Genomic DNA, 55,469 nt, shown 5'->3' on the forward strand with positions numbered 1-55,469 from the left:
TCGTCGTCACGACGAGCAGTGGCATTATGAGCCACTACGAGGCACGCGAGAAGGGGATTGGAGGGCAGGTGATCGCATACGTCTACTAACAATGCGAGTTGAACTGGAAATTCCCGACGAAGTAACCGCCGAGGTTGATCATCTCGACGTGACAGTCGACGGCCCAGAAGGCACCATTACGCGGCGCCTCTGGTATCCTGATGTTACGGTCGAGGTCGAAGACGACACCGTGGTCATCGAAAGTGACAACGAGGACGCGAAAACGAACGCGACCGTTGGCACGTTCGAGAGCCACGTTGAGAACGCCTTCCACGGTGTGACCGCGGGCTGGGAGTACAAGATGGAAGTCTTCTACTCTCACTTCCCGATGCAGGTCCGCAACGAGGGCGGCGAGGTCGTCATCGAGAACTTCCTTGGCGAAAAGGCAGAGCGACGAACGACTATCCACGGTGATACCGACGTTTCCGTCGACGGTGAGGAACTTACCCTCGCCGGTCCCAACAAAGAGGACGTTGGACAGACCGCAGCTGATATCGAGCAGCTGACGAAGGTCAAAGGAAAGGACACCCGCGTCTTCCAGGACGGGGTTTACATCACCGAAAAACCAGCAGCCGGAGGTGCCTGATAAATGGCAGAAGACGAACACGAATCCGATGCTGACGAACAGGCTCCCTCGGAGACTGACGGTGACGTGGAACCCGAGGACGTAGAGAGTGAATCCGAGCCGGACGTCGCCGAAGACAGCGACGAACCGGAGGATCTCGAGAGTATCAGCGGTGTCGGCGCGAGCAAAGCCGATGCACTCCGCGAAGCCGGATTCGAGTCCATCGAGGACGTCAAGGAGGCGTCCCAGGACGATCTGGCAGACACGGACGGTATCGGTAACGCGCTCGCCGCCCGTATCAAGGCGGATGTCGGCGATCTCGAGGTCTCAGAGGAGACCGAAGCCGAGATCGAAGACGAAGACGCCGAAGAGGAGGTCGACGAAGACGTCGAGACGGAACTGCAACCGCGCGGTCTCGTCGAAAAGACGCCCAACCTCTCGGATAACGAACAGCGGTTGCTGAGCCAGCGAAGCGGCGAAGGCAAACCGCAGTTCAACCGGCAGGATTACCACATGAAAAAGCGGACTCCCGAATCCTGGCGACGCCCACGCGGCCAGCTTTCGAAGCAGCGCAAGGGCATCAAAGGAAAGGGTCCGAAGGTTCAGGCCGGCTACCGAACGCCGAAAGCAGTCCGTGGGAAACACCCAAGCGGCTTCGAAGAGGTCTACGTCGAGAACACTGACGACCTCGAGGGTGTCGACGGCGACACGCAGGCGGTTCGAATCGCCTCCTCGGTCGGCGCTCGCAAACGCGAGCGGATCGAGGAAGTCGCCGAAGACGATGGCGTTCGCGTGCTGAACCCAACCTACGTCGAAGTCGAAGTGGAGGACGAACAATGACCGATCTTTCCGCACAGAAACGACTTGCATCCGACGTCTTGGACGTCGGCAAGAACCGCATCTGGCTCGACCCCGACGCCCAATCGGATATCGCCGAGGCGATTACGCGAGACGAAATTCGCGAACTCGTCGACGAGGGCACAATTCAGGCGGAAGATGCCAGCGGAAACTCCCGCGGTCGTGCCCGCGAGCGCAACGAGAAACGTGCCTACGGCCACCGAAACGGTCCGGGCAAGCGCAAAGGAAAGAAGGGCGCACGCCAGAACGAGAAAGAACAGTGGACGAAACAGATTCGCGCACAGCGCCGAAAGCTCCGTGAACTCCGCGACAAAGGCGAGCTGACGCCGACGCAGTACCGCCAGCTCTACAAGAAAGCGGGCGGTGGCGAGTTCCGAAGCGTTCGGTACCTGTTGAACTATATCGACGAAAACTACGGTGACCAATAATGGCAACAGGACCACGATACAAAGTGCCAATGCGTCGTCGCCGCGAGGTCCGGACGGACTACCACCAGAGGTTGCGCCTGCTGAAATCGGGCAAGCCCCGCCTCGTTGCTCGCAAGAGCAACAAGCACACTACGGCGCAGCTGATCTCCCCCGGACCACAAGGCGACGAAACGCTCGCAAGCGCACATTCGAGCGACTTAGCGGAGTACGGTTGGGAAGCACCCACAGGAAACATTCCGGCAGCGTACCTTACCGGCCTACTGGCTGGCCAACGCGCTATCGAATCCGGTCTCGAGGATGCAGTCCTCGACATCGGCCTCAACAGGGCGACGCCCGGAAACAAGGCCTTCGCCGTTCAGGAGGGTGCAATCGACGCCGGTCTCGAGATACCACACAACGATAGTGTACTCGCAGACTGGGAACGAACTCGCGGCGAGCATATCGCCGAGTACGCTGAGAGTCTGGACGACCCACTCTACAGCGGCGAGTTCGACGCGACCGAACTACCCGAACACTTCGATGACGTACGAGAGGCGATCCTAGAATGAGTGGAAACAACTACAACGACGGCTGGCAGCCAGTCACCCGTCTCGGCCGAAAGGTCCAGGAGGGCGAAATCGACACGATGGAAGACGCCCTCAACACGGGACTCCCGCTGAAGGAGCCCGAAATCGTCGATCAGCTCCTTCCCGGGCTGGACGACGAGGTTCTGGACATCAACATGGTCCAGCGGATGACCGACTCCGGACGGCGGGTGAAGTTCCGCTGTGTCTGTGTCGTCGGTAACCGCGACGGATTTATCGGCTACGCCGAAGGACGAGACGATCAGGTCGGCTCTGCCATCCAGAAAGCGATCGGTATTGCAAAGCTCAACATGATCAAGGTCCCGCGCGGCTCGGGATCGTGGGAGGACCGTTCGGACCGACCACACTCGCTGACCCACCAGACGACCGGCAAAGCCGGCTCCGTTGAGGTCGAACTCATCCCCGCTCCGGAAGGGCTGGGACTGGCAGCAAGTGACACCGTCCACGCTGTCCTCGAACTCGCCGGAATCGAAAACGCTTGGACCAAGAGCCACGGTAACACCCGGACAACGGTGAACCTGGCAAAGGCTACCTACAACGCGCTCGAGAACGCCTCGCAAGCGCGTCAACCCGAGGTGGTTGAGGGATGAAAGCGATCGTGCAGATTCGCGGCGAGGTAAACCGCAACACGGACGTCGACGACACGCTCTCGATGCTCAACATCCACAGCGTCAATCACGCGACGCTGATTCCGGACACCGACGCCTACCGCGGGATGGTCACGAAGGTCAACGACTTCGTCGCCCACGGTGAGCCGAGTCAGGAAGTCGTCGAAACGCTGCTCGCGAATCGGGCGGAGCCCCTCGAAGGGCGCCAATCCGATGTCGACGAGGAGTGGATCGACGAGAACACGGAGTACAGTGATTTCAGCGAACTGGCCGAAGCGCTGGAGGCGGAGGAGACGACCCTTCGCGATCAGGGCCTCTCGCCAACGCTTCGATTGCACCCACCGCGCGGTGGTCACGATGGCGTCAAACATTCCGCCATCGAAGGTGGCCAACTCGGAAAACATACAACCCAGGAGATTAACGACCTCCTAGAATCGATGCGATAACTATGACGAGTAAAAAACGACGCCAACGCGGGTCGCGAACGCACAGTGGTGGCTCCCACAAGAATCGTCGTGGAGCCGGCCACCGTGGCGGACGTGGTCGCGCCGGGCGCTCAAAACACGAGTTCCACAACTACGAACCGAAGCACAAACACGGCTTCAAACGACCGCAGGGTATTCGCAAAGACGTCGTCGAGGTTGACGTGCAGAAGCTCGACGAAGATGTTGCGCTCTACGTCGCAGACGATCTCGCCGAAGAATCCGGCGACGGCTACGAGATCGACGCCCGTGACGTCGTCGAAGACGGTCACGAGGCAGATGTGGTAAAAGTCCTCGGCAGTGGGCAAGTCCGAAACACGCTCACAATCACGGCCGATGCCTTTACCGAGACCGCCCGTGAAAAACTCGAGGACGCAGGCGGGGAACCAGTCCTCACCCAGCGTGCCGAAGAAGCCGCGGAAGCCGAAGCCGACGACGAATCCGACGAGGAATAACATATGGGATGGAAGGAAGCCGCCGAACCGGTTTTGACGAGGATGCCGACAGTACGCCGTCCGGAGGGGCACGTCCCCTTCAAGCGGAAGCTAGCGTGGACGGCGGGTATCCTCGTGTTGTATTTCTTCTTGACAAACATCGACTTGCTCGGCGCAGCCGGCGGAGAGGACATTTACGGTCAGTTCCGCTCGGTCATCGCCGGGGAACACGGCTCACTGTTGCAGGTCGGGATCGGCCCGATCGTCACGGCCAGCATCGTCATGCAGTTGCTCGGCGGTGCCAACCTGCTGGGTCTCGACACTGACGATCCGCGGGATCAGGTCCTCTATCAGGGGCTCCAGAAGCTACTGGTCATCGTAATGACCGCGCTAACGGCGTTCCCAATGGTGTTTGCCGGCGACTTCCTGCCAGCCCAGCCGTCGCTCCAACTCGGCGGCTTTGCGTTCTCCTCGACGGAGATTCAACTGCTGATGTTCGCACAGATCTTCATCGGCGGCGTCCTCATCCTCTACATGGACGAGGTCGTCAGCAAATGGGGGATCGGGAGCGGTATCGGTCTCTTCATTATCGCTGGCGTCAGCCAGCGGCTGGTCACCGGATTTATCCAACCCGAAGAGGGTGGATTCTTCTACAACTGGTATCAAATCCTCTTCGGTGATATTGTCGTCGGCTCGGTCTTCAGTAGCGACGGGCTGTCCACCCTGCTGATGAGTGACGGCGGACAGATCATCGCGCTCTTGACGACGATCCTGATCTTCGGAATCGTCGTCTACGCCGAGTCGGTGCGCGTCGAGATTCCGCTCAGCCACGCTCGAGTCAAGGGTGCTCGCGGTCGCTTCCCGGTGAAGCTCATCTACGCGAGCGTCCTGCCAATGATCCTCGTTCGTGCGCTGCAGGCGAACATTCAGTTCCTCGGTCAGATTCTCGAGAGTCAGGTCGGCATGCCGGCCGCACTCGGGGTCTACGACGGTGCGAGCGAACCCGTCTCCGGGTTCTTCTACTACACCGCGCCGATCTACTCGCCGGAAGATTGGATGTGGTGGACCGCGGCGGTCGATCAGGCCTGGTGGATGGTCATGATTCGGGTCAGCGTCGACCTCTCCTTTATGGTCATCGGTGGCGCGATCTTCGCCATCTTCTGGGTCGAAACCACGAACATGGGTCCGGACGCAACCGCGCGCCAGATCCAGAACTCCGGGATGCAGATTCCCGGCTTCCGACAGAACGTCGGTGTCATCGAAAAGGTCATGGAGCGGTACATCCCGCAAGTGACCGTCATCGGCGGTGCGCTCGTCGGGCTGCTCGCCGTCTGGGCGAACATGCTCGGCACCATCGGGATGGTCGACGGAACCGGCCTCCTGCTCGCCGTCTCCATTACGTACAAACTGTACGAGGAGATCGCAGAAGAGCAGATGATGGAGATGCATCCGATGATGCGCGAGATGTTCGGTCGGGAGTAGGCAGCTCTCGATTCGTTTCGTGCGTTACGGTTTCATTTTTAGACCGCTGCTAACGGCTAACGGATAGTTTAGCGGTGTAACTATCAGTCGTACGTATTTGATGACGTGGGACACTTCCGATCGGTACTGCCCAAAGTTCGTCTTCTTCGGAAGATTCGAAGGTAAAATGTAATTACTGCTCGTCGAGCGCGTGCCAGGACAGCCGCGGGTTCCGTGCCGCGCTCGTCTGATCGATTCGACGCGCGGTCGTTCGCTCGGGAGCGGTCTCGAGCGTCTCGTCATCCTCTTTGGCTACCGCGTTGAACGCGGCTGCCAGTTGATCGAGCGTCTCCTTGCTCTCGATTTCGGTGGGTTCGGTCATGAGCGCCTCCGGAACGATTTCGGGCCACTTGGTCGTCGGCGGATGGACGCCGTAGTCGAGCATCCGTTTGGCGACGTCGGCGGCGTCCTGGTCGCCCGCGCTGGCGACGAACTCGTGGTGGAAGGGGTCGTAGGGAACGTCGTACTCGATCTGACTCGCGAGGTAGTTCGCGTTGAGGACTGCCTTCGCACTCGAGTCGGTGAGTCCTTCGTCGCCAAGTCGGGCGATGTAGGCGAAGGCCTTGACGAGAACGAGCCAGTTGCCCTGATAGCCGTGGACGTGTCCGATCGAGTGTTCGGGAGAGAACAGTTCGTAGCCGCCGTCGGATTCGCGAACTCGGGGCTCGGGAAGGAAGGGTGCGAGGTCCTCGACGACGCCTACGGGTCCGGCACCCGGTCCGCCGCCGCCGTGGGGCGTCGCGAACGTCTTGTGGACGTTGTAGTGCATCACGTCGAAACCCATATCGCCGGGGCGGGCGCGGCCGAGGAGGGCGTTCAGATTCGCCCCGTCGTAGTAGAGCAGGCCGCCGGCGTCGTGGACCATCTCGGATATCGTCTCGATGTCGCGTTCGAACAGCCCGAGCGTGTTCGGATTGGTCAGCATCAATGCCGCCGTGTTCTCGGAGAGCGCAGCCTCGAGCGCCTCGAGGTCGACCCGGCCGTCATCGTCGCTGGGGAGGGAAACAACATCGTAGCCGCCGAGTGCGGCGGTTGCGAAGTTCGTCCCGTGGGCGCTCTCGGGAACGATCACTTCGTCGCGGTGGCCCTCGCCGTTGTGTTCGTGGTAGGCCGTCGCGACGCGGATGCCGACGAACTCTCCCGCCGCCCCCGCGGGCGGTTGCAGGGTAACGGCGTCCATGCCCCCGATTCGTCCGAGGTACTCCTGCAATCGGGCGAGCAACTCGAGGGTTCCCTGAATCGAATCCGCGGAGCGATCCGGGTGGACCAGCCCGCTGGGCAGGGCCGCGACGTCCTCCGTAAACTTCGGGTTGTATTTCATCGTACACGAGCCCAGCGGGTAGGGGCCGCTGTCGATCCCGTAGATCATCTGAGAGAGTCGCGTGTAGTGACGAACCAATTCGGGTTCGGACGGCGCAGGTAACTCGAGGTCGTCTCGAGTCAACTCGGCGGGAAGCGGCGAGTCGTCACCGATCTCGACACGAGTGCGATCCTTTTCGACGAGCAACGGCTCGTATCGGCCGTTTCGAACGTACCGTGCTTGGTCGTATCGCGACTGCTCAGTCCGACCGCCCGCATCGGTTCGATCGCCCGCACCGGTTTCCGTTTCGCGGGTGTCGTCGCTCATCGAAGCACCTCCTCGAAGGCCTCGACGAACGCGTCGAGTTCGTCGTCGGTGACGCCGGCGACGCAAATCTGTAGCTCGTGCTCGCCGACGACGTGAACCGCGAATCCGCGGTCCTCGAGGTCGTCGGCGATCGGCTGTGCCGGCTGGTCGACGTGGGCGACGAACTCGCGGAAGTGCCTGCGATCGTGGACGGGAGCTTTGACGCCGACGAGCGCGTCGACGTCCTCAGCGAGGGACTCGGCTCGAGTGACGCCACGTTTTGCGAGCGCAACCATCCCGCCGGGGCCGAGTTCGGCGGCGTGCATGGCCGTTCGAAGGGCAACCCACGCCTGATTGGTACAGATGTTACTCGTCGCACGCTCGCGCCGGATGTGTTGTTCTCGAGTCTGTAAGGTCAACGTGAACGCACGTCTGTCGGTCGCGTCTTCGCTCACCCCGACGAGACGGCCCGGAACCTGCCGAAGGTAGGTTTCGTGGGTCGCAAACAGCCCGAGACCCATGCCGTAGCTCGTCGGCAGGCCGAGAACGCTCGCGTCGCCAATGACGACGTCTGCGCCGATATCGGCCGGTTTCTGGAGCAAGGAGAGCGCGATCGGGTCCGTTCCGAGGACGAACAGCGCGTCGACACCGTCGGCGACCGACCCGATTTCGGCGAGTCGTTCTTCGATCGTTCCCCGAACCGTGGGGTTTTCGGCGTAGATCATAACGGTCTCTTCGTCGACCGCGCGCTCGAGCACCTCGAGATCGACGTTTCCGTCGTCGGTCGCGTAGGTTTCGACGACGAGGTCGGTTCCCGCAACGTAGTTCTCGAGGGTGCTCCGTCGTCCCTCGCGCAAGATATCGGGGACGAAGACGCGGTGACCCGAGCTGTCTCGAACCCGTTCCGCGAGGGTCGCCGCTTCGCCGAGCGCGGTCGCGGCATCGTACATCGAACAGTTCGCTATCTCGAGGCCGGTCAGTTCGACGAGCAGCGATTGGTACTCGAACAACGCTTGCAGAAACCCCTGGGAAACTTCGGGTTGGTACTGGGTGTAGGAGGTCAAAAACTCCGAGCGGTCCGCCAAGTGATCGACGGCCGAGGGAATGTAGTAGCCGTAGTGGCCCCGTCCGAGGAGTTCCGTCAGATCGTCGTTACGCTGGAGTATCGAACGAACCAGTTTCCGAGTTTCGCGTTCAGTTCGAGCGTCGATTCCGAACTCGCCCTCGTACTGTACCGCTTCCGGAATGTCGAACAGTTCCTCGACGGTCTCGACGCCGACCGCCTCTAGCATCGACTCGAGAGTGGCATCCGTATGGGGAGCGTATGGACTCCCCGTGGCATGTAATCCGTTCATGGGTAGCAAAGGTCTCGGACGGACAAAAACTGCGTTCCCAGATCGCGCTTCCATGCGGGGATAGTCCGAGACACGTTAGTAACTATTACCAAACACGGGGTTATGAACGCACCTCTTTGTGCCGAGTATAGACAGCACAATCGATCGACGGTCGCTTCGAGAACACTCCTTGCCCCGGTCAGATTCAACCGGTTATTCGACGTACTCGTACTCTCGTTCGCCCATCCGTCCCCAGCCGCCGAAGACGAATTCGCCGTTCGGGGTGGTTAGTGACTCGACGTCGACGTCCATGTTGTGGTTGTGAACGTCGTGTATCTCTTCATAGTCGTCCCAGGTCAGTTCGTACCGGTCCTCGAGTTGTTGGTCGACGTTGAGCGAACCGATTTCGTCTTTCCAACTGTCCTGAACGACTTCGGTGTGGATCTCAGCCTGTGCGCCGCTTCCGTAGGAACCGACGGCGAGCTTCTGGCCGGAGAGGTCCTCGCCCTGCTCGAATGCGTGCTTGAGCGCGCTGATTCGGGCGACGTGAACCGACCCCGTGTACCAGTTTCCAACCTCTCGAGCGATCGTCAGCGTCGGATCGATCGTCTCGGCGTACCACTCCTGATAGCGGTCAGTCTCTTTGAGCCCGTCCATATACTCCCGGCGGGCTTCTCGGAACGCCTCGTCGGTTTCGAAGGCCTCCGGACGAGGTTGCCGACCGATTTCGTCGGCGAGTTCGTCTTCGACGGCCGTATCTCGAATGATGTGCCGATATGCCAACATCGCTGCCTTCCGAACCATGCCGGGGAACGGCGTGTGGAACGGAACGAATCGAACGTCGTCAAGGTGAATCTCTCCGGCGACGCTCTGATAATCGACTAGCGCCTCTCGCATCCGGGCGAGGTACACCTGGACGGAGCGTTTGCCGTCGACGCTCGGGAACTGCTGGTTCGGTTTGAGAAAGTCCGTTTCGTCGGCCGAGCCGTATCCCTGTTCAGTCGAAAGTGTGACGAGATCCGGATCTTCGGTGATGTACAGTGCGACGGCCCCTGCTCCCTGCGTCGCTTCACCGGGGTCGTCCCGAGCGTACAGCGCCGTGTCGGTCGCGATCACGAGCGCCCCGCGGCCGCGATTTCGGCCAGCGCGGATCCAGTTGTACGCGTCGTCCAAACTCTGGGTGCCGGCGATACAGGCGAACTTCCGTTCGCCTTTGTTCGCGTGGTGGAAGTCGTCCTCGAAGACCGACTCGAGACAGCCGGCGATATACGTCGAAACCGGTTTGGAGTTATCGAACGCGCTCTCGGTTGCAACGTCGATCCGACCGACATCGTCGGGTTCGAGCCCTTTGCGCTCCATCAGTCGGTGAGCCGCGTTAGCCCCCATCGTGACGATATCTTCGTAGCTATCGGGGAACGAACTGGCGTTCAGTCCGAGGCCCTTGGTGTACTTTTCGGGGTCTTCGCCCTTTTCGGGTGCGAACACGCCCGGCAAATCGAGTTTGAGGTTCCCGGTCCAGATCTCGACGGCGTCGATACCGACTGCGGTCATACTTCCGTAATGAGGGTCGTGATACATGGTATTGTCGTTTGGTGTTTCGACGACTGTCGATTCCGCGATGGGACACGCCGGGTTTCAGAGCGAAACCGATTTTCGAATACGCTCGAGAAACCATACTCGAGAGCGGGACCAGTTGAAGGGACGGATACTATCTGGCGTCTGGCGATCGCGATCGAATCGTTCGGTAGGCCGGCCCCGCGAGCAAAAGGACGACAGCGACGAGACAGCCGGCGGTAAGGAACACTCCGAGTTCGCCGAGTCCGTCCGTACGAACGATCGCGGCGGAGGAACCGACGGCGACCGCGGCGATCGTCCACGGAAGTTCACCGAGAACCGTTCCGATGATGAATCGCGGGTATGAAACACCGCTCACAGCCGCAGTACACGTCGAGATATCCGAGGGAATCGGAGCGAGTCGCGATACCGCAACTCCGCGGATCTGCCCAGCGGTGCGATAGTACTGGTAGATGGCGGTTGTCGTCCGATCGATGGGTCCGCCAAACGGGAGGTCCTCCAACGACGACGCTGTGGAATCCGAGACGAACCACTGCGCCGCGACGAAGACCGGAGTCACGGTGAGAATCACCCCCGTCAATGCGATGGGAACGCCGAGTGCCGTGCCGAATCCGTATCCGACCACGAGCGCCAGCGGCGTCGTCGGCCAGGCGAACAGCGGGCGAACCAGATACAACCCGACAACGACCAACCCGAACAGAACCGGGTCGCCGGCGACCGATTCGAGAACCGTTGCCGCCGAACCGGGCGAAAGCACTATCCCGGCAGTGAGGATCCCACTCACGAGGAGGACGCCCCCGATCGCACGCCGCGGGATCCGTGACATCGGCCGACGTTCGAACTCGACCGTTGAAGGTTTTGTGACTCTCGAGTTCGGACGCAACGTTTATTCGACTCCGCAGATCAGCACTCATCGATGGACGACCGCGTCGAACGTGGGTTGGCGTTGCTCGAGCGCCTCGAGCACGAGTCGTTATCGCTCGCCGACGCCGTCGATCGAATCGAGACGGTGACCAACGACCCGACCGTCACTCGAACGATCCTCGACGAAGCCGAACTTCGAGGCATTATCGAGCGCGAAGACGGGATTATCCGACCGAAGAGCAGACAGTACGTCAGCTTCGATAAAGACGTGATTACGAAAGAGGGCGACTTTCACTGTCAACGCTGTGGCTCGAGCGTCTCGACGGGCTACTTTCTGAACCTCGAGGCCGGAGAAATCGGTCCGTTCGGCTCCTCGTGTATTCGTAAAGTTACCGGGCGAGAGTGAGACGAGAACATGGCAGGTGCCAGGTAACGACCGCGTTATCGTCCCTGCCGAAGTTCCTGAATCAGCTGTTCGATCGTCTCCTGTTGACTCTCGAGCAGTTCCGTCTGTCGGGAAACCTGCGCCTCGAGATCGTCGATTCGCTCGAGCAGTTCGGGATCCGTCCCCGCCGTCGCGGCTTTGAACCCGCTCTCGCCAAACGACCCGGAGGATGTCTCGTCAGCCCCGCTCTCGGCGGATCCCTCAGCAGGGTGGTCCGTTTGCACTGCGGGCCCGGACGATTGGGTTACCGATCCCTGCTCAGTAGTGTCCGTTTCCGATTGCAGATTCGAGTGCTCGTCCCGTGACGAGGTTTTCCCGAGCGGGTCGGCAGGTTGCGCGTCGACTGCTTGATCTACCCCCCTGTCGTCGATCGGCTCTCGAACCGACTCCGCGTTCGAACTCGCACTCGAGTTCGACTCTGCGCTCGAGGCCGTATTTACGTTCGCTTCCTCGCGCGCAGGCTCCGGTGACTCTCGATCCGTCTCGTCCGGCATCGGCGGGTTCGCATCGAGCGGATCGACACCCTCTCCGAAGGGCGTTGCCGGGTCCTCGTTCGGCTCTGGTTCTTTTGTTTCGCCAACGGCGGCATTGAGTTGCGAGAGCGAATCGACGCCATGATAGGCGAACAATGCGCGCTCGAGTCGCTCTCGGAGATCAGCCGCTTCGTCGTTCGGAGCCTTGATTCGTTTCGGACGGCCGTCAACTTCGAGAACGATTTGGGTCGCGACGCTCCCGTCCTCGAACGAGAGGTTAGTAACGTCATCGAAGTGATACTGCTCGAAGTCCTCGTCCCACACCGCTTCTCCGATGTGTTTGACGAGTCGGTTGCTGGTAACGATTAGCGTGAGCTCACTGAATCGATAGGTTCGGATAACCTCCTCGTCAACTTCCGAGATTCCGTTTCCACTTAGCACGCCCGCCACGAGCGGCGTGAGCACGGCGTTTGTCGACCCTGAAGGAATGGTGAACTCACGAGTGCCATCGAGGGCGTATTCGAGTGAAAATCGCGTTTTTCGACGGCCTTCTGAGAGGGTTAGTCGGTCAGCGTCGTGGGGGAACTCTTCGACCGATTCGTCGCTCAACAGTCCATCTCCTCGATAGATTATCGACTGCGTTGGAGTGACGAAGAGTTCGTCGTCGCCACCGAGAGAAACGCGTGTGACGATGTCCTCGCCCTCGAGAGTTGACTGTACGATGCCGGGAACGCTCATGGTTCCGGTGTTCGCAATGACCTGTGATAAATCCGTGGGTACTCACGGATACCCCATGTGGGGGCTGTGCACGCACGAGTTGAATGAGAAGGTTAAAGAAAGAGACCGCACTACGAGAGAACGAGCCCGGGTGGCTTAGCTGGACATAGCGCCGCACTCATAGGGTTCAGAGATTCGGTGCGGTTTCGCCTTGGAAGCCTCCGTGTCCCTCGAGGACTCTGCCGAGCCTCGGACCTGGGACATGCGGAGATCGAGGGTTCGGAGCCCTCCCCGGGCATGCTTCTCAAAACGCCACGAACCGAAGGTGAGTGGCAAGACTGAGAAGCATGGTCGGTCCGCTCCGAACCCGTAGGTCCTCGAGAGTGAACGCAGTGAACGATCGAGGGCACGGAAGAGCGAAGCTCTTCCGGAGGTTCGGAGCCCGGACAACCGATCAATACCCTATTATATCGCTCTACGTTCACATGACGACCGAATCACACAATATCAGTCCTCGCAGTACGCTTCGATACCCTCCCGATCGACGGACTCGTCCTCGAGTCCGATACAGCTCTCACGCGAGTTCAACCATCGGACGAGCCGCTCACCGTCTCGATAGATGCGGACGCCTCGAACGACCGCCGACGTGTCGTTGATAGCACCAATCTCCTCGAGGACCGACGGACAGTTCACGTCGAACTCGTGGGGATAGTCCGGGTCGTCGTCAAAATCCTCGGTCGCCGGCGCTGATGTCGGGCCATCATAGTAAGAAATCTCCACGACGATTTCTTCGGGTTCTGGGTAGTCGTCATCGACGGCGACTGTCATTCGCGAGCAGTCGTGGAACGTGACGGATACGCCTTCGGCCTCCCGTGTATACGGGTGATGACGGTCGTCGTGGTCGTACGCCTGTACGCTTGGGAGGCTAGCCGTGGCTATCCCAATACCCGCAAGTATGGTTCGCCGTCGAAGAACATGCTCGTCTGCCATGCCTACTTCTGGTATAGTGCGGTGTAAATACCCCTCAGTCCTCTCTCTGACCGATCGATCACGCTGAATGTCTCCCCGCTGTTCATAACCGTTCTCTGATTTTTAGGAATTCGATCGATCTTACTACCGAGCAGCGAGGCTGTTTCGAGTAGCGAACGGGTAAAAAACGCACTCGATTCGGCGCAGACGGTTCGTCGTTCGTCGACAGTATCGAAACTACTGGGAGACCGAGAGGGGGTCTGATTCGTCGTCAACCGATCCGGATCGCGACTCGCTCGAGACACCGGATTGCCGTGCGGTGGCGGCGATGAGTGTCAGCAAGAAGTATTGGTGGGTGCTAGTGTATTCCCCGCTCGACCACGTAATTCGTTGAACCGCCTCGCTCGAGAAATGGTCTCCGAACTCGGAGGGATCGCCTGTCGCTTTCGCGAGGGCGACCGGCGGACTGTCCGCTCCGCTCGCACCCTGTCCCAAAAGCCCGAAGACACGATCTTTAAGGGCGGGATGTTCGGAAAGCCATTCGTAGCCGAACCGCTTGACGCGGTAGGTGAGCGAGTCGATTGGCGCGCCGAAATCGACGTAGTCGATCTCGACCGTCTCGGGGTGAAGCTGAGTGAGGAACTCCTGATAGAGCTTCGTTCCGTCCTTTTGTTCCGGCGGACACGCCATCGCCTCCGTAAAGAACGGAAGTGAGTAAAACGGCGTCGTCGACCAGGTGTAGTATCGGGTTCGGTCCTCACCATGGTTGAGCCAGTTGATGCCGCGCTCTCGGACGAGGAAGTGAACGTACCTCCCCTCGAGCGTCGATTCGGGATAGGACAGCAGTCTGTTACTGATCGAACTGATGAGTCTGGTGCGTTCGATGTCGACGATGTCCGTCACCTCCTCGAGCGAAAAGACGTGTTGTCCGTCGATGACCAGTTCGACGAGTTCATCCATGGACTCGACGTCTTTCGACGGGGTGAGGTCCGGCATCGCCTTGTCTCCCCCGTCGCCGGTCACGAAGGTACAGGCGGGGTGGTCCGTCGATACCTGTTCGGCGAAGTTGAGCCCGAGAGACATCCCGAGATTGTTCATCCCTTGGCTCATCTCGAGGAGTTGTTCCCGGTGATGGTCGGTTCTGTCCGCAACGTAGGATTGCCACGGGACGTCGAGTGCGTTCGCGACCTGCCTTGCGACGTCGACTTCTGCCGTGTTCCCGCCGTTCTTTCGCGCTGATGTCGCTGCTACCAGTTCCGTATCGGTATGCGTGTAGCCGGCGATCACCGCTCGCGAATCGAGGCCACCGCTCAGCGAGACGATCGTTTTGTCGGTTACGCCAGCACGGTTTTCGCAGGCTTCAACGAATCGATCCCGAAGGTGACGCGCGTTCTCGTCGATGGATCGATCTCCGTTCGGGTGTTCGTCGAACCGAAACTCGTACGTCGATTGGACGGTCCCCGAATCGATCTCGAGTGTCGAACCCGGGGGAAGTTGCTCAACGCCGTCGAACAGCGTCCGCGTTCCGAGGGGGTAGCCGAACAAAAGCATCTGACCGAGAGCGAGCCTATCGGCGGAGAGTCCATCGCCGAACTGTTGAGCCAGTTTGCGGACGACCTTGAGTTCGCGGGTGAGTATCGTCATCTCTCCGACGGTCGCACGGTAGGTCGGCAGTCGACCGAACGCATCGTTTATCGCCCACGTCGTGCCGTCGGTCTGATCAACGATTAGCAGAAGAAAATCACCGTCTCGCTGAGCGATCCACTCGGAGAGTTCCGACTGGCGCTCCTCAGAGACGAACTCGGCGGCCTCTGTTAGCGCCCCTTGGACATCGTCTGTGCCGTAGAGATGCCCCTCGAGAACGATCGTGTATTCGTCCGTTTCGAAGACTTCTACCGGGTATTCGTCGTACCCGGTGTAGGCAACGACTTGCTCCTCATCAGCATCGACGTAGTGACAGTCGTAGCTATCGTCGAAACAGACCGAAAGAAGCGCATCGTCGACGGCATCGCGGTCGGTTGGCTCCTGGGCGACAGTAATACCTGGCATAGAACAGCAAAGGCAGATAACGAGGATTATTATATAGTCGTTAAACGCACGAACGCCTTCGTCGCGGATAGTGATGGTGTTTTCGTAGTGGATTCAACTAATTCATCCCTATCAAATTTCGGTAGAAGCGTTGTAATCAGGAAGCGTTCGTCTCGTATTTGAGAGGTCCCGAATTCACAAACCGGGGTAGAATAGCGAAGTTGTAGACCACTCAAATGACCGCTCATTCGAAAGTCGCGGCCTTACGACGTGCGCTCGAGGACCTGGATGAGATCGAACGAGATGCCGGTATCGTGGTTGGCCCATACACCGACATCGCCGTCTTCCCAGGTGGTGTCATTTCCAGAAACCGTCGCGACGACTTCGTCTGCAGACACGTCGTAGAGTTCACAGACGTGGTCTTCGTCCTGGTCGGGGTGTTGCCACCAGTGGCGTACACGATACCAAGTCCCGGCGTCGTAACTCAGCCCGTACTCGCCGGTTCCCACGGTTGAACTCGAACTTCCGTCGTGGATATCAACGCGGAACCCGCTCGAACTCAGTTCAACTCGGTAGTGACCGTCGTTATCCTCGGATCCCTGTCGACCGAACTGGAAGCGAGTCAGATCGAGGTTCTGTATCTGGAAGTAGAACTCCCAGAGGTCACCCGGCTGGGGGAAGGTCTCGAGCGACGGACTACTGTTTTCGTTCGCGAACGCCCGAGTGAACCCATCGTCGTAACACCGCAGCGCGTAGGAGTTCTCGTAACTGTCGCTATCAGTATCGACAGTCCCCGTTTGCGATGGAATCTGCCACTCGTCGAGGCTTCCATCTGAGAAGTCATCGACGACGAGTTCCTGTGGGCCACCGTCATCATCGTCGTGTAGTTCCCGAATCGTGATCTCGTCGAAATAGCACCGATCGTTACCGCTGATCCAGTATGCGATATTCGATCGGTCATACCCTGTATACTGTGTTTCGTCGGTGGTAAGCTCCCCGATTATCTCCGTCCCTTCGCCGGTGTCGATCGAGACCGTCCAACTGTCGCCATCCGTCCCATCGACGACCGTTCGATACCACGTCGCCGTATCGACCGTCACGTCGGTACTCCCGAGGTACGAGTCCCCATCCGATCCGCGTTCTTGGAACCAGAGCGAGGATTCGGTGTCGCCGAAGGAGACGCCCATTCGGAACGTCTCCGAATAGTCCGCAGATTGGGTTCCGAAGTAGGTGTAAAAGGCTTCCTCGAGGGTCTGTGTGTTCCACCAGAACTCCCATTTATCGTTCTGTCCGGGGTACGCATTCAACCCGGAGTCGGATCGAACAGAGCCGGAGAACCCGCTGTCACCATCGAGTTCTAAGCCATAATCTCTTCGATACGCTGCTGACGAAGTGACATCTGCTTCAGTGTCGACGGAATACGCATCGAAGTTACCGTCTTCGAAGTTGTCAACGACGGTTCCAGGAGTTTCTTCATTCTCGTCATCATCTTCATCACCGAAGTGGAACTCCGGCATCTCGTCGGGCTCTTGAACGCCAGCGTCGCTGGAGGACACTTCGCCTGAGTCGTAGGTGGTGCCAGCCTCGTCAGTGAACGACCCCGACCCGATATAGGCTAGCGACCCTTGATCCGAACTCCGCTCTTTGTAGACCCGCAGATCTTCGTCAACGCTGACGTTAGCTCCTCGAATCAAGAAGGTCCGTCGATAATCATGTCCAGTTGAGAGGTCCTCGATATACATGTCACCGAGGGTAATGTCGCCACTCGAAAACCGGAACAAACGGTGGCCCGACGAATCATCGCCCGTGACAACGAGACGATCGAGTGAAGCGTCGTTGTTGTCGTCCCTCGACCGGACCAGCGACTCACCGAATTCGGTCGCATCGAGTGTTAGTCCGATAACGTTGATGTCGCCACCGATTTCCATATCGAGTCCGACAGCACTGCGATCAACGTCGTTCAGCGTAACTTGACCACCAACGATGGTATCGTTGGAGCCGATACGCATAGCTCCCCCGCCGTGGATATTGACTGCATCACAGTTCCACAGCACGACTTCTCCAACGGTAGACTCATCTGGGGACACGTAGTAACCGTTATCGATCCAGTCTTCAAGATAACAGTCTTTCCAGACGAATAGACCGTCAGTAGGATCCCCGTTGCTGACCGGGATCGCGAATCCCACATGTTCGTGAATGTCCGACACGTTAATTTCTCCATCTGCCATCTCGAGATTTTCGACGAGGGCGGTCCCGTCGGATGCGACGTCGAGTCGGAACGTGTATCGATTCCCGATCGAGTTGTATCCGGACGACCGATGGGATAGGTCCTGCCAACGGTTTCGCTGACCACGTAGTTCCACGTCTTCGATCCAAATCTCATCTTGGATTTCTTCTGAAATGATCCCCGTATCGGTATTGTACTCCGGATAATTCGGCGGGTCTTCAGTGATGTCGAACGTGACGCCCTCGAGAATGAGCGTGCTGACCCCGCTTGGCGATAGAAGGGTATGGCCTCCCGAACCATCAACTCCCCTATAATAAATTTCGGCTCCGTCACCAATTAGCCCGAACACATCCTCGTTCGAGACGCTTGCCTGAGTTTCGATTTCGTAGGTCCCGCTTCCAAGGTCGACGATGGCACCGTCCTCAGACGCGTCTTCGATCAACTCGGCGAGATCGCCGTTTCGTCCATCGTAATCGTCGGCGTCAACCGTGGAGAACTCTTCGCGCACGTCAGGTTTGGATTCCCAGAGATCCCACGCGTCGCTCGGAACCTCAGATGTGAGATCGTAGTAATCGTCGGATCGAGCGGGAGTGGCACTCGAAGATGCGGTTACTGGCGTTATTCCGGATGAGATTCCAAGCACCGACGCACCGATACCGGCACCACTGGCCTTCATATAATGCCGTCTCCCGAATGTGTTTTCGGATGATTCCTTATCATTCATTATCTCTTCTTCATTATCTTTTATCTTTTCAGACATGGTTACATATAAGAATCCAATAGTAATAAGCATTGTCACAATAACACTATTGTAAGTTTGGAAGTGTCTGAGGTGACAAAATTTTAATATATTTAGAGTATAAACTTACTCGTCCAAAATAATTCTCGCCCAAGTAGATTCTACTTCGTGGTCGGCTCAGTGCCGTTGGGAGTGTCTTAGACGGCCACCTGGAATCACCAAATCACATCGGAACTCGAGTTCGAGAACACGGCAACTGAGAAATGTCTCCCTGTGAGTCGGAGAACGGTCCCTACGCATGATCTCTCACAGTGCCCGGCTCACTGAGAAGTGTGATACGATAACCGTACCTGCTCCGAAAACCAACGGGAGCCAGTACGTGGCCGCCCGGTAAAGAAGCGTCGCAGCCGTCGCCTCGGGAGCGGAAACGGACCCAACGGTGACGAGCAAAACGATAAACACTGACTCGACACTTCCTAACCCGCCTGGGAAGGGGAGAACGTTCGTGATTGCACCGAGTGGAACGACGAACAAGACTAGTTCGGGGGAAACAGCGTAGCCGACGGCGTACAGCGCGAGCCAGAGCGCACTCGAGAGAAACAACCACCCGAGTGTCGAATATGCGAGCGCGCGTTTGAGGGTGTGTTGGTCGGCAGCGACCTGTTCGACCTCGTCGACGAACAGTCCGAGCCGTTGGTGAAGTCGTGCGTACGACATCGGTCGAACGCCCGGGACGAGTGCACTCAGGCGAGACGAAATACCGCTGAGGACTGCGGCAACCCCATTGACGGTTCGTCTCCGGTGTCGCCACCCGTACAAGATACTGGCGATAAGCGCCACTATGACGGCTAGAACGGCGAGAAGCAGGAATTCGGTACGTCGGCCGATAGCCGCCGTTACGGCGAAATACAACAGGCCGACAGTAGCGAGTGGCACCATCGGAGCGTAGTTGAGGAGATCGAGACTCGAGACTGTCGCAAAGCTAGTTTCGTAGTCGCTGCCGATGTGACGGGTAAGCAAAAACGCGGCGAGGGGTTCGCCGCCGAGGTACGTCGATGGGGCGATACTGTTTGCAAAGAGCACGTTTCCGAACAAGAGGACGCCGTCGATCAGCCCGTGTTCGACATCGAGAATCTGCAGGACGAGCGAGAGAGTCACCGACCACGTCCCGATCCAACAGACGACCGCGAGGAGAACGCCGACCAGAACGGTTCGATCCGCGGTCACAATCGCCGAGAGCGTCGCCCGAATTCCGACGACGGAGAGAACGATGAGAACGCAGCCGACGGCGACGGTAAACCCGATCAGAATAGTCGTCACGCGAACGGTTCCAGTGTTCATAGAGACAACACGACGGACGAGACCAAAGTTCCGTGGCCGCCAGCCGATCGAAGTATCCCAGTCGGACAGTGATGCAAACGGACAAATGACACCCGTACGTCGGCGCGGAAGAAAGGAAGAATTAAGCGGCTGCCAGTACCCGTACGAAACGGGGCGTATGCTCCGCTTCCGGCGAAACAAACCACAGACGGAACGGTCATCGCTGAAGGCTTCCGGCAAAGGCACACGACGGCGCGGATGGACGTTTGGATCCGGCGACCTGCAACGCTGTCCGAGCCGAGCCTACCGCCGATAGGAGATGACGCGTCCGTCTCGTGGCCGCAAAAGCCCCCGGAAGCTACGTGCGACGCCGAGGCTCGGATAACGCACTCGCGAAAACCGAGTCGAAGAACTCGTACGGATTTTTGCCTGCCGTACTCGTAACCGGCGACGGACTCGAGAAGACACACCGAAGCGACTTCGTTCTCGGTCAACGGCCGATCCGGATACGCCCATCCGGCTAATTGAAGTGTGCGTATCCCAGTCTCGAGAGTATGAACGAGACGAAACGAGCGATTCTCGAGGCGCTGGAAGAGGGTCCGGTCGGTGGCCCGACACTCGCGGATGCGCTCGACGTTTCGCGGGCGGCAATCTGGAAGCAGATCGACGAACTACGCGACGCGGGGTTCGAAATCGAAAGCGGATCCGACGGCTACGTTCTCGACGCGATTACGGAATACAACGCGGCCGCCGTAGAATACGGTCTCGAAGCTCCCTTTTCCGTCGAGTACCACGATGCCCTCGGGAGCACCAACGATCGCGCACGCGAACTCGCGACCGACGGTGTCGCCGACATCGCCGTCCTCGCAGACGAGCAAACCGGCGGACGGGGTCGACTCGAGCGAGCCTGGAGCGCACCGAGTGGCGGCGTCTGGACGAGCCTCGTCTGTCGGCCCAACATCCCCCCCACACAAGCGCCGTTGTACACGCTGGCTGCAGCAGTTGCGACGACGCGAGCGGCTCGCGAAGCGGGCGTCGACGCCCGAATCAAGTGGCCAAACGATGTCGTCGTTCCCGTTGAGGACGAGGATCTCGACCGTCCCTATCGAAAACTCGCGGGGATCCTCACGGAGATGGAGGGTGAAACCGATCGCGTCGCCTGGATCGCTGTCGGTATTGGCGTGAACGCAAACGTCGACGCCGGTTCGATCCCGTCCGAAGCGACCAGTATTCGAGCCGAGGTCGACGACGTCGACCGGCGCGTCTTCGTCCAGCGGCTTCTCGAGGAGTTCGACGCCCAGCGAACCGACCTCGAGGAAGTTGTCGACGCATGGCGGGATCTCGCGTTAACGATCGGAACGCGCGTTCGGGTCGATAGCGCCACCGAGGAAATCGTCGGCACTGCCGTCGACGTGACCGAAACCGGGTCGCTGGTAGTCGAAACGGAGAGCGGGGAACGAACCGTTTCTGCAGGAGACTGCGAACACCTCCGACGAGCTTGAACGAGGATCGAATGTTCGTGAAATCTCGACGGAAACTACGGACGGCTTCACATATCCAGTAACCGTCACTACCTTTACTTTTTGTTCGCGCTCGCGCGCGTACGTGACCTTTTTAAGCCCCGGACTACTATCCGAAAACAGGTTTTCATGTCTCAGGAAAGCGAGTACGGCGCCGGCCAGATTCAGGTCTTAGAAGGCTTGGAGGCCGTTCGTAAGCGCCCGGCGATGTACATCGGTTCTACCGATTCTCGAGGATTACACCATCTCGTCTACGAGGTGGTGGATAACTCGATCGACGAGGCACTGGCAGGCCACTGTGACGATATCACCGTCTCGATCCACGACGACGGTGCCGTCACCGTCACTGACGATGGCCGCGGGATTCCCGTCGACACCCACGAAGAGTACGACCGCCCAGCGCTCGAGGTGATCTTAACCGTCCTCCACGCTGGCGGAAAGTTCGACAACAAGTCCTACCAGGTCTCGGGCGGCCTCCACGGAGTCGGCGTGTCCGTGGTGAACGCCCTCTCGAGTCGGTTCGAGGTCGAGGTCAAACGCGACGGCGGCGTCTTTCGCCACGCGTTCGAACGCGGCGAACCCCAAGGCGATATGGAGCGGGTTCGCGACCTCGCAGACGACGAGGACACGGGTACCGAGATCACGTTCTGGCCCGACGGCGAAATCTTCGAGACGGACCAGTTCGCGTTCTCGACGCTCTCGAACCGGCTTCGGGAGCTTGCCTTCCTCAACTCCGGTGTGTGCATCACCCTTCGGGACGAACGCGAACGAGACGACGGCGGCGAGTTCGTCTCCGAGACCTACGAGTACGAGGGCGGCATCCGCGAATTCGTCGAGTACTTGAACGAGACGCGCTCGGCGATGCACGAGGAGATCATTTACTTCGAGGACGAAGACGAGAACATTCAGGTCGAAGTCGCGATGCAGGCGACCCAGGAGCTACAGGGTTCGATCCACGCGTTCGCGAACAACATCAACACGCGCGAAGGCGGGACCCACCTCACCGGATTCAAGACCGCACTTACCCGCGTGATCAACGATTACGCGAAGGAAAACGACCTCCTCTCGGATCTCGAAGAGAACCTCAAGGGAGAGGATATCCGCGAGGGACTTACCGCAGTTATCTCGATCAAACACCCCGACCCGCAGTTCGAGGGCCAGACGAAGACGAAACTCGGCAACAGCGAAGTCCGGGGAATCGTCGAGGGTGCAATGCACGAGGGACTGGGGATCTACTTCGAAGAGAATCCAGACACCGCTCAGGCCGTCGTGATGAAGGCCGTCGAGGCGGCCAAGGCCCGAATGGCAGCCCGAAAGGCCGAAGAGCTGACCCGCCGAAAGTCCGCACTCGATTCGACCTCGCTACCCGGGAAACTTGCGGATTGCCAGACAAAAGATCCAGAGGAAGCCGAACTGTTCGTCGCGGAGGGTGACTCCGCAGGCGGAAGCGCAAAACAGGCACGCAATCCCGAGTTCCAGGCTGTCCTCCCGATCAAGGGGAAGATTCTGAACGTCGAAAAACACCGACTCGATCGAATTCTCGAGAACGACGAGATCCGGAACCTGATCACCGCCATCGGCGCGGGGATTGGCGATGAGTTCGACGCCGACGCCATCCGATACAAGAAAATCATCATGGCGACGGACGCAGACGTCGACGGGGCCCACATTCGGACGCTCCTGTTGACGTTCATCTACCGGCACATGCGGCCGCTGCTCGAGGGTGGGTACGTCTACGCGACCCAGCCGCCGCTGTACCGAATTCGGTACCGCGGAGAGACCTACGATGCGATGACTGACGCGGAGCGCGACAAGATTGTCGAAGAGAAATGTGACGGGAATCCGACCCAGGTCCAGCGGTTCAAGGGCCTCGGCGAGATGAACCCCGAACAGCTCTGGGAGACGACGATGAATCCCGAAAACCGCATTCTCAAACAGATCACCGTCGAGGACGCGGCGGCCGCGGACAAGATGTTCTCGGTGCTGATGGGCGATGCGGTCGAACCGCGAAAACAATTCATCAAGGACAACGCACCCGAGGCAGAATGGATCGACATCTGATAGGAAGGCAACACACATGAGCTCAGACGTACCCGAACCCACGGATGTAGAGGCCCGGACGGTCGAAACCGTCCGCATCGAAGACGAAATGGAGCAAAGTTACATCGACTACGCGATGAGCGTCATCGCGGGTCGTGCCCTCCCGGACGTTCGAGACGGACTCAAACCCGTCCACCGCCGAATCCTGTACGCGATGTACGAGATGGGGATCACGAGCGGTTCGGCCCACCGAAAGTCCTCCTCGATCGTTGGGGAGACGATGGGTGACTACCACCCACACGGTGACAGCGCGATCTACGACACGCTCGTCCGGCTCGCACAGGACTTCTCGATGCGTTATCCCCTCGTCGACGGACAGGGGAACTTCGGATCGATGGACGGCGATCCGGCCGCAGCGCCCCGATACACTGAGGCGCGGATGTCCTCGCTCTCCGAAGAGCTACTCGAGGATATCGACAAGGACACCGTCGACTTCCAGTCGAACTACGACGACCGACTCGAGGAGCCGACCGTCTTGCCCTCGTCGTTCCCGAACCTGCTCGTCAACGGTTCCTCGGGGATTGCGGTCGGGATGTCGACGAACATTCCCCCGCACAACCTGGGCGAAGTAATCGACGCGACGATCGAACTCATCGACAACCCCGACTCGACCGTCGAGGACTTAATGGACCACGTCAAGGGTCCCGACTTCCCGACGGGTGCGAACATCGTCGGTCGCGACGCCATCTACTCGGCCTACGCCAGCGGGCGCGGACGGCTTCGCGTTCGCGCCGAGTTCGAACTCGAGGAGTGGAAGAACGACCGCGAACGCATCGTCATCACGGAACTCCCCTATCAGTCGAATAAGGCCCGGATCGTCGAGCGTATCGCCGAAGACGTCAACGAAGGCGAAGTCGAGGGGATTTCGGACCTTCGGGACGAGTCCGACCGGAACGGCGTCCGCATCGTCGTCGATCTCAAACGCGGCGCGAACAGCGATGTCGTCAAAAACAAACTGCTCGAGAACCACCTCGAAAAGACCTTCGGCGTTATCAACCTCGCGTTGGTCGACGGCCAACCGCAGGTCCTCTCGCTCAAGGAGACTCTCGAGGAGTACGTCTCCCACCGTCGAGAAGTCGTGCGTCGGCGCAGCGAGTACGACCTCGCCGAAGCGGAGGATCGCGCCCACATTCTCGAAGGCCGATTAAAAGCCCTCGAGAACGTCGAAGACGTCGTCGAACTGATCCGCAACTCCGAGGATCGCTCGGATGCTAAATCCGGCCTCGCCGAAGAGTTTGACTTCTCGCAAGCCCAGGCCGAACACATCGTCAGGATGCAACTGGGCAGCCTCACGTCGATGGAATCCGCGGAGATCGAAGACGAGTACGGGGACGTCCAAGCCGAGATCGAACGCCTAACCGCGATCCTCGAGAGCGAACAGAAGTTGCTGACCGTCATCAAAGACGAACTCCGCGAGATCAAAGACGAGTACGACGACGAGCGCCGAACCTCGATCATCGAAGATCAGGGGACGGTCACTCACGAGGATCTCATTCCGGAGGAAGACGTGGTCGTCGTCATGACCGAAGACGACTACGTGAAACGAATGCCGATCGAGACCTTCGACCCCCAGGGTCGAGGCGGGAAGGGGATCATCGGCGCGGACATCAAAGACGAGGACCGCATCACGACGGTGTTCCACGCGAACACCCACGATTACTTGCTCTGCTTTACCAACCACGGGCAGGTATATCAGTTAAAGACCTACGAAATTCCAGAGATGGGCCGGACGGCGCGCGGGAAATCCGCCGTCAACATTCTCGACCTCGACGACGGAGAGGAGATAACGGCGGTCGTCGACACCGACTCGTTCGAGGACGACGAGTGCGTGACGATGGTGACCAAAAACGGCTACGTCAAACGCACCTCGGGCGACGAGTTCGACAACATCCTCACCACGGGGATCATCGCGGCGAGCCTCGAGGAGGGCGACGAACTCGTCGACGTGGAGGTAACCGACGGATCGAACGATCTCGTCATCGCGACCGAACGCGGGATGACCATCCGGTTCGACGAGAGCGAAGTGCGCGAGATGGGGCGAAACGCCCGCGGTGTCAACGGGATCAAACTCCAGGGTGAAGGGGAGGCAAGCGACGCCGTCGCCGGACTCGTCGCGACCGATCGTGACGGGGACGACGATCGCGCGCTGTTGACAGTCACCCGGAACGGATACGGTAAGCGAACGTTGCTCTCGGAGTACAACACGCAGTCCCGATACGGAAAGGGACTGATCGATATCAAGACCAACGATCGAAACGGCCCCGTTACAGCTGTCAAAGCCGTCACGGAAGACGATCACCTCGTCGCGATGAGCGAGCGGGGACAGATCATGCGGACTCGAGCCGGCGAGATTTCGACGGTCGGGCGCAACACCATGGGCGTCACCATCATGGACGTCGATTCCGACGACTCGGTCGCGAGCGTCGACGTGATTCCGTCGCTCGCAGCAGGCGAGGACGACACGAGCGAGGCGACCGACCCGACGGACAACTAATCGAAAAACGCGGACCTAATTTTGCGTTTCCAGATATCGAATCGATCCGCAGTGAAGTGATCGTCGATCCAGAAACCGGAGAGGAGAGTAAATCGAAGGCGAAACCGATTCAGTGAGCAGGTTCCTCGGACGGTGCGACCATTTCGTCGATCCGAAGAATGAGGATGTTGTTCGTATCGTCCTTTCCGTCGACGGTTCCCTCGATGAGAAGCTTCGAAAGCGGCGTCGGACCGACGATAACCGAATCGTCCTCGTTGATATCGCCGATTGCGCCTTGTACGTGGATTTCGGCGCGACAGAGTTCGGGGTGGTGAACGCTCGAGAGATCGATTTCTTCGATGATGACGTCGGTGACGGGCTCACCTTCGTGCTCGAGTGGAACGGAAGCCGGGTCGTCCATCTGTTGGATCTCGAGTGCTTCGTAAGCCGCCGCAGTCGGCTTGTATCCCCCTTTTGGACCGGGTACACCCTCGACGAGTTGGAGGGCTTTGAGACTCTGCATCTGGTTGCGAATCGTTCCCGGGTTTCGGTCGACCTGTTCGGCGATATCCTCGCCTTTGATCGCGTCGTCAGTTTCGTTGTGAAGATTCGTCAGGGCGCGCAGTATTTTCTTCTGGCTTGGTGTGAGTTCGATTGATGACATATGGAATCTTACGTAATTGATTTCCTTAAACCCGGCGGGTGAGCCCGGTTTTCTTCTACAATTTTGTGTTGTTCCCGTGAGTAGTAAGGCGTTTCCTTTCTTTGGGAGACGACATCGAGTCAGTGATGTTACACGGATACGTCTGAAAACCAATTAGTGCGAACCGTTCCGAAGGCGCGTTTACGCGGGAACGAGCCACCCCTCGAGTAACACGTCCGTGAGAACGTCCTCGAGCAGAAACATGAGGATGAACCCGACGACGAACGTCGCCGCGTTAACCCGGGTGAAGACCGCCTCGGCGTCGAATCGGATTAGATCCGCAACCTCGAGGAGGGCCTGAACGATTGCACCGACCGCGATCGCGTAGAACAGGACGGCGAGCAAGGGAGATTCGCCGAAGCTCCCGATCCATCCCCCGAGGATGACCGGACCGCCCGCGATGAGTCCCATCGCCGCGAAGTGTCGAAGCGGCGGCGCGGATCGATCACGAGCGACGGCCGCGACGACCGTCGGCCCCTCCATCACGTTGTGGAGGATAAACGCGAGGACGAGCAGCGTCAACATCGTGGCGTCTTGCCCGACGAACGCGACCCCGATACCGAGCCCTTCGCCGACGCTGTGTAACCCGAGCGCGATCGCGACGAGATAGGCAATCTCGAGACCGCTCTTCCCGCTAGTCGCCATTTTACGGTGTCGCCACTTACTCACAACGTACATCACCGCGAACGTCCCACCGATTCCGAGTAACGCGAGCCCCGCGGCCAGGGTCGCGCTCTCGGCATCGCCCGCGTGTCCGACCGCCTCTTCGGTCATTTCGACCGCGATGAACGCGAGCACACCGGCCGCGAGCGCCAGAAACGCGTGCAAATACCGGGGATCGAGCGCCCGGATAAACGGAAACCAGAGCATCCCGATCACGACGGGAACGACGCCGGCTAACGCGCCGATGATCGTCACCATCCAGAGAATTTCGAGCCTGCTCGCGTTTTCGACGCCGCTGAGATCGCCGAACGGCGAGGTCGCGTACAAGAAGACGAAGATCGATCCGAGGATCACGACGGGGCCGATTGCGAGCACCCATCGCGGAAGGTCGGCGAGCGATCGGTCGTTCATCGACCGGGCTCACCCCGACACCGCAAATACCACGAGTTCATTGAGCGCTGTTTAGAGGCGTCTAAACTTATATGTTGCCTACGAATTATTAGATTGAGTCGAATCTAATGGGTTAGAGAGGCCCGTAGAACGTCTCACTCAGGATTCGATTCCAGGAAGCGGAGCAACACGAACGTGGTGTGCTACACTCTCCGGAAGCGACACTGGGTCGTCGTGGTCGGTGGCTCGGGCCGTCACCATTCCGAAGGGAGCGACCTCGAGGATTTCGAGTTCGACGCCGGGCTCGACGCCGTGGTCGGCGAGATACGAGAGAATCTCCGGATCGCGATCGGCGACTTCCTCGACGACAACGACGTCGCCCTGTTCGAACTCGGTGATGGAGTCGCCGTCTCGCTCCGCGGGTGGCTCGAGGTCGGCACCCGGAATCGGCGAGCCGTGCGGGTCGACATCCGGTTCGTTCAGCGCGGCCGCGACCCGTCGCTCGAAGTCTTCGCTAATGTGGTGCTCGAGCCGATCGGCTTCCTCGTGGACTTCCGACCAGTCGTAATCGAGGTGCTCGGTTAGGTACGATTCGAGGAGTCTGTGGTGACGAACGACCTCGAGTGCAACCGTCTCGCCTTCGGCTGTCAGCGTAACGCCCTGATACTTCTCTCGATCGACGAGCCCGCGTTCTTCGAGTTTCTCGAGCATGCTCGTCACGGTTGGCGACGTGACGTCGAGTTCGGACGCGATCTCGGAGGTCTTGATGCGATCGTCCTGGCCGCGTTGAAGCTGATAGATGGCCTTGAGATAGTCCTCCATCACGTCGCTCAGCATCATACGAGTGATTTAGAGCCGTCTAACCCTAAATCTGTCGACAGCCGGGAAGACGGATCGTCACCACCAAGCAACTGGCCACGAAGGGTCGAATATGGACCAGGCCGTTCGAATTATCGGAGCACCGATGGATTACGGCGCGAACCGACGCGGCGTCGACATGGGCCCGTCGGCGATCAGGTACGCCGGCGTCGCCGAGAAACTCGAAAGCGTCGGCCTCGAAGTGACCGATTCGGGAGATTTACGGATGCCTCGAGCGGAGGAGCGAGATCCGGAAGCGAACCAGCCGAGTCGAGGGAACGCGAAATTCCTCCGAGAAATCGAAGACGTCAATATTCGATTGGCTCGACAGGTTCGCGAAACGATCGAGGAAGGAGTGTTCCCACTCGTCCTCGGCGGCGACCACTCGATAGCGATCGGGTCGATGAACGGATCGGCACGCGATGCGGACCTCGGTGTCGTCTGGTTCGATGCACACGCCGATCTCAACACGCCCGAAACCTCCCCCAGCGGTAACGTCCACGGGATGCCACTCGGTGCCGCACTCGGTCGAGGGATTTTCGAAGATTCAGATTGGGCACACGCTCACCGGGTTCGCGAAGAGTCCGTCGCGTACGTCGGACTTCGGAGTATCGACGATCGCGAACGAGAACTCATTCAGGACAGCGAGATTTCGTCGTTTACGATGTCCGACATCGACAACCGCGGGATAGCAACCGTCGTCGAAGAAGCGCTCGAGGTCGCGACGACCGGCACCGACGGGATTCACGTGAGCCTCGATCTGGACTGGCTCGATCCCAAGACTGCCCCCGGCGTCGGAACGCCCGTTCGTGGAGGCGTTACGTACCGAGAAGCGCATTCCGCGCTCGAGACCGTTTCGGCCCGGCACGCCGAGGATGGAGTGCTCCGGTCGATGGATATCGTCGAGGTGAACCCGATCCTCGACGAAGCGAACGAGACCGCGACGTTGGCCGCCGAACTCACCGCGAGCGCGTTCGGCAAACGGATTTTGTGAGCCGTTTGCCGTCTTTCCGAGATCAGGAAATCCGAGACAAATTCTCTCGGTTCCGTAGCACTGGATTTATCAAATTATACAATAGTTGCCAATCGATAACCGAGTTGTTTGTTGAAAACGTCTGTCAGGGCAGCTCTTCGTTTACTATGAGTAGAGTAACTTTCAGTCATGGAAATGATGACTTTCGAAGAGTCGCATGTGAACTATAGGCACAGCGGTTCGTGTTTCAACACCTTTGTATCAGTGTGTTTCTCACTGTTGGGTATGACAGAGAATGTTGTCGTACTCGGTGCCGGATACGCCGGTGCCGGCGCGGTCAAGAAACTCCAATCGGAGCTCGGTGCCGATGCCGATCTCACGTGGATTGCCGACGTCAACTATCATCTCGTTTTGCACGAATCCCATCGTGTGATCCGTGACCCCGACGTTCGATCGGATATCACGATCCCCGTCGGAGACATCGCCGACCGTTCGACGGAATTCATCAAAGACGAAGTCACCGACATCGATACCGACGAACAACTCGTCTCCCTCGAGGGTGGGGAAGACGTCGAGTACGACTACCTAATGGTCGGACTCGGGAGTCAGACGGCCTACTACGGCATTCCCGGTCTCGACGAGCACTCGCTCACGCTCAAGAGTCTCGACGACGCCCTCGAGATTCACGAATCGGTCAAAGAAGCCAGCGAGGACGCGACACGAGGCGAACCCGCACAGATCGCCATCGGCGGCGCGGGCCTCTCGGGTATTCAGACCGCGGGCGAAATTGCGGAGTTCCGCGATATCCATCGCGCACCGATCGACATCCACCTCGTCGAAGCGCTCGACGAAATCTTCCCCGGCAACGATCCGGAAATCCAGCAGGCACTTCGAGACCTCCTCGAGGACGCTGGCGTCGAAATTCACACCGACGACCCGATCACGGAAGCCGAGGAAGGCGTCATCCACTTCGATGAAGGTGAGCCACTCGAGTTCGATACCTTCGTCTGGACCGGCGGAATTACCGGCCGAGACGCGCTCGACGACACCGACCTCGAGAACGAACACAATCGCGTCACTACTGAGGCGAACTTCCAGACCACCGACGACCGCGTCTTCGCTATCGGCGACTCGGCCATCATCGACCAGGGCGATCAGCCCGCACCACCGACGGCCCAAGCCGCCTGGCAGGCCGCCGAAGTCGTCGGCGAAAACATTTCTCGAGCGATCGAGGGTCGCCCGTTGAAGACCTGGGAGTTCGACGACAAAGGAACCGTCATCTCGGTCGGCGAGAAGGCCGTCGCTCACGACGTCAAGATGCTTCCGTTCGACACCTTCGGGGGCCTCCCCGCGAAGAATCTCAAGAAGCTCATCGCAGCCCGCTGGATCGCCGACATCACGTCTTGGAATCAGGCACGAACGTCCTGGTCGTCGCTGTAAGTAAGCCGTTTTCTCGTTCCACCGTTCTCGAGTGCCCGGCATCCATCTCTTTCAACCAGTTCCCGTTCTCGAGTCGGTTTCACTCCGCATCAGGTCCGGATTCGGCACCTTCGGAAGTATCGTTGCCGGACTCGTCGCTCGAGTCGGTCCCCATCGGTCGTGCCGGGACACCTGCAACCGTCGTCCCGGGAGGAACGTCCCGCGTCACGAGCGAGTTCGCCGCGACGCGCGCGTCGGCCCCGATTTCGACACCGGGGAGAACGATGGCTCCAGCCCCGATCATCGCCCGTTCGCCGATGACGACCTCGCCGGTTCGGTACTCCTCCTGTAAGAACTCGTGACAGAGGATCGTCGCGTCGTAGCCCACAATCGCGTGATCCCTGACGGTGATCAGTTCGGGCCAGAACACGTCCGGCGTCGCCTCGAGACCCCACGAAACGCCGTCTCCGACGGTAACGCCGATTCGGCGCATCAACCATCGCTTGAGTCGAAGGCTCGGCGAGAGTCGGACGAGCCAGATCACGAGATAATTGATCGCGATCTGAATCGGACTCCGAGCGGTCGTCCAGTGAGCGAGCGAGTTCGACGGACCCGTCGTCGGATGGGCCCGAACGCGGTCGTGTCGGCGGTTCGTTTCGTCGCTCCGGTCCGTTTCGTCGGTCACTGTCTCGTCCGTTTGTCGTCTTTCATCATGAAACCGACTGATTTTTTAGTTGTCGAGCAGCGAGCGACGATTGACCGGAATTCGACAGCGGCTCGCTGAAATCTCGCAGAGACTCACTGGAGTTCGGCGACGAGTCGATTCTCGCTCGAGCGTTCGCCGGGAACGCCGACGAGGTCGCGAAACGCCTGACCGGACATCGAACAGCGGTAGGCGGGCTTGTACATCATGTTCGTTCCACCGGCGGCGACCGAGAACGCGTCGGCGATTTCCTCGCGGAGATAGTATTGTGCCCGCTCGTTACCGGATTTGACGTAGTAGTCGCTGAGTCGAATCGGATTCGAATCGAACAACCCGCCGGGTTCTCGGCCATTGATCAGCACGATCGTCTTGTCCTCGAGGTAGGCTTTCCCGTCGCGTGCGCGCTTCGCGTGAGCGTTGTCGGAATGCGCCTCGAGAATTCGGCGTCGTTGATCGGCGGGGGTATGGGGCTCGAGAACTCCGATCTCCTCGACCGTAAAGTAACCGATGAGATACCGATGCGCACGGTCACCGTCCGGCCGCCGAAGTCCAGCGTAGAAGCCGACGATGTCGCCCGGCTCGAGGGCTCGTAACCGACCGACGTATCCGCTGGTTCGATGCTCTCCGTAGGTTAGGGCATCAAAATTAGGGTCTCGGTGAAGCGGCCACTCTGCAAGTTCGTCGCCGGAGACCCGCATCTCGCCGTCCGCGACTGGCTGGGGCGAAATTGTCGTTGCGAGATCGGCCGCGACACCGTCGCAGGTTCGAAGCGGCCACGATCCGAGTGTTTGGGGCTCGGTGGTCTGACTGGTCTTCTCGGGGATCGGAATGTAGTCGAAGCGCCCGTCCTCGGTGAGACTTCCGAGCGCTCCGAGGTTCGTGCTGTCAGCACCGACGCCAGCGAGGACGACAGTCATACTCGACGATGGGTCGGGCGAGCGAATAAGCCCGGTGATGGACGCACGAAAATTTCCGATCTCTGCGAGTCGGGTACACTGTTCCGGTGTCTCGCTGCCACTGAATCGCGAGCGAACTCTGAAGTACCATCTCGTGGATAGCAAAACGTCGCCGTACCCCAGGCGACAGCACGACCCCCTGACGCGTCGGACCTGTCATCCCGTGGGTGTCCCGTCGGCGTTTTTCAGCGGTTTCGGTCGGAACTCAAGGTCGGTACTGTCGAGTGAGCCAAACCGGGTACCGAACGCGTGATCAGGACCGAACTAGTTGTATTTCTGGACGGCGAGCTCGATCGCGTCGAGATTGTTGTCAACTCGGTTGTCCGCGACTCGAATGAGCCCCTGCGGATTGTACCCGTCCGAGTAATCGAAGATGTTGTTCAATGCGGCTTTCGAAACGGATACCGACGTGAAGTCTTCGACCGTGTAGATCAATGTTGCAGTGTCGCCGTTCCAAAACGTCGTGCTCGCCCACTCGTCACTGTCCGTAAACGTGGTTCCGATTCGGCCAGTCCCGATGTACTCGCCTTCGTGATAGAACAACAGGAGGTCACCCTCATCCATTTTCTCGAAGTAAGTTTCGTTGTTCGAACCTTCACGCGCTCCCCAGAACCGGACCTGTTCTGACTCCGAAAACGCTTCAGGATGATCCGGAAATTCACTCAGGTCGACTTCGGAGAGAACCGTTCGCTCGAACCCTTCGGAGTCGTACGGCACGAGAAATACATTTGAACTCATTACCGTAAAAAGGGGGCAATTACTGATAAAACGTTGGTTTTAGTTCTGTGACTCACCCGTTCGTGTCGACCAAAGGACTGGAACGGACGGCCTCGATGCAAAGTCGTGGTCCATGTTCACATCATTAGATGCCACGCTGCAGATACCGACGGACTTCGGTCGATAGATCGACGCATCTCAGCGACTGGCGAACCGCCTGGCTCCGTTCGTTGCTTCGAGAACCCATCGAATGTGCGATCGAGAGAGTCCGATCGAACGAAATGGCAATAACTGATATACCCCACTCGAGACGACAGAACCATATGGAGTATCTTCTGTGGGTGCTCGTCGCACTGCTCGCGTATTCTATCGTCGCCCCACTCACGAGTATCGCGACTCGAGACGTCCCGGCGGCGGTCGGATTGTTTCTCGCGACGATTGTTTTCCTCGTCATTACGACGGGCGTGTTAGTGCTGACCGATACCGGAGAGCCATCCGCCGTGCTCTCTCGAGACGCCGTCTACATCTACGTCGGCGGGTTCTTCCTCACGGTCGGTATCCTCGCGTACACGTCAGCACTCGAGGCCGGCCCGGTGAGCGTCGTCGTCCCGATTTTCGGCATGTTCATCGTCGGGAGTTCCATCATCGGGATCGTCTTCCTCGAGGAAACGCTGTCGGTGACTCGAGGGGCCGGGATCGTCTGTGCTATCGTCGCGATTTATCTCAGTGCGGGTGACGAACGATGATGCAGCGATACCTCGGCCTCTCGCTCGTCGCGTTCCTCGCCTACAGTCTGGTGGCACCCCTGATGAAAATCGCGATGGTATCGATTCCGAGCACCGTGGCCGTCTTCCTCTCGAACTTCGTCATGCTCGTGTTGGTCGGCGGCCTCCTGCTCTACAGAGGAACTTCGGTCCGACCGTATCTGAACCACCCAAAAACGCCCTACGTCATCGGTTGGGGAGTCACACTGGCGATCGGCCTGCTGGCGTACTACCGCGCGCTCGAACTCGGCCCCATCAGCGTCGTCGTTCCGATCTACGGCCTCTTTATCGCCGTAAGTTCCGTTATCGGTATTGTCTTCCTCGAGGAGTCGCTTACGGTTCGGAAGGCGGCGGGTATCGGGTTTGCAGTGCTGGCTATTGTACTGATGTCCCTCTAATTGAGACACGCGTTCGCGTGAAAACGATGCAAACGGTACAGTGATTCGAAGCCGTACTCTTTCGCCTCGAGAATCCTCTGGAAACGGGAAGCTGTCGCTCACGTATTTGCTCGCGTCAGAATCTTGGACCGCCGAGATACCGCTTCGCGGCATCTCGCACTCCCAATTTTGCGCTGCAAAATATGGGACCGCGGTCACAGCTGAGCTGTTCCCTGGTCCCATTTTCTTCCACACATCGCAGTAGTCGCTGCGCTCCTTCGCTCATTGTGTCTGAAAAGTGGGACCGCCGAGAGTCGAACAGGTGCAAGACGTTCCGACTCGCTTTGCTCACGGTTACACCGTTCGCACCGCGGTTCTCACTTCATTCGAACCGCGCTTCGCTCGTGGGCTGCGACTTGCATGCTCGACATCGGCTCTTCCATTGCTGTCGCTCACGAAATTGTTCGCGACAGAAAGTGGGACCGCCGAGCGCAGCGATTCGAGTTGTGCGCCTGTCGTCTGAAATTGGAAGTATCTATCATTATTCTGAGTCCTCCTGAAGGTACTGCCGTCGGGATTGCATTCGACGAATCGGATCGGGGTGGTCGTAGTGTTCTCTGATAACCTCTGGAGTGGCGTTTACGCGCTCTGCAACCACCTCAGGCGGCCATCCTTCGTCGCGCATGTGCGTGATTGCACCAGTTCGGATCGGGTGCGGAGATCGGCTCGACGGGCACCGTGCCTCGAGACCGTGTTCGAGCGCTTCGCAATTCGTGGTGCTACGATCATGCGGACAGCTGCCGAACCGGCACGGCTGCGTCAAAATGTAGATCTCTCGCCGAACACTGGATTTCGAGACACGGGCGTATTTGCCCTTCTCGGTCGTAAACAGCGGCCGTCGCTCGCTTTCGTCAGTCCGCTCCGATCGTTCGACGTGCATATAATCGCGTATTCGATCGGCGACCGTCTCCGAGAGACCAACCGGCCGCTCACCCGCTTCCTTGTTCTTCAACGGTGTCTCGTCGCGGTGCCGGAAATACAGGAACGGCAATTCGACCGCTTCCAATGCACTTTGATCGATGCTGTTCTGGTGGCGAAGTCGCTCGAGGTGTTCCGGCTCGAAATAGAAGTCGTCGATATCGAGCCCGCGGAGACCACCCATCCGGCAGCCAGTGTGCCACAGGATTTCGAACATAGCTTGCTCACGCGTGCCTCGACGATACTTCTCGAGATTCGAACGGATTACGTCAGCCCGTTCCGCGGTCAACAGCTCGTCGTTCACGCGCTGGGCAAGGTCGACAGTCGGGACCTCAATCTTGTTCGTAAGCCCCGACTCGACGGCGTCGATCCGCTCGCAGAACCGGATGAAACGCTTTAGCGTGCCGATCTGCGTGTTCAGCGTCGTGGCTTTGAGCCCGTCCGAACGACGGTGTGAATCGTATGCAAAAATATCCCGGCTCGTGAGATCGTTCATATTCTCGATTCCCTGGACCTCACACCAGTCGAGAAACGGATTCAGCCGATACTGGTAGCTCTGGATGGTTGCATCGGCTCGAGTCGAGCGACACCGATCGATCCACATTCGAAGCGCTTCCTTCGGAGAAATCGGCTCGAGGTCGCTCACTCGTCGTCACCCCGCCAGTTGTCCGGCGATCCCCAGCGGAACTCAGGATGGTCGTCTTCGGCACGGTCGCGGTCGAAAAGCCGATCCTGAATATCCCTCTGGAGTGCGCGGCCGGATCGATCGCGAGGTTCGCTCTCCGCGTGGCGGTGATCAGCCAGCCGCGCCGAGAGGTCGTCCATCGCCTCCAGGTGTTCGCACAGAACCGCGTTCTGGAATCGCAGTTCCGTCGCGATCGCCTCGAGCGCATCGGCCTGTCGCTCGAGAGCAAGGAACTCGTCACTCACTGCGATCACCGTCGTCAACGTAGAGGTCTTCGAGATCGCCCTGGTCCGCGCTGCTTTCCTCGTCGGCGAGTCCTTCCGTGAACGTCTCCACTTCGTCACGGAACAGCCGGAAGAACTCTCGAGTGCTGTCCTCCGAACGAACCTGCGAATGCTGTTTCGTGATCGACGAGACCATCGACTCGAAAATCTGGTCTTCGTCCTCGAGTACTTCGATCCCGTCGGAGAGCCGACGGTAGGCGAGCATCTTCTGGAACCCGCGCGTGTTGACGACCGCCTCGACTTCCTCGTCGGAGAGTTCGTCGATGTCGATCATTCGCGATCACCCGCATCGGTGTCGTCGGCGACAGCGGTGGTCATATCGCACGCGGCCGCCATGCGCTCGACGCGCTGGATTAACAGCCCGCGCCCGTCGCGCGAGAGCGCGTATTCGTTCGTGCGCTTGTCGAGTTCCGACTTTTCGATGAGCCCGAGTTCTACGAGATCGTCAAGATTCGGGTACAGTCGGCCGTGATGAACGTCACCGTGCTGCGGCTCGAGCTGTTCCTTGATCGCAAGTCCGTACGGTGTCTCGTCGTCACGCTCGAGCCGGGCGATCGCCTCGAGGGTATCGCGCTGGAACCCGGTCAGGTTCCCCCACGTTGTACCGCCGTCGCAGAGAACTCGCTGATTAGTCGTCGCCGATTCCGCTGGTCGTTCGGGGCATTCAATACCCCGCGTGTTGTCGTCGTACATGGCTTGCGTACCATCCTTACGCGAGCCGCCGCGGATCTGGTGCCCAAACACCGGACCGCATTTTCGGAGCGGACCTAACGGACAGTCAGGTCCACGTGAAACTCGCGCTGGCCAATAGTCTACACTCAAATGATATAAAAGTACGGTAACCGTACCTTCAAAGAGTTTCAAAATCTGTAAACGTACTAATAACGTTCCTAAACGTACTTGACGGCTCAATTTCAAGAATCTATGCTGAGCATACTTATACGGATGAGAAAGCGTGCTGAATGGATGACAAGGTCGGACGATGAAATTCTTGAATTTCTCGATCAGGAGGGGGCAGGAACGCCAAAAATGATCGGAGATACAATTGGCAGAAATAGCAATTATATCGGACGTCGTTGTCGAAAGCTCGAGTCGTATGGACTCGTTAACCGGCCCTCGCGTGGTTTTTACACACTCTCCGAAAAAGGCGAGAGGTACCTCGAGGGTGATCTCGACGCAACACTTCTCAGCGCTAACGAATGATGCGCTCATTGCTCAACCCCGTTAAGCCCGGTCCGCTGGATCACGGGTTCGATCCAGCTCGGTAGATCGGCGTCGACGCTCTTGCCGATCTCGTTGAGCACCATGACGAGCACCGCTGTCTCGTCGCTCACCCCAAACACCCAGTGACGGCCATTTTCGACACGCACATCAACACGCGCGCAATTGACTGGCGTTCCAGTAACCTCAACTGACGCGGGTTTGCCAGCAGGAGTTTCAACTTCGAAACCTCCTAACGAGTCCCCCGAGTCCGGTAACGATTCGGTTGTAAGTTCGGACATACACCGAACGAGGAACGTCCATTTAATAGGACTACACCGGTGGTGGCCGGAAAACACCGATATTGGCTAAGAAAGCCATATTCTCGACAGACAGAGTCTGTAACCCGTGGCCGGAAAGTGGCCGGAAGTGGCCGGAAAACAAAAACCGTCCTACGGCTCGGGAATCGTGTACGTCTTCCCTCGACCGGTACCAGACGCCTCGATGAGTTCGTACTTATCGACTAACGAGGAAAGATATCGCCGTCGAGTCCGGTTCGGTTTTGAGTTCCCTATCCGGCTCTCGTAGGTTTTGTGAAGCTCAGTAACGCCGATCTCCCCAGCGTCGGCAACGATATCGTAGAGTAATCGCTTGTGCGTCCCCAGCGAGTTGATATGATCCTGCCGGAGGTCCTGGCGCGCCTCGTGGTGAACCGCTTCAACATCGTCGATCGTAATCTGTGATCGTTCCGAACGTGCGACTCGTACGGTGGCTTTCTCGAGGTGCTTGATCGCTTCGCGTGCGTCACCGGCCGCAATATCTGAGATGTACTCCACTACGTCGATTGTAATCACACCAGGGCGAAGCCCGGCGGAAATCCGTGCTAAAAGAATATCCACCAATTCGGTGTGAGAGTACCGACGTAATCGAACCGTCTCAGCACTCGAGAACCGTGACTTGACTCGGCCGTTCAACTGGTGATTCGCGAAAAAGTCATCTTCGTCGATCGTGATCCCGACGATCGTCACGTTCGGGAGATCCCCGAGACCGAGCAACAGCGTTTCGTCCTCGAGCACGTCGACCTCATCGATAATCGCGACGATATGATCGTCCGTTTCGCGAAAGGCTTCGATGAACGCACCGGATGCGGTACCGTCTCTCGAAAGGTGGTTACCAATCTTCGAGTCCTGAGCGAGCCCGTGCAAGACTTCGGTTTTCGACGAGCCGGACATGCAGTTCCAGTACGCCCGTTTGACGCCCAGAGATTCCTGTCGGAGCTTTCGAACGACGTACCTCGCAAGCGTCGTTTTCCCTGATCCAGATGGTCCGAAAATCAGGCTGTGGTCGCCCCCAACGCCCTTAGTGAGCGGTTCTAACGCTGTGGCGAGTTGGCTAATCTGTCCCTCTCTGTGCTCGAGGTCCTGTGGTACGTAGGTTGTCTCGAGTGCTCGAGCGTTAGTAATCATATTCTGTGTTCGATGGGATTAGGTAATAAATACCGACTTTCAGCTATAACGGTATATTCAAGTGAAAAACCTTCCATTCAAATTCCGTGAATGACCACGGATAAACTCACACCGATCCAACAGGCAATTCTTTACAAGAAAGATGAAAACCCAGATTGGACGGATAAAGAGGTTGCCGATGCAGTTGGATGCTCTCGGTCTCATGTCTCAGAAACCTTGAACCGATGGAATCTGGAAGATGTAAATGAGGATGGAACAGTAGATTCTTCGCCGAACGGCCCGAGTCTGTTTAGGATTTTCTTCGTGTGGCCAGTAAAACTCACTGTACTTCTGATTGCAATATTCATCGTTCTTATGTTATTAGTTATAATTGGCCCGTTCGCCCTACTCTTGTCACCTATCTTGGTTCCTATTGCAATTTGGTGGTGGTGGTACCGATAGATCCGAATAAGTCAATATGACCTACTCAAAATATCAAAGCACGTGAAAAATGGACTCCGACTTTGTATATTTCTACTTCAACTCCACTAATAGTCCCAATTATGATGAGTCCGACCACATGACATCGTCTAAGACAACGTCAATATCAACATCGGAAGAAACTATCAGAGCGTCCCAACATTTGCGAGTTTCTCCCGGTTCGTAACCAGTCGCACCATGTCCCCGGTCTCTATCTTCGCGAATGACTACATCATTAAATCGGCCAGAATAACACTGGTAGTCGTTGCAGACCTCCGTGTCTTCAAATTCGCTATCGTCGACCTCGAGCTCGCGCACGTCGTCGTCGACGGCCGCCTCGAGAGTGAGCATGGGATAATATTCGTCGCGATCAGCTCCGATCGCTTTCAGCTGATAATCGACAATTGCCATGCGATTAGGATCAAACTCGTGTTCGGCGTCGCGACCGCCCGACGCTTCGAGGGTCACTGTGTCGACGAACTCGACACCTTCGATTAACACACCGAAATGGTTCCTCTCATACCAGTCACCGAACTCGAGAGTTGTCTCAACCTCAGTCGATTCCGGTTCGCGAACTTCCGGCTCGTCGTCGCTTGCATTGCCATTATCGGGATCTGACGATCCCTCTTCGTCCGATAGGCATCCCGCCATGGCACTCGTCGCGATCGCGACTAATGCCGATCGTCGTTTCATGGGTCATCTATATTTTTACTCCTTGATAGGTTTTCTTCCCAGCGGTAGGAACGCCTTGAGGAACTCCGATCAAAGAACTGGGCTACGCGCGTATTATGCGCGTATACACCCATCAAAACCAGATATCAGGACAGTTCATCACGAGCCAACCCCAGCAGAGCAAGTTCGCAACGACGGCCGCGACGAAAAACGCCCATATCGAGATCGCGTCGATGAGCTCGAAAGTCGCCGCAATCATGATTTGGCATTTCGATCACTCACCGTGTCGACGTATCGATCGGGCCAACCCTCGTAGATCGGTTCTAATTGTCTTGTCTCCCACTCTTCGATCCGCCCACAAATCTCGCACTGGACGGCGATTCGGCCCCCTCTCGTTGAGTGGCCGAACCCTCTCCACTTGTGCCCGTTTTCTTCGCACTGCTCAGTAGCGACCGCACAGTTGTCGCTCATTGCGACCTCATGTAGCGGAATCGCTCAAAAGCCACGCCAGCCATGAACAGCGCGATCGCGCCGCCCGCACTCCCGACGGGATAACCGATAACACCGAATCCCGCAACAGCAACAAGTAACGCCGTTACCAGCGCTGTGAGACTTTGTCTCGAGTTCTCGGCTTGTGCTTCCGACGATACCGTGATCCCGAGCCGCCCACCTCGCTCAAGTGTGATACGCCGGTGCATCGGCGGTTCGACCTGATATACGTTGTCTCCCTGGGTCTCTTTTCCCATACATCATATAGAATATGAAACCTACTAGTCCTTTCGACCGTTCATCGTTCTCGAGTCCGTTCGAACCGGGTTTGCATCTGACCGCAGGGGGTCGCACGTCTCGAGAAACGTTTTCCCGAATATGAACACGAGCTCGAGCACCGCGTGTTCATATTTCGTCGATCGTGACCGCGATCGCCATGCCGACCGCGTCGATCACTGGCCACCCTGACATCCCTTTATATACAAACACCGTTTCGCTCACCCGAAAAAACTAGGATATCCGACTCGTGTTCACGAATATGGCCCGAAACAAGAACGACATTCCCGGCTCAGTCCGTATCCGAACCGACGACGGCAACGAATGGCGATTCGACGAAATCGAGAAAGCCGCCGACTATTACGACTGTAATCGGTCCAACGCGGCCGCGTTCGCCTGTCACGACGTTACCCGCATCGTTGCCAGCGCTCGTCGAGTCCTCGAGCGCCCGGATCTCACCCTCGAGCAACGCAAGGAGATTGCCGACCAGCTGTCGACCGGCAACGTGACTTTCACTGTCGAGACCGGAGTCGACGTCGAAACCGGCCGCAACTATAGGGATTAGCAAAATAATCCATATGCTCAATCCTTGTACACCCCAATAATTGGCAGTACCGTTGCGCAAGATACAGCGCGCATATTCAGTATAGACGGAATGATTCTACGAGTGCTGTTTGATTAAGTCGGCTGTTTATGTCGGATCGCAAAAACAACTCTCCTAGAGGAAAGCGAATTACCAAAAACTATACACTGGGAGTAGCGACCACCATTCAAACCCCATGGTACTATCGGAAAGACAATCGATTGCAACGGCCTTTCTAATGCTCATCATATCGTTTATCACCTGTTTAGCATACATCAGTTGGTACTGGTCTGCACTGGATCTCTCGACTCGGGTTTCGGTAGCCACTGCAACCTTAGGGGTCCTTGGCACGCTCTTTCTTGCTGTCGCAACATTCTGGACTGTTCACCAAAATCGTCGACTCATAGATGAAAGGATGCGAGAACGGGAAAAGCCAATAGCTAGTGAAGAACTCAACGAGTTCATCGAACCGTCCATCGCTATAGTAAAAAGTAATATCAACGCAATCAACGATGCTGAAGGCTTAGAGTGGATCAATACTTCTCCACACAGAATCTATAATGTGAGTGGCCGGACAGCAATTTTAGAAAGAGAAATTCAGTTGGTATTTGCCCCAGCAGATCCGTTCCTCAGAGATCGTATGTCCGAAAAAGCTCCTGGCCTCTTCGAAACAATGGAAGATCATAATCAGATAGTGGAGCGGTGTTCTGAGCTTCGATATGAAGTAATTCAAGAGATAGAGGGGGAAGTGAAGGCATATCTCCAAGAAAAGAACTATGAAGGTGAATTTCAGGAAGATGAACTAGAAATCCTCCTTGATGCCATCTTGAAACAATCTAAAAACTACCCTGATCATCAGGAGTTTTGGGACTCCGCGCGAGAGGAGTTAATAATGTTAGCTCACAACACAGCATCTGAAACTTTTGATGAGTTAGAGCAGGATTCCGAGCGCTATTCCTCTATTTGTGAATGTCTACAAAGCCAGCTTAATTCTCAAAAGAGGCAGATAAGGAGAAAATACGGCATCATTTCTGAGTTTGACCCTAGTGAGGACTCCATCAATGTTATCTAGTAATTGTCCTATGGTGTGTGATTTTACACATTTTGATGCTGTTAATTAGAGTGTTTATCAGCAACTGCTGAATACCACCTCTGAATCGGCCACACGAATTCCAACACTTCTGTAATCTGTTCTGTTGGAAAGTATGAGAACTTACGCTAATCCCTATAACTGATTCTGCGACGGCGCGCCGCGTGATCGCGATGCGTACGCGTCGCCTGTACGCCGCCTACACGCTACGGACACGTCACCCGCGCATCGTCTGCCCGTCGCCTGTACGACACCTACGCGACGCCTGTACGTACACACCTATCGCTTACACGGTGCGTACGCGACGCCTGGGCCTAACGCCTGCCCGATGTGTACGCGTCGCTCGCCCGTCGCCTGTACGATGCGTACGGAACGCCCGTACGTCGCCCGCCTGACGCCTACACGATACACACGCTACGCCTGTACGCTACCCGCCTCACGCCTATACGATGCGTATACGACGCGTGTGTGACGCCTACGGTCGTAAAAAGCAAAAACTCGCGAGCGGTCAGTCGTCGCGCAAATTGAAGTTCACCGCGGTGTCCGGCTCGGTCGCCCGTTCCTCGCGAGTCTGCCACCAGCGAACGACCAGCCACGCGCCGACCATCACCGCGATCAGCATCACCGGAGCGCCGACCTCCGACCACACGTCGCCGATCGCCGAGCCGACCATCACGATCGTCGACGAGATCCCCGACGAGATCGTGCCCGGCGAGATCGCCTCGAGCGAGATCAATCCGATCAGCGGTGCGCCGATGCCGACGATCCACGTCGGTACCCTGGTTCGACTCGAGAGAACCGCCATGCCTGCGATCAGCCCGACGCCGACGGCGATCAACATGATCGGCGACGACATGCCCGTCGCCTGCGAAACCGCTCCACTCACGCCGCTTGAACTTGCTCCCGATCCCGCGCCGATCTCGTCGTCGCCGCTGTCGTCACTTGGGGACATGATCTGCAACGTTTCATCGTAGCTCGAGCCGGTCAACGTCACCGGGCTCGACGCCGTCGCACTATCGCGAACGACGCCGTGCGTGTCCGAATAGAGCACGTATCGCTCGCCCGAATTTGTTTCGTGCCAGGTGTAGTCGACTTCGGTCGCGCCGTCGGGTTCCGAATCGAACCGGAGCTCGTCGCCACTGGGGTTCACCGACGAGATCGCGACATCGCCCGCGTTTGGCGAGACCTCGAGCGGGAGCGTTTGCACGCGCGCAGTGCTGCCCGAGCTCGCGCCTGGTGCGCGTATCTCTTGCTCGCCCGTCGCGTGGAATACCGACGATGTCGACGCCGCCGACCACGATTCGTTCACCGTACGATGCAACCAGTTGCCTTCTGTGGTTCCGCTCACGTCGACGGCGAACTCGTCGCTGTGATCGACGATCTCGACTTTCGTGTCGAGCGTGTCGCCTTCCGTAGTCGGCTCGAGCACGTCGATCTCGCCACCGGACACGTCGACTTTCGAGCCCGTTGCACGTACGCCGATCTCATCGTCGGCGTCGATGTCACCGAATTGCACCTCGAGCGTCGTTCCATCCATTTCGATCTCGTCGCTCTCGAGCGCCTGCCAGTCGCCGTTATTGATCCGCTTTTCGGCGTCCCGAATCTCGGCAACACGGCTACTTGCGAACGGGATCGTCACGCTTGCGCCGGCGGTTGCGTCGTCCCACGTTCTCGAAATATCGTACGTCTCAGACCATGTCTCGCCCGAGTAGCTAACGGATTCGTCGGTCGTTGCACTATGACTGTACACAAACCCGACGACGCTCTCGGGACCTGTGTCCGGCGTATCCGTTCGCACAGTGATCGTATTCGTCCCGCCGATAACCGCAGACTCGTCGACGCCGATCGACGCCGTCTCGCCGTCCTCGAGCGTACCATCATGCCCAAAGGACTCGCCGTTGACCTCGAGAGCTGGATTAACGGTTTTTGAGATTTCTGTGCGGGAGATCTCCACATCGAGATCCCCATCCGTTCCGGACACATCGAGCGGGATTGATCCTGTTGAGAGGACCGGAGTCCGGCTTATCGTCTCTCCTTGCATGAGACTGTCCTCGTCGATGATCGTCTCATCGCCGATCGTAACCGTTGGGTCCAACATTCCACTCCCAACTGCATGGATCCTACTGTAGTCTGCCCCCGAGACGACGAGTCCCTCTGTCACCGCGATATCATTCACATCTGACGACTGACCATCGTAGATCCACTGTTCAGAGCCGTCACTCGCGTCGATCGCATGGAGATCGTTGTCTCTTGCACCCGTATAGACCGTCCCGTCGCTGACTGTTATCCCCTCGATCCAATCCGTATGACCGTCGTAGGTCCACTCCTCCGAGCCGTCGCTCCCGTCGATTGCAATGGCATAGTTAGGCGTCGATCCATAGACCATCCCATCCTCGGCTGCTAAGTCGGTAAAGCTAGTGGTAAAGTCTGAGGTCCACTGATGGGAGCCATCGCTCGCATCGAGAGCATGAACCACTCCATCTACCTCGGTGTAGATAGTCCCTCCGTTGAAAGCGATCCCGGAGGGATAGTCAGGCAAACTCGTAGTCCACTGATGGGAGCCGTCGCTTGCGTCGATCGCGTTCACTTCTTGGTTATTCGATCATCCGTTCTAGTTTAGCAGATCGGGGTATCCAGAGACGCCAAGCTAGAATCGTCAGTAACTAGGAATGTGAGAATCCGGTGGGAAGTGTGTACAAACCACCGGATTCAGTAGTTGTGAATCGGATTCAAAGAGCGTTTCCATCTGATGAGTTGCGCGAGCGTGCTCGCGCAACGAATCTCATCCAGCGAGAGCGGAAACTCGACGTCGTCGCCCTGTTTTACACGCTTTCACTCGGCTTCGCTGCCGGATCTGATCGATCCATTCAGGCGTTTCTCGAACGCTACGTCGAGATGGCTGACTGTGACGAACTCTCGTATGCAACGTTTCACGGCTGGTTCAAACCGGGATTCGTTGCACTCCTTCGAGAGATTCTCGATGACGCCATCGAGAATCTCGATACGGGCCAAACCGAGCTTACCGGACGTCTCGAACGATTTCGAGACGTCCTCATCGTCGATGCTACGGTCATCTCGCTCTACCAAGACGCCAGAGACGTCTATGCACTCGATGACGACCGAGCCGGGGCGAAACTTCACCTCACCGAATCGCTCTCGGCGGGGCTTCCGACACGATTCCAGACAACCGATGCAACCACCCACGAACGGAGCCAGCTACCCACCGGTGAGTGGGTAGCTGGCGCCCTCATCCTGTTCGATCTCGGCTACTACGATTTTTGGCTGTTCGACCGCATTGACGCCAATGACGGCTGGTTCGTCTCCCGTGTCAAAGACAACGCTGACTTCGAGATCGTCGAAGAACTCCGGACGTGTCGCGGGAACAGCATTCCGCTGGAGGGGCAGTCGCTGCAGGCCGTCTTGGACGACCTGCAGCGACAGGAAATCGACGTACAGATCACGCTCTCGTTCGACCGCAAACGAGGGTCGGGCGCCAGCGCGACCCGAACCTTCCGATTAGTCGGCGTTCGCAACGACGACAGCGGCGAGTATCATCTGTACCTGACAAATCTGGACAGAGACGACTACCGCGCGCCCGATATCGCACAGCTCTATCGGGCGCGCTGGGAGATCGAACTGCTGTTCAAAGAACTGAAATCGCGGTTCGGTTTGGACGAGATCAACACGACGGACGCCTACATCATCGAGGCGCTGATCATCATGGCAGCACTCTCGTTGCTGATGAGCCGAGTTATTGTCGACGAACTCCAGAAACTGGACGCAAAACAGCGAGACTGCGCCGACGACGCCGAGGCGTCGTCGACGCGCCTCCCTCGACGACGCTGTTCACACGCCGTCGAACGGCACGCGCACCTGATCCAGTTGTACCTGATGCTGGATCTGGGGTACGAACTACCGGATCTTGATTCGTTGTTGCTGTGGTCGTCACGAGATCCAAATCCACATCGTCCGAGGTTACGTGAACAAGTAGAGTCAGGCGAGTTCTGGTAGAGAACTCGCCTGACGAGACGGTCTGGATCGCCCGGCCTGATCAGCGACGGCTTTGGAACGGCGGCGCACTCACGACCGCGAGTGCGCCGCCTTCGACGGGAGAGAAGGTCGAACAGTAGCTGGTCTGCCGGAACAGCAGTGATCTCGGTGTGATTGTGGTCAGACTCGACGTAATTTCGGCGTGATCTTCGTCTCAGTCGGTCACTAAGCTAGAACGGATGGTTATTCGATATAGAGTAGACTGTTCCCTCATTAATTGTAACTCCAGGGACAGAACCAGGAGACTGCACCTCGTAGGTCCACTGATAGGAGCCGTCGCTCGCATCGAGTGCGATAACATCCCCGTCTCCTGTCGACACAGCGACAGTCCCATCATCGACTGAGACATCCCTCAAAGCATAATCATTGTTGTAGATCCACTCCTGCGAGCCGTCGCTCGCGTCGAGTGCTCGGACATCCTCATCTACGGAGACCGAGTAAGTCGTGCCGTCCTCGGCCGCGATACCGCTGATATCGTCGTCATGACCCTCGTCAGTCCATCGCTGGAACGGACCACTATCCCCGCCGGTAAGAGTGATCTCCACGTTCTCTGGAGTCGTTGTGCCTCCGATATCGACCGTCTCACTCTCTCCGTCTCCGAGCCCTACGAATGAGTCGGAGGATGCCTCTCTGTTTTCGACGCCCTCAACGGTCGCACTCAGATCTGACACACTGGGATCCTCAAGATCATACTGGAGTTCGCTCCCGTCTGCGACATTCGAGCCATCGATCTGAACCTCGCCATCGAACGAAACATCACTTGACGCCGCGCCGATCGGCGCGAACAACGATGCGATCAACAGCGCAACTATCAGGATCGTGCCAGCTCGACGCGTCCACGACCGGCCGCGCATAATGCGCTCGCGAACACACGGGGGGAGGGGTCCGTTCCCATCTGAATACGCGCGCGCGTAGAACGGCATTTCGCGAGATTTCTCCGATCCGCGGTTTTCTTCGCGAGACCGGGTTCTACCGCTCATTCTTAAAAATTCAAACATTTGCTGGCTCACCTCCGTTTGCCGGCTCTCTCGGCTGTGGAGCGTCCAGCCGAACCTCGAGCGTGCCGTTGATCGGCTTCGGCACGTCCTTCCAGCTGAATTTCTCGAACGCCTGTTGCGTGAACGTGAGTCCCTGGCCGATCGGCAGCGTCGACGTGTGGTCGTGATCCATCGGAACGCGTTTGAAACCGACGACCTGGCTCGCTTTCGTCGGGTTCGCCGTGCCGTTCATCGCGATCCGCCAGCGAATCTTTTTCCGGACCATCGAGTGAATATCGCTCTCGGTGTGGCCGAATAGCAGGAACGTCAACGCCTTTTTGCGAGCGTCGACGATGCAATCTTTCATCATTTCGACTTTCTGGTAATGCGCATACTCGTCGTTTCGAGCCGCTTCCGGCGCTAAGTCGCCGATCTCGTCGGCCACCCATGTCATCCAGTGATGCGGACCACGCTCGACACGCGCCAGGAGCCAGCCGAACCACCAGTGGTTCAACGGATCGCCCGGTTCGAACGCGACACCGTCGTATTGTTTCTCCGGCGTTTGTTCGTAGATCCGTTGACAGCCGCTCATCCACGGATCCGGATAGACCACGTGGAACATTCCCGGTTCGATCAGCTCCGTGTTCAAGTGCACCGGGTCGTCGTAGCGCACGACCTCGCGAACGATCTCCTCGAGCTCGACGTCGATCGGATCGATCGTCGGATCCTTCGGCTGGATCCGCGCCGCGATCTCGACGCCGGTCGGCAAGCAAAGTCGCGTCCACGGAGCGAACGGAATCCACTCCGATCGGCTCGTCGAGCCGCGCCAGACGATCGCCTCGTCATTGATCTCCATTTGCCGTTCGGCGAGATTCAGCGCCAGCGTCGATTTGCCGGTGCCTGGCGGTCCAGTCGCCAGCACGTCGGTACCGCCCGCAGATTGGCCCGCTCCGGCTTCCCACGTGTGCGTGAGCGTGTTCGGTAGCACCTCCTGATAGCTGAACCTCGAGGGATCCCACTGCGGGATTCCGAAGGCTCGCCTAATACTCGCTGCATCCGAGTGACAGCGCGTGTCACCGGAGAATTGACGCGTGTTCGTCCGTGCGTCGGGAAAGTCTAAGTCGTTCATAGTTGTGGTGCTCCCAAATCTTCCGTCGCCGGTTCTTCCGGCAGTTCACCCGCTCGAGAGAGCACGACCGGGATCGTTTTGTTGAACGCCGGCAAGAGCCACTGCGCCGCCTGTTGCTCGCGCTCGCGGTCCGCGTGCTCGAGCTCGTCAAACAAAACGCGTTCTTCGACGCGATTCATCGTCATTTCGTAATCGAGCGTCGATGAGATCTGCGACTGCTCAGAGTAGGTCGCAAGGTCGAGCCGGTCGAGCCACCCGTCGAGATCGCGTCGACCGTCGAAGCCGCCGAGGAACTTCCGGAGCACGCGACGCTGTCGCGCCAGGAGCTCGTCGAGTGCCGGCCGCGCCGCGAAGTGCGACAAGTCGTCGGGATCGACGACATCGTCGTCTTGGATGTACTCGTCTGCCTCTTTGCGCAACTCGCGGAAGGCCGCCCGCATGGCTGGGCGTACGTACACGGCCGCGAGTCGCCGTCTCTCGGATTGTGCCGCCTCGTCCGAGATATCGCACGTATTCCAGCGCGCACGCTCTTCGCCCGTGATTAGCACCGCCAAGAGCGTGTTGCTCGTCGCGACGCGTCTGTACCAGTCGTCGGGGATTCGACCCATCGAGTAGAAGATCAGCCGGTGCAGTCCCTCGAGCAAGTCTCGCCGATCGTCGTACCCGTCGCGTCGGAACGTGTCGAGCTCGTCGGCCGCGTCCTCGACGAACCGCACGAGCGCCGGCCGGAACGACAGCTGGTCGACTGACGTGTCGTCGGCTTCCGCGACGGCTTCGGCGAGCAACTTCGATCCGTCCTCGAGCTCGTCGATCGACACGTCGACGCCAACGTCGGCGTTAGTCATCGGCCGATCCCTCCGCTGTGCCGTTCTCGCTGTCGTCGGGCTTCGTTAACGAATCGGTGAATAGCGAGCCTTCCTCGCGGTTGTGCGACTGTTTAATGATCGTCGAGTCCTCGAGGTCCTCGAGCATTTCGCGGATTTCCTCGCTCCGGTTCTTTTCGGAGATGAGCGCTTCCGCGAGATCCTCGACGGTCTCGTATTTCTGTAGCTCAGACTCGAGATAGAGCGCTGTCGTGTACGCACTCTTAGCTTGCGACGGTGCCGGTTTGACCGTCGCGCGACCGGGAACCGGCCGGTAGCAGCCGAGCACGAACAGCGGGAACGCCAGCGCGACGCCGGCCACCCACGATGACCAAACGATCGACGTGATCGCGATCGTCGAACACAACGCGATCGCGCCGACGCCGATCGTCAACGGATCCGTGAAGTCTGGCGAGGTCAGTTTCAGCGTCTCCGGTCGGTGTTTCAAAGCGGCTTCCGTCTGGTCCGCCAGGAACACCAGCTGTTCCGCTCGCGAGCCGCGCAAGGGCAGTGCTCCTTTGATATCGTCAGCTCCCTCGAGCACGGTCGGACCGACCCATATGCGCGCGATAAACGCGCGTAGGCCGCTGGATGGAATCGCAACCATCCCGTCGATGGTCGTGATCCGCTTGTGTCGGAGCACGCCGCTCACGGCATCCTTCGCGTTCTCGCCGGTCGGCCCGGTCGTCTCCCTCGTCAGCATCGACATGAACGCCCACGAACGCACGTTGTCGTCGTAGGTCTCGAGCAACAGCGCCGCGACGGTCGCCGCGACCACGACCGGGAAGATCAACGGCATCGCCACAATGAGCGACGCCAGGTAACTGTACGCGAGCACGAACGCGAAGAACGACATCACGCCGATCCCGATGAACCACAGCGGCCAATCGATATCTGGCGATGCGTTCCCAGCTGCGCGAATTAATCGCGGTACCGTCACTCCGACGATCGCCAACAGCGCCAGCGTCGGCGTCACGATCCACCAGAACGACCACCAGAGAAGATCGCCCATCGTCGCAATCCCCGCCGACTGCGATGTCGCGATCGACTCGTGAGTGAACGTCCATCCCGCGCCGTCGACGCGATCGCCGGTCTCCGCGTCGACCAACCACATCGACACCTCTCTCGGCTCGTCAGACCGCGACAGCGACACGTCCTGGCGATCGAACGATCCGCTGAAATCGAGTGCCGTCGTTTCGGTCGTCACGTTCTCAGCGACCAGCACCGTCTCCGTGCGCGTCTCGCCGTTTTCAATTATCTCACGTTCGGTCTCGCCTTCGTTCCAGTACACGACCTCGAGTTCGTAATCCGACTGGTCCGCGTCCTGTCCGCGCTCGGCGTGAACGGTGAGCTCGTCGACTTCGACGCGATCGCCGTTCCCGAGCACTTGGTCAACCTGCCAGTCTTCACCGCTCCCGCCGAGTAGCGGGTTCGCATCACTGTATTCGATGAAAACCGAACCGTCGTCAATCCACCGCGACGATGGATCCGCGCCGGGAATCTCTGTGCCGCCCTCGCGAAGTTCCTCGACACTGTATCCCGCACTCTCGCTTTCGTCGGCGCTGTCGTTCTCGTCGAGATCGACGCCGTCGACAGCGTCGTCCTGATCGCCCTCGGGCTCGTCGTCGTGATCGTCGGCGACGGCCGGCATCGCCGCGATCGGAGCGATCAGGAGCGCCAGCGCGAGCATGATCGCGAGCGCGAGCGTCGCCCCCCTCATTATTGCCTCCCCATCATAATCGCCAACAGCGCCACGCCAGCCGACGCCGCCAGCCAGGTCATTGGATCCAACAGGATCTCGTTATCGAACGCGAACCAGCCGACCGCGGTCACGGCGATCTGCGAAAGCCACGGCGCGTGAGCCGCCAGCTGATCGCCGACCATCGACAGCGCCACCGCGCCGTTCTCGAGGATCACGATCACCGCCGCGAATAGGCCAACGCCGATCGCGAAGACACCGCTCGCGACCGAACTCGTTGCGTCCTCCGCATCGCGCTCGCGGTAGTAGCTCCACAGCCACCAGCCGCTCAGCAGCACCGCCAGCGTCACGCCGACGATCACGATCATGGATTCGCCTCGCTTGCGTCGTCGCTGTTCTCCTGGTGTGCCCGCTCGCGTTCAATTCCAGTCGTCGCCAGCCACGCGCCAGCTAGGAAAACGAACGCGTAAACGAAATCGCCGGCAGATGCCGCTATCAAAATGCCGACCAACATCGTGATCCCGACGATCGGGTACACCAACGCCCAGGTCTCGTCGTAACCAGTTAGCGCCGCGTTCACCTTTCGATACATCGCCGTCGTTGTGTTCTGTAATTTAGTCATGATACCCTCTCTCTGTAACTCGAGACGAGCCGCGCACCGAGGATTAGCAATAGAACGACCAATGCGCCCGCGTATGCCTGTTCCACGATCGCCTCTGGTAACCATTCTACCTGTGCCGCCAGCGTACTCATATACGCCAAGAACGACACGACCAGATCGATATCCGACAACACCAGCACGATGGCTCCGATCAGGAAATCCCCGCCGAACGCCAGGAGATCCGTCACGAGCCCGACGCCCGCCGTCGCGATCGCCGCGATTCCACGATCCCGGCTCATAGGAACACCCGCCGGAATAGCCGGCTTAATAGCCCGATGAGCATGGATCCCGTCACCAGCAAGAACGTGCCGACGATTCCGATCACGATGAACGATAACGGGCCAGCCGCTGCCGTCATATCGACTAACAGCGATTGGCCCGCGAGTATCACGTCGGTCACTGTCTCAAATAACGTGTCCACGACCGACTCGAGCGATCCGAACAGCGTTACCGGAATCCGGAGGAATACGTCGACGACATCCAACCAGAGTTCGTAGAACCACAGCACTCCGGTCAGGAACATCCCGATAATCCAGACCGCGATCGTCGACACGATGTAATCGCGCGGGCTGTCGAAGAACTTTGCTGCCTCCGACCACCAGCTCGGGCTGCTCGACGGTAGCCAATCAGCTGGCATAGGAGTCCACCCCGAACTGGATCAGCATCAGCGTCACTACGATCACCAGTGCAGCGATCGGCCATGCGGCCACGCCAAACGGTTCCAGATACGTCGCCGTCGTCGATGACGCCGTACTCATCACTGTTTGCGGAACACCGTAGTAAACCGCGATCGCGTCGACCGCCTCGCTCAACATGTGGTTGAGAAAGTCGAGTGCACTGTAGACAGTCGTCAGAATCCCATCGATAAATGCGAGTACGAGACCACCAATCCCGCCGAAAAAGACGGTTCTTACGACTGCCTCTACGTCGACGGATCCATCGTCACTGACAAAATGCTTGTCGGCGTATTCCTCCTCGTCATTCTCATCGGTATCACTGTCCGACCATCGTTGTCCACTTTGCCCGCCGCCGACCAGGTGATCCTCTAAACTCATAGCTAATTAAGCCGGCTTGTGAGCCACCCGAAGGGATTCCAGTTCATTCGCTCGTACCCCTCTGCGAACACCCACATCGCGGCAATGATCGTGGCCGCCGCGATCGGGAACGTCACCGGTCCAAACAACGCCGCCGTCCCTTCGGTTAGCGACCACGCTGCTTGCTCCGCGCCTGCTTGGAGGATAATCTCCGATTCGCCGAAGAACGATGCTAACGTACCAGAGAGCCCTTCCATAATCGATCGCGGGATCGCAAGTGCCATTTCGCCGAACTGGAGGATCGCCGAGATCAGCGCCAGCACCAACGCGGACCAGACCGCGAAAATCCGCGATTGCATGAACTGGAGCATGGTCATATCTTCCTGGGCTTCTTGTCCTTCGTTTAAGAGGTCCCAGGCGTCGTCTCGAGCCATCTTAGGCCGTCCCTCCGTCGTCACCGCCCATGAATCGCCGAAGGCCGATGAAACCGAGAACCGATCCACCGAGTGTTAGGATCCAGTTGAGGAGTCCGCCGGAGCTCCCGGTTGCGCCAGCACCGCCGCCAGCGGCCGTATAGAGCGCGTCGGTCTCGCTGTCAGTCAGTTTCATTTCGACACGAACCGCGTACTCCGTGCCGGTCTCGACTAAGTCCTCGAGCGTCGCCGTCTCGCCCTCACCTTCGAGCTGGTTCGTCTGTGTCGACCAGTCGATATCGTCGGCGTCGTCGGCGTCGCTCGTGTCCTCGCCGATCTCGACAACCGAGTACCGATCGCCGCCCATCTCCTGTTCGAGCTCGAGCGCGAGATCAGAGTGATCCAATTCGTAGGCCGTCGGCACTTCGATTCGCGAGACCGTCGTCGACAGCGCGTCGTACGGCGGGTAGCGCTCTGTTTCCTCGAGCCGGTGGTCGGTGTCGATCTCGGCGTTCGCCGCGTCGTACACGACCGGGATCTCGAGGTCGTACACGGTCGCGTCCTCGACGAGATCGCTGTCGAGGTGCGTCAGGGTGAACTCGCCGTCGGGCGATCGAACCAGTTCGCTTTCGTCGTCGCCGTCTTCATTTTCGACGATCGTCTCGCCGAACTCCCAGCGACTCGCTCGCTCGAGGTTCAGCGCGAACAGCGTCACGTCCGCTGTCCCGGTGATCGTAACCTCGAGCTCTGTGATCTCGTCAGCGTCAGCGTCGGGAAGGTCGCCGATCCGCGACTGCGAAACGATTCCTGATCCCACGCCGGTCGCGGCGATCTCGTCGGCGTCGGCGTCGCCGTCGGGATCGATCGACACGGCCACCTCGCCGCCGCTGTCGTCGAGCGCTTTGATCTCGACGAGCGCGCCAGCCTCGAGCTCGTCAACGTTCACGCCAACCTGCACGTAGCTTCGCGGGTCGGCGTCGATCGACAGCTCGCCGTCCGCATCGAAGGTCGCCGATCCCACGCCGGAGAACTGCACGGAATCGATTTCCGTGTCGCCGTCGTCGACGGTGAGATCGCCGGACCAGCGATCGGCGTCGATCGCGCTCACCGGCACGTCGTCGTCGCCGTCAGATTCTTCGACACCACGCGGCATCGTGCGGTAGTCCGACGCGTCGATCCGATCGGCGCGCACGGTATAGATATCCTCGCCGTCGCTGTCGTCAAGCGACGCGGGTAAGTCCGCTTCGTTCACCGAGTCGTCGTAGTACCGGAGCGCGTTGAATCCGGGCTCGTGCGTCTCTTTCGACACGGTCGCCGAGATCCCTGGATTCGGGATCGCGTCGTTCTCGAAGTCGAGCACTTCGTCGGCGGCTACCGTGCCCGCGCCAGCGAGTGCAATCGTTCCGATCGCGCCGACGCAAAACGCGCGTCGACCCATCGCCGTGTTGATCTCTGCCTGTTCGGTCTCGTCAGTAGTTGCTTCGGTCATTGTAGAATCGTAGTGTCCGTTTCCGGCGGACACGCCGTGTTTCACTTCCAGTTCCTCGTTCCGTGGCCACCGATCCCGGAGATCGGCCATGTAGCGACGGAATCGAGGGCTCGCCTCGAGTCCGTGATCGGTACGATCGCGATCGGTCACGCGCCCGACCTCCGGAGATCAACGATCGCACCCATCGCGAGCGCGGATCCCACTAGGGCGATCGCTGTCGCGATCATGAATCCCTCTCGTCGCGAATGTTAGACCACTCTCTAAACGCCTGTACCTCGCCGTTCTCGGATTCGTTCTGTTCTGAAACCATGCTTTCTTCATCCTGCCCGGATTTGGGCAGGGGTACGGGCAGGCTCGAGCGGCCCGCCTGCGACGGTGGACAATCCCCCCTATTATAACAGTCAGGAAAGTAACGGTTTCTCCGGGGTGCTACCCCCCGGAAGCACCCCCTTTTATCACGGGGGACGCTACTATCTCGTCAATATATCATGCCTGTGAGGAAACTCAGGAATATTGACGGGTCGGGTGGGGTAACACTTC

Annotated in this window: 58 protein-coding genes and 1 tRNA gene (2 of these 59 only partly in view); 23 read left to right on the forward strand and 36 right to left on the reverse strand. The window is 58.5% G+C overall.

Annotated features, from left to right (window positions below):
* The 9 genes in view from ACZ5C7_RS20140 to secY are tightly spaced (at most 3 nt apart) and all read left to right on the forward strand, a layout consistent with a single transcriptional unit that may run on beyond the window.
* Window positions 1-89, forward strand: the 3' end of a protein-coding gene (locus tag ACZ5C7_RS20140) for a 30S ribosomal protein S8 (protein WP_464378039.1). Its footprint begins 304 nt before the window's first position; only the last 89 of its 393 coding nucleotides appear in the window; its start codon lies off the left edge, out of view; the stop codon is at window positions 87-89.
* Window positions 90-91: 2 nt separating this feature from the next.
* Entirely contained in the window at window positions 92-625 is a 534-nt protein-coding gene (locus ACZ5C7_RS20145; RefSeq protein WP_464378040.1) for a 50S ribosomal protein L6, read from the forward strand.
* A 3-nt stretch (window positions 626-628) separates the two neighbouring features.
* Window positions 629-1,444 (forward strand): 50S ribosomal protein L32e, encoded by an 816-nt coding sequence (locus ACZ5C7_RS20150; RefSeq protein ID WP_464378041.1) that lies wholly within the window; start codon window positions 629-631, stop codon window positions 1,442-1,444.
* Window positions 1,441-1,890: a 50S ribosomal protein L19e gene (locus tag ACZ5C7_RS20155; protein WP_464378042.1), complete on the forward strand. Its 450-nt coding sequence runs from the start codon at window positions 1,441-1,443 to the stop codon at window positions 1,888-1,890. The genes ACZ5C7_RS20150 and ACZ5C7_RS20155 overlap by 4 nt, the downstream gene beginning before the upstream one ends.
* Window positions 1,890-2,438, forward strand: coding sequence for a 50S ribosomal protein L18 (locus ACZ5C7_RS20160; RefSeq protein ID WP_464378043.1), 549 nt, complete (start codon window positions 1,890-1,892; stop codon window positions 2,436-2,438). The genes ACZ5C7_RS20155 and ACZ5C7_RS20160 overlap by 1 nt, the downstream gene beginning before the upstream one ends.
* Complete coding sequence (locus ACZ5C7_RS20165) at window positions 2,435-3,064, forward strand: 30S ribosomal protein S5 (protein ID WP_464378044.1); 630 nt, start codon at window positions 2,435-2,437, stop codon at window positions 3,062-3,064. Before ACZ5C7_RS20160 ends, ACZ5C7_RS20165 begins: the two co-directional genes overlap by 4 nt.
* Window positions 3,061-3,528: a 50S ribosomal protein L30 gene (locus ACZ5C7_RS20170; RefSeq protein WP_464378045.1), complete on the forward strand. Its 468-nt coding sequence runs from the start codon at window positions 3,061-3,063 to the stop codon at window positions 3,526-3,528. Before ACZ5C7_RS20165 ends, ACZ5C7_RS20170 begins: the two co-directional genes overlap by 4 nt.
* A gap of 2 nt (window positions 3,529-3,530) precedes the next feature.
* The gene (locus ACZ5C7_RS20175; protein ID WP_464378046.1) at window positions 3,531-4,019 is read left to right on the forward strand and encodes an uL15m family ribosomal protein; all 489 of its coding nucleotides are present in this window, start codon (window positions 3,531-3,533) and stop codon (window positions 4,017-4,019) included.
* A 3-nt stretch (window positions 4,020-4,022) separates the two neighbouring features.
* On the forward strand, window positions 4,023-5,480 hold the full coding sequence (secY, locus tag ACZ5C7_RS20180; RefSeq protein ID WP_464378047.1) for a preprotein translocase subunit SecY: 1,458 nt from the start codon (window positions 4,023-4,025) through the stop codon (window positions 5,478-5,480).
* Between the two features lie 172 nt (window positions 5,481-5,652).
* On the opposite strand, the gene gcvPB is transcribed toward secY, so the two are convergent.
* From gcvPB to ACZ5C7_RS20200, 4 genes are all read right to left on the reverse strand, one after another.
* Window positions 5,653-7,146 (reverse strand): aminomethyl-transferring glycine dehydrogenase subunit GcvPB, encoded by a 1,494-nt coding sequence (gene gcvPB, locus ACZ5C7_RS20185; protein ID WP_464378048.1) that lies wholly within the window; start codon window positions 7,144-7,146, stop codon window positions 5,653-5,655.
* Complete coding sequence (gene gcvPA / locus ACZ5C7_RS20190; protein WP_464378049.1) at window positions 7,143-8,480, reverse strand: aminomethyl-transferring glycine dehydrogenase subunit GcvPA; 1,338 nt, start codon at window positions 8,478-8,480, stop codon at window positions 7,143-7,145. Before gcvPA ends, gcvPB begins: the two co-directional genes overlap by 4 nt.
* Before the next feature lie 192 nt (window positions 8,481-8,672).
* A complete protein-coding gene (gene hmgB / locus ACZ5C7_RS20195; protein WP_464378050.1) occupies window positions 8,673-10,010 on the reverse strand; it encodes a hydroxymethylglutaryl-CoA synthase in 1,338 nt (445 codons plus the stop codon).
* Window positions 10,011-10,167: 157 nt separating this feature from the next.
* Window positions 10,168-10,860 (reverse strand): TVP38/TMEM64 family protein, encoded by a 693-nt coding sequence (locus ACZ5C7_RS20200; protein ID WP_464378051.1) that lies wholly within the window; start codon window positions 10,858-10,860, stop codon window positions 10,168-10,170.
* A 90-nt stretch (window positions 10,861-10,950) separates the two neighbouring features.
* On the opposite strand from ACZ5C7_RS20200, the gene ACZ5C7_RS20205 reads away from it, so the two are divergent.
* Window positions 10,951-11,304 (forward strand): DUF5830 family protein, encoded by a 354-nt coding sequence (locus ACZ5C7_RS20205; RefSeq protein ID WP_464378052.1) that lies wholly within the window; start codon window positions 10,951-10,953, stop codon window positions 11,302-11,304.
* 35 nt (window positions 11,305-11,339) lie between these two features.
* On the opposite strand, the gene ACZ5C7_RS20210 is transcribed toward ACZ5C7_RS20205, so the two are convergent.
* Window positions 11,340-12,554 (reverse strand): DUF7115 domain-containing protein, encoded by a 1,215-nt coding sequence (locus ACZ5C7_RS20210; RefSeq protein WP_464378053.1) that lies wholly within the window; start codon window positions 12,552-12,554, stop codon window positions 11,340-11,342.
* 124 nt (window positions 12,555-12,678) lie between these two features.
* Here ACZ5C7_RS20210 and ACZ5C7_RS20215 point away from each other — a divergent pair.
* A tRNA-Met gene (locus tag ACZ5C7_RS20215) sits at window positions 12,679-12,831 on the forward strand.
* 209 nt (window positions 12,832-13,040) lie between these two features.
* Here the strand turns inward: ACZ5C7_RS20215 and ACZ5C7_RS20220 are convergent.
* The 4 genes from ACZ5C7_RS20220 to ACZ5C7_RS20235 form a co-directional block, all read right to left on the reverse strand.
* Complete coding sequence (locus ACZ5C7_RS20220) at window positions 13,041-13,523, reverse strand: hypothetical protein (RefSeq protein ID WP_464378054.1); 483 nt, start codon at window positions 13,521-13,523, stop codon at window positions 13,041-13,043.
* Window positions 13,524-13,739: 216 nt separating this feature from the next.
* Window positions 13,740-15,551, reverse strand: a complete 1,812-nt coding sequence (locus ACZ5C7_RS20225) for an asparagine synthase-related protein (RefSeq protein ID WP_464378055.1) — start codon at window positions 15,549-15,551, stop codon at window positions 13,740-13,742.
* Between the two features lie 242 nt (window positions 15,552-15,793).
* Entirely contained in the window at window positions 15,794-18,433 is a 2,640-nt protein-coding gene (locus ACZ5C7_RS20230) for a hypothetical protein (RefSeq protein ID WP_464378056.1), read from the reverse strand.
* Between the two features lie 369 nt (window positions 18,434-18,802).
* A complete protein-coding gene (locus tag ACZ5C7_RS20235) occupies window positions 18,803-19,837 on the reverse strand; it encodes a lysylphosphatidylglycerol synthase transmembrane domain-containing protein (RefSeq protein WP_464378057.1) in 1,035 nt (344 codons plus the stop codon).
* Between the two features lie 533 nt (window positions 19,838-20,370).
* Between ACZ5C7_RS20235 and ACZ5C7_RS20240 the strand changes: the two genes are divergently transcribed.
* The 3 genes from ACZ5C7_RS20240 to gyrA all read left to right on the forward strand — a co-directional run bounded on the left by ACZ5C7_RS20240 (window position 20,371) and on the right by gyrA (window position 25,930).
* Window positions 20,371-21,318: a biotin--[acetyl-CoA-carboxylase] ligase gene (locus ACZ5C7_RS20240; RefSeq protein WP_464378058.1), complete on the forward strand. Its 948-nt coding sequence runs from the start codon at window positions 20,371-20,373 to the stop codon at window positions 21,316-21,318.
* 147 nt (window positions 21,319-21,465) lie between these two features.
* Window positions 21,466-23,397, forward strand: coding sequence for a DNA topoisomerase (ATP-hydrolyzing) subunit B (gene gyrB / locus ACZ5C7_RS20245; protein WP_464378059.1), 1,932 nt, complete (start codon window positions 21,466-21,468; stop codon window positions 23,395-23,397).
* Between the two features lie 16 nt (window positions 23,398-23,413).
* Complete coding sequence (gene gyrA / locus ACZ5C7_RS20250) at window positions 23,414-25,930, forward strand: DNA gyrase subunit A (protein WP_464378060.1); 2,517 nt, start codon at window positions 23,414-23,416, stop codon at window positions 25,928-25,930.
* A 109-nt stretch (window positions 25,931-26,039) separates the two neighbouring features.
* Here the strand turns inward: gyrA and ACZ5C7_RS20255 are convergent, their stop codons facing one another.
* From ACZ5C7_RS20255 to ACZ5C7_RS20265, 3 genes are all read right to left on the reverse strand, one after another.
* Window positions 26,040-26,573 (reverse strand): Rrf2 family transcriptional regulator, encoded by a 534-nt coding sequence (locus ACZ5C7_RS20255; protein ID WP_464378061.1) that lies wholly within the window; start codon window positions 26,571-26,573, stop codon window positions 26,040-26,042.
* 180 nt (window positions 26,574-26,753) lie between these two features.
* On the reverse strand, window positions 26,754-27,686 hold the full coding sequence (locus ACZ5C7_RS20260) for a ZIP family metal transporter (protein WP_464378062.1): 933 nt from the start codon (window positions 27,684-27,686) through the stop codon (window positions 26,754-26,756).
* Between the two features lie 138 nt (window positions 27,687-27,824).
* Complete coding sequence (locus tag ACZ5C7_RS20265; RefSeq protein ID WP_464378063.1) at window positions 27,825-28,505, reverse strand: metal-dependent transcriptional regulator; 681 nt, start codon at window positions 28,503-28,505, stop codon at window positions 27,825-27,827.
* 91 nt (window positions 28,506-28,596) lie between these two features.
* Between ACZ5C7_RS20265 and rocF the strand changes: the two genes are divergently transcribed.
* Together rocF and ACZ5C7_RS20275 are read left to right on the forward strand one after the other, a co-directional pair.
* A complete protein-coding gene (gene rocF, locus ACZ5C7_RS20270) occupies window positions 28,597-29,517 on the forward strand; it encodes an arginase (protein ID WP_464378064.1) in 921 nt (306 codons plus the stop codon).
* Window positions 29,518-29,781: 264 nt separating this feature from the next.
* The gene (locus tag ACZ5C7_RS20275) at window positions 29,782-30,936 is read left to right on the forward strand and encodes an NAD(P)/FAD-dependent oxidoreductase (RefSeq protein ID WP_464378065.1); all 1,155 of its coding nucleotides are present in this window, start codon (window positions 29,782-29,784) and stop codon (window positions 30,934-30,936) included.
* A 79-nt stretch (window positions 30,937-31,015) separates the two neighbouring features.
* Here ACZ5C7_RS20275 and ACZ5C7_RS20280 read toward each other — a convergent pair whose 3' ends face one another.
* From ACZ5C7_RS20280 to ACZ5C7_RS20290, 3 genes are all read right to left on the reverse strand, one after another.
* Window positions 31,016-31,600, reverse strand: coding sequence for an acyltransferase (locus tag ACZ5C7_RS20280; RefSeq protein ID WP_464378066.1), 585 nt, complete (start codon window positions 31,598-31,600; stop codon window positions 31,016-31,018).
* A gap of 113 nt (window positions 31,601-31,713) precedes the next feature.
* On the reverse strand, window positions 31,714-32,535 hold the full coding sequence (locus tag ACZ5C7_RS20285) for an Nmad3 family putative nucleotide modification protein (RefSeq protein WP_464378067.1): 822 nt from the start codon (window positions 32,533-32,535) through the stop codon (window positions 31,714-31,716).
* A 303-nt stretch (window positions 32,536-32,838) separates the two neighbouring features.
* The gene (locus ACZ5C7_RS20290) at window positions 32,839-33,312 is read right to left on the reverse strand and encodes a hypothetical protein (RefSeq protein WP_464378068.1); all 474 of its coding nucleotides are present in this window, start codon (window positions 33,310-33,312) and stop codon (window positions 32,839-32,841) included.
* 302 nt (window positions 33,313-33,614) lie between these two features.
* Between ACZ5C7_RS20290 and ACZ5C7_RS20295 the strand changes: the two genes are divergently transcribed.
* Both ACZ5C7_RS20295 and ACZ5C7_RS20300 read left to right on the forward strand, forming a co-directional pair.
* Window positions 33,615-34,037, forward strand: coding sequence for an EamA family transporter (locus ACZ5C7_RS20295; protein ID WP_464378069.1), 423 nt, complete (start codon window positions 33,615-33,617; stop codon window positions 34,035-34,037).
* Complete coding sequence (locus ACZ5C7_RS20300; protein ID WP_464378486.1) at window positions 34,037-34,453, forward strand: EamA family transporter; 417 nt, start codon at window positions 34,037-34,039, stop codon at window positions 34,451-34,453. Before ACZ5C7_RS20295 ends, ACZ5C7_RS20300 begins: the two co-directional genes overlap by 1 nt.
* 520 nt (window positions 34,454-34,973) lie before the next feature.
* On the opposite strand, the gene ACZ5C7_RS20305 is transcribed toward ACZ5C7_RS20300, so the two are convergent.
* The 6 genes from ACZ5C7_RS20305 to ACZ5C7_RS20330 all read right to left on the reverse strand — a co-directional run bounded on the left by ACZ5C7_RS20305 (window position 34,974) and on the right by ACZ5C7_RS20330 (window position 39,045).
* Complete coding sequence (locus ACZ5C7_RS20305; RefSeq protein WP_464378487.1) at window positions 34,974-36,014, reverse strand: tyrosine-type recombinase/integrase; 1,041 nt, start codon at window positions 36,012-36,014, stop codon at window positions 34,974-34,976.
* Window positions 36,015-36,052: 38 nt separating this feature from the next.
* Window positions 36,053-36,340: a hypothetical protein gene (locus tag ACZ5C7_RS20310; RefSeq protein WP_464378070.1), complete on the reverse strand. Its 288-nt coding sequence runs from the start codon at window positions 36,338-36,340 to the stop codon at window positions 36,053-36,055.
* Entirely contained in the window at window positions 36,333-36,653 is a 321-nt protein-coding gene (locus ACZ5C7_RS20315; RefSeq protein WP_464378071.1) for a hypothetical protein, read from the reverse strand. Before ACZ5C7_RS20315 ends, ACZ5C7_RS20310 begins: the two co-directional genes overlap by 8 nt.
* A complete protein-coding gene (locus ACZ5C7_RS20320; RefSeq protein ID WP_464378072.1) occupies window positions 36,650-37,072 on the reverse strand; it encodes a helix-turn-helix transcriptional regulator in 423 nt (140 codons plus the stop codon). The genes ACZ5C7_RS20315 and ACZ5C7_RS20320 overlap by 4 nt, the downstream gene beginning before the upstream one ends.
* A gap of 515 nt (window positions 37,073-37,587) precedes the next feature.
* Window positions 37,588-37,713: a hypothetical protein gene (locus tag ACZ5C7_RS20325; protein WP_464378073.1), complete on the reverse strand. Its 126-nt coding sequence runs from the start codon at window positions 37,711-37,713 to the stop codon at window positions 37,588-37,590.
* A gap of 318 nt (window positions 37,714-38,031) precedes the next feature.
* The gene (locus ACZ5C7_RS20330) at window positions 38,032-39,045 is read right to left on the reverse strand and encodes a Cdc6/Cdc18 family protein (protein WP_464378074.1); all 1,014 of its coding nucleotides are present in this window, start codon (window positions 39,043-39,045) and stop codon (window positions 38,032-38,034) included.
* 90 nt (window positions 39,046-39,135) lie between these two features.
* Between ACZ5C7_RS20330 and ACZ5C7_RS20335 the strand changes: the two genes are divergently transcribed.
* The gene (locus ACZ5C7_RS20335; RefSeq protein WP_464378075.1) at window positions 39,136-39,486 is read left to right on the forward strand and encodes a helix-turn-helix domain-containing protein; all 351 of its coding nucleotides are present in this window, start codon (window positions 39,136-39,138) and stop codon (window positions 39,484-39,486) included.
* Between the two features lie 99 nt (window positions 39,487-39,585).
* On the opposite strand, the gene ACZ5C7_RS20340 is transcribed toward ACZ5C7_RS20335, so the two are convergent.
* The 3 genes from ACZ5C7_RS20340 to ACZ5C7_RS20350 form a co-directional block, all read right to left on the reverse strand.
* Window positions 39,586-40,197: a hypothetical protein gene (locus ACZ5C7_RS20340; RefSeq protein ID WP_464378076.1), complete on the reverse strand. Its 612-nt coding sequence runs from the start codon at window positions 40,195-40,197 to the stop codon at window positions 39,586-39,588.
* Between the two features lie 112 nt (window positions 40,198-40,309).
* The gene (locus ACZ5C7_RS20345) at window positions 40,310-40,435 is read right to left on the reverse strand and encodes a hypothetical protein (RefSeq protein ID WP_464378077.1); all 126 of its coding nucleotides are present in this window, start codon (window positions 40,433-40,435) and stop codon (window positions 40,310-40,312) included.
* A 208-nt stretch (window positions 40,436-40,643) separates the two neighbouring features.
* The gene (locus tag ACZ5C7_RS20350) at window positions 40,644-40,922 is read right to left on the reverse strand and encodes a hypothetical protein (protein ID WP_464378078.1); all 279 of its coding nucleotides are present in this window, start codon (window positions 40,920-40,922) and stop codon (window positions 40,644-40,646) included.
* Between the two features lie 281 nt (window positions 40,923-41,203).
* Here ACZ5C7_RS20350 and ACZ5C7_RS20355 point away from each other — a divergent pair, with 281 nt between their 5' ends.
* Together ACZ5C7_RS20355 and ACZ5C7_RS20360 are read left to right on the forward strand one after the other, a co-directional pair.
* Window positions 41,204-41,506, forward strand: coding sequence for a DUF7692 domain-containing protein (locus ACZ5C7_RS20355; protein WP_464378079.1), 303 nt, complete (start codon window positions 41,204-41,206; stop codon window positions 41,504-41,506).
* Between the two features lie 214 nt (window positions 41,507-41,720).
* The gene (locus ACZ5C7_RS20360) at window positions 41,721-42,596 is read left to right on the forward strand and encodes a hypothetical protein (RefSeq protein ID WP_464378080.1); all 876 of its coding nucleotides are present in this window, start codon (window positions 41,721-41,723) and stop codon (window positions 42,594-42,596) included.
* A 526-nt stretch (window positions 42,597-43,122) separates the two neighbouring features.
* On the opposite strand, the gene ACZ5C7_RS20365 is transcribed toward ACZ5C7_RS20360, so the two are convergent.
* Window positions 43,123-45,201: an outer membrane protein assembly factor BamB family protein gene (locus ACZ5C7_RS20365; protein WP_464378081.1), complete on the reverse strand. Its 2,079-nt coding sequence runs from the start codon at window positions 45,199-45,201 to the stop codon at window positions 43,123-43,125.
* A 95-nt stretch (window positions 45,202-45,296) separates the two neighbouring features.
* Here ACZ5C7_RS20365 and ACZ5C7_RS20370 point away from each other — a divergent pair, with 95 nt between their 5' ends.
* Window positions 45,297-46,625, forward strand: a complete 1,329-nt coding sequence (locus tag ACZ5C7_RS20370) for an IS4 family transposase (protein ID WP_285253032.1) — start codon at window positions 45,297-45,299, stop codon at window positions 46,623-46,625.
* A 209-nt stretch (window positions 46,626-46,834) separates the two neighbouring features.
* Here ACZ5C7_RS20370 and ACZ5C7_RS20375 read toward each other — a convergent pair whose 3' ends face one another.
* The 11 genes from ACZ5C7_RS20375 to ACZ5C7_RS20425 all read right to left on the reverse strand — a co-directional run bounded on the left by ACZ5C7_RS20375 (window position 46,835) and on the right by ACZ5C7_RS20425 (window position 55,079).
* The gene (locus tag ACZ5C7_RS20375) at window positions 46,835-47,518 is read right to left on the reverse strand and encodes an outer membrane protein assembly factor BamB family protein (RefSeq protein ID WP_464378082.1); all 684 of its coding nucleotides are present in this window, start codon (window positions 47,516-47,518) and stop codon (window positions 46,835-46,837) included.
* A gap of 136 nt (window positions 47,519-47,654) precedes the next feature.
* Window positions 47,655-48,770: a P-loop NTPase family protein gene (locus ACZ5C7_RS20380; protein WP_464378083.1), complete on the reverse strand. Its 1,116-nt coding sequence runs from the start codon at window positions 48,768-48,770 to the stop codon at window positions 47,655-47,657.
* Window positions 48,767-49,615: a hypothetical protein gene (locus ACZ5C7_RS20385; protein ID WP_464378084.1), complete on the reverse strand. Its 849-nt coding sequence runs from the start codon at window positions 49,613-49,615 to the stop codon at window positions 48,767-48,769. Before ACZ5C7_RS20385 ends, ACZ5C7_RS20380 begins: the two co-directional genes overlap by 4 nt.
* Window positions 49,608-51,353 (reverse strand): hypothetical protein, encoded by a 1,746-nt coding sequence (locus ACZ5C7_RS20390; RefSeq protein ID WP_464378085.1) that lies wholly within the window; start codon window positions 51,351-51,353, stop codon window positions 49,608-49,610. The genes ACZ5C7_RS20385 and ACZ5C7_RS20390 overlap by 8 nt, the downstream gene beginning before the upstream one ends.
* Window positions 51,353-51,700 carry a hypothetical protein gene (locus tag ACZ5C7_RS20395; RefSeq protein WP_464378086.1) on the reverse strand — a complete coding sequence of 116 codons (348 nt, stop codon included), beginning with the start codon at window positions 51,698-51,700 and terminating at the stop codon, window positions 51,353-51,355. The genes ACZ5C7_RS20390 and ACZ5C7_RS20395 overlap by 1 nt, the downstream gene beginning before the upstream one ends.
* The gene (locus tag ACZ5C7_RS20400) at window positions 51,697-51,954 is read right to left on the reverse strand and encodes a hypothetical protein (RefSeq protein WP_464378087.1); all 258 of its coding nucleotides are present in this window, start codon (window positions 51,952-51,954) and stop codon (window positions 51,697-51,699) included. The genes ACZ5C7_RS20395 and ACZ5C7_RS20400 overlap by 4 nt, the downstream gene beginning before the upstream one ends.
* Window positions 51,951-52,232, reverse strand: a complete 282-nt coding sequence (locus ACZ5C7_RS20405) for a hypothetical protein (protein ID WP_464378088.1) — start codon at window positions 52,230-52,232, stop codon at window positions 51,951-51,953. Before ACZ5C7_RS20405 ends, ACZ5C7_RS20400 begins: the two co-directional genes overlap by 4 nt.
* Window positions 52,229-52,630: a hypothetical protein gene (locus ACZ5C7_RS20410; protein ID WP_464378089.1), complete on the reverse strand. Its 402-nt coding sequence runs from the start codon at window positions 52,628-52,630 to the stop codon at window positions 52,229-52,231. Before ACZ5C7_RS20410 ends, ACZ5C7_RS20405 begins: the two co-directional genes overlap by 4 nt.
* On the reverse strand, window positions 52,620-53,048 hold the full coding sequence (locus tag ACZ5C7_RS20415) for a hypothetical protein (RefSeq protein ID WP_464378090.1): 429 nt from the start codon (window positions 53,046-53,048) through the stop codon (window positions 52,620-52,622). The genes ACZ5C7_RS20410 and ACZ5C7_RS20415 overlap by 11 nt, the downstream gene beginning before the upstream one ends.
* A gap of 2 nt (window positions 53,049-53,050) precedes the next feature.
* Window positions 53,051-53,461 carry a hypothetical protein gene (locus ACZ5C7_RS20420; RefSeq protein WP_464378091.1) on the reverse strand — a complete coding sequence of 137 codons (411 nt, stop codon included), beginning with the start codon at window positions 53,459-53,461 and terminating at the stop codon, window positions 53,051-53,053.
* 1 nt (window position 53,462) lies between these two features.
* Window positions 53,463-55,079 (reverse strand): hypothetical protein, encoded by a 1,617-nt coding sequence (locus ACZ5C7_RS20425; protein WP_464378092.1) that lies wholly within the window; start codon window positions 55,077-55,079, stop codon window positions 53,463-53,465.
* A gap of 338 nt (window positions 55,080-55,417) precedes the next feature.
* On the opposite strand from ACZ5C7_RS20425, the gene ACZ5C7_RS20430 reads away from it, so the two are divergent.
* Window positions 55,418-55,469: the 5' portion of a hypothetical protein gene (locus tag ACZ5C7_RS20430; RefSeq protein WP_464378093.1), read on the forward strand. 122 nt of this gene lie beyond the right edge of the window; the window shows 52 of its 174 coding nt (coding positions 1-52); its start codon is at window positions 55,418-55,420; its stop codon lies off the right edge, out of view.

The organism is Halostagnicola alkaliphila (assembly GCF_055379965.1).

Excerpts from the sequence above, each read along its gene's own strand:
- gyrB (WP_464378059.1), top strand. The coding sequence starts at position 21,466 with ATGTCTCAGGAAAGCGAGTACGGCGCCGGCCAGATTCAGGTCTTAGAA.
- ACZ5C7_RS20390 (WP_464378085.1), bottom strand. The coding sequence starts at position 51,353 with ATGAGGGGGGCGACGCTCGCGCTCGCGATCATGCTCGCGCTGGCGCTC.
- ACZ5C7_RS20240 (WP_464378058.1), top strand. The coding sequence starts at position 20,371 with ATGAACGAGACGAAACGAGCGATTCTCGAGGCGCTGGAAGAGGGTCCG.
- ACZ5C7_RS20330 (WP_464378074.1), bottom strand. The coding sequence starts at position 39,045 with ATGATTACTAACGCTCGAGCACTCGAGACAACCTACGTACCACAGGAC.
- ACZ5C7_RS20400 (WP_464378087.1), bottom strand. The coding sequence starts at position 51,954 with ATGACTAAATTACAGAACACAACGACGGCGATGTATCGAAAGGTGAAC.
- ACZ5C7_RS20200 (WP_464378051.1), bottom strand. The coding sequence starts at position 10,860 with ATGTCACGGATCCCGCGGCGTGCGATCGGGGGCGTCCTCCTCGTGAGT.
- ACZ5C7_RS20295 (WP_464378069.1), top strand. The coding sequence starts at position 33,615 with ATGGAGTATCTTCTGTGGGTGCTCGTCGCACTGCTCGCGTATTCTATC.
- ACZ5C7_RS20165 (WP_464378044.1), top strand. The coding sequence starts at position 2,435 with ATGAGTGGAAACAACTACAACGACGGCTGGCAGCCAGTCACCCGTCTC.
- ACZ5C7_RS20145 (WP_464378040.1), top strand. The coding sequence starts at position 92 with ATGCGAGTTGAACTGGAAATTCCCGACGAAGTAACCGCCGAGGTTGAT.
- ACZ5C7_RS20255 (WP_464378061.1), bottom strand. The coding sequence starts at position 26,573 with ATGTCATCAATCGAACTCACACCAAGCCAGAAGAAAATACTGCGCGCC.
- ACZ5C7_RS20285 (WP_464378067.1), bottom strand. The coding sequence starts at position 32,535 with ATGACTGTCGTCCTCGCTGGCGTCGGTGCTGACAGCACGAACCTCGGA.
- ACZ5C7_RS20210 (WP_464378053.1), bottom strand. The coding sequence starts at position 12,554 with ATGAGCGTTCCCGGCATCGTACAGTCAACTCTCGAGGGCGAGGACATC.
- ACZ5C7_RS20320 (WP_464378072.1), bottom strand. The coding sequence starts at position 37,072 with ATGTACGACGACAACACGCGGGGTATTGAATGCCCCGAACGACCAGCG.
- ACZ5C7_RS20290 (WP_464378068.1), bottom strand. The coding sequence starts at position 33,312 with ATGAGTTCAAATGTATTTCTCGTGCCGTACGACTCCGAAGGGTTCGAG.
- ACZ5C7_RS20305 (WP_464378487.1), bottom strand. The coding sequence starts at position 36,014 with ATGTGGATCGATCGGTGTCGCTCGACTCGAGCCGATGCAACCATCCAG.
- ACZ5C7_RS20275 (WP_464378065.1), top strand. The coding sequence starts at position 29,782 with ATGACAGAGAATGTTGTCGTACTCGGTGCCGGATACGCCGGTGCCGGC.
- ACZ5C7_RS20170 (WP_464378045.1), top strand. The coding sequence starts at position 3,061 with ATGAAAGCGATCGTGCAGATTCGCGGCGAGGTAAACCGCAACACGGAC.
- ACZ5C7_RS20350 (WP_464378078.1), bottom strand. The coding sequence starts at position 40,922 with ATGGGAAAAGAGACCCAGGGAGACAACGTATATCAGGTCGAACCGCCG.
- ACZ5C7_RS20265 (WP_464378063.1), bottom strand. The coding sequence starts at position 28,505 with ATGATGCTGAGCGACGTGATGGAGGACTATCTCAAGGCCATCTATCAG.
- ACZ5C7_RS20340 (WP_464378076.1), bottom strand. The coding sequence starts at position 40,197 with ATGAAACGACGATCGGCATTAGTCGCGATCGCGACGAGTGCCATGGCG.
- ACZ5C7_RS20335 (WP_464378075.1), top strand. The coding sequence starts at position 39,136 with ATGACCACGGATAAACTCACACCGATCCAACAGGCAATTCTTTACAAG.
- hmgB (WP_464378050.1), bottom strand. The coding sequence starts at position 10,010 with ATGACCGCAGTCGGTATCGACGCCGTCGAGATCTGGACCGGGAACCTC.
- ACZ5C7_RS20155 (WP_464378042.1), top strand. The coding sequence starts at position 1,441 with ATGACCGATCTTTCCGCACAGAAACGACTTGCATCCGACGTCTTGGAC.
- ACZ5C7_RS20315 (WP_464378071.1), bottom strand. The coding sequence starts at position 36,653 with ATGATCGACATCGACGAACTCTCCGACGAGGAAGTCGAGGCGGTCGTC.
- ACZ5C7_RS20380 (WP_464378083.1), bottom strand. The coding sequence starts at position 48,770 with ATGAACGACTTAGACTTTCCCGACGCACGGACGAACACGCGTCAATTC.
- secY (WP_464378047.1), top strand. The coding sequence starts at position 4,023 with ATGGGATGGAAGGAAGCCGCCGAACCGGTTTTGACGAGGATGCCGACA.
- ACZ5C7_RS20260 (WP_464378062.1), bottom strand. The coding sequence starts at position 27,686 with ATGAACGACCGATCGCTCGCCGACCTTCCGCGATGGGTGCTCGCAATC.
- ACZ5C7_RS20225 (WP_464378055.1), bottom strand. The coding sequence starts at position 15,551 with ATGCCAGGTATTACTGTCGCCCAGGAGCCAACCGACCGCGATGCCGTC.
- gcvPB (WP_464378048.1), bottom strand. The coding sequence starts at position 7,146 with ATGAGCGACGACACCCGCGAAACGGAAACCGGTGCGGGCGATCGAACC.
- ACZ5C7_RS20360 (WP_464378080.1), top strand. The coding sequence starts at position 41,721 with ATGGTACTATCGGAAAGACAATCGATTGCAACGGCCTTTCTAATGCTC.
- gyrA (WP_464378060.1), top strand. The coding sequence starts at position 23,414 with ATGAGCTCAGACGTACCCGAACCCACGGATGTAGAGGCCCGGACGGTC.
- ACZ5C7_RS20150 (WP_464378041.1), top strand. The coding sequence starts at position 629 with ATGGCAGAAGACGAACACGAATCCGATGCTGACGAACAGGCTCCCTCG.
- ACZ5C7_RS20205 (WP_464378052.1), top strand. The coding sequence starts at position 10,951 with ATGGACGACCGCGTCGAACGTGGGTTGGCGTTGCTCGAGCGCCTCGAG.
- ACZ5C7_RS20410 (WP_464378089.1), bottom strand. The coding sequence starts at position 52,630 with ATGCCAGCTGATTGGCTACCGTCGAGCAGCCCGAGCTGGTGGTCGGAG.
- ACZ5C7_RS20345 (WP_464378077.1), bottom strand. The coding sequence starts at position 40,435 with ATGATTGCGGCGACTTTCGAGCTCATCGACGCGATCTCGATATGGGCG.
- ACZ5C7_RS20175 (WP_464378046.1), top strand. The coding sequence starts at position 3,531 with ATGACGAGTAAAAAACGACGCCAACGCGGGTCGCGAACGCACAGTGGT.
- ACZ5C7_RS20230 (WP_464378056.1), bottom strand. The coding sequence starts at position 18,433 with ATGAAGGCCAGTGGTGCCGGTATCGGTGCGTCGGTGCTTGGAATCTCA.
- ACZ5C7_RS20235 (WP_464378057.1), bottom strand. The coding sequence starts at position 19,837 with ATGAACACTGGAACCGTTCGCGTGACGACTATTCTGATCGGGTTTACC.
- rocF (WP_464378064.1), top strand. The coding sequence starts at position 28,597 with ATGGACCAGGCCGTTCGAATTATCGGAGCACCGATGGATTACGGCGCG.
- ACZ5C7_RS20355 (WP_464378079.1), top strand. The coding sequence starts at position 41,204 with ATGGCCCGAAACAAGAACGACATTCCCGGCTCAGTCCGTATCCGAACC.
- ACZ5C7_RS20160 (WP_464378043.1), top strand. The coding sequence starts at position 1,890 with ATGGCAACAGGACCACGATACAAAGTGCCAATGCGTCGTCGCCGCGAG.
- ACZ5C7_RS20300 (WP_464378486.1), top strand. The coding sequence starts at position 34,037 with ATGCAGCGATACCTCGGCCTCTCGCTCGTCGCGTTCCTCGCCTACAGT.
- ACZ5C7_RS20395 (WP_464378086.1), bottom strand. The coding sequence starts at position 51,700 with ATGATCGTGATCGTCGGCGTGACGCTGGCGGTGCTGCTGAGCGGCTGG.
- ACZ5C7_RS20375 (WP_464378082.1), bottom strand. The coding sequence starts at position 47,518 with ATGCGCGGCCGGTCGTGGACGCGTCGAGCTGGCACGATCCTGATAGTT.
- gcvPA (WP_464378049.1), bottom strand. The coding sequence starts at position 8,480 with ATGAACGGATTACATGCCACGGGGAGTCCATACGCTCCCCATACGGAT.
- ACZ5C7_RS20220 (WP_464378054.1), bottom strand. The coding sequence starts at position 13,523 with ATGGCAGACGAGCATGTTCTTCGACGGCGAACCATACTTGCGGGTATT.
- ACZ5C7_RS20415 (WP_464378090.1), bottom strand. The coding sequence starts at position 53,048 with ATGAGTTTAGAGGATCACCTGGTCGGCGGCGGGCAAAGTGGACAACGA.
- ACZ5C7_RS20385 (WP_464378084.1), bottom strand. The coding sequence starts at position 49,615 with ATGACTAACGCCGACGTTGGCGTCGACGTGTCGATCGACGAGCTCGAG.
- ACZ5C7_RS20420 (WP_464378091.1), bottom strand. The coding sequence starts at position 53,461 with ATGGCTCGAGACGACGCCTGGGACCTCTTAAACGAAGGACAAGAAGCC.
- ACZ5C7_RS20405 (WP_464378088.1), bottom strand. The coding sequence starts at position 52,232 with ATGAGCCGGGATCGTGGAATCGCGGCGATCGCGACGGCGGGCGTCGGG.